This window comes from Flavobacteriales bacterium (assembly GCA_016713875.1).
In the GTDB taxonomy this organism is placed as follows: Bacteria; Bacteroidota; Bacteroidia; order Flavobacteriales_F; family PHOS-HE28; genus PHOS-HE28.
On the sequence record JADJOI010000003.1, the window covers coordinates 516,786 to 574,456 of the forward strand.

General features: G+C 66.4%; 49 protein-coding genes (1 of these 49 only partly in view). 22 read left to right on the forward strand and 27 right to left on the reverse strand.

The window, feature by feature from the left end; all coding sequences use genetic code 11:
• On the reverse strand, positions 1–924 hold the 5' portion of the coding sequence (locus IPJ87_03590) for a hypothetical protein (protein MBK7940949.1). 606 nt of this gene lie to the left of the window's left edge; the window shows 924 of its 1,530 coding nt (coding positions 1–924); the start codon lies at positions 922–924; its stop codon lies beyond the left edge, outside the window.
• A gap of 305 nt (positions 925–1,229) precedes the next feature.
• On the opposite strand from IPJ87_03590, the gene IPJ87_03595 reads away from it, so the two are divergent.
• The 4 genes from IPJ87_03595 (at position 1,230) to IPJ87_03610 (ending at position 4,280) form a co-directional block, all read left to right on the forward strand.
• On the forward strand, positions 1,230–1,448 hold the full coding sequence (locus tag IPJ87_03595; protein MBK7940950.1) for a hypothetical protein: 219 nt from the start codon (positions 1,230–1,232) through the stop codon (positions 1,446–1,448).
• Positions 1,441–1,764 (forward strand): hypothetical protein, encoded by a 324-nt coding sequence (locus IPJ87_03600; protein MBK7940951.1) that lies wholly within the window; start codon positions 1,441–1,443, stop codon positions 1,762–1,764. Before IPJ87_03595 ends, IPJ87_03600 begins: the two co-directional genes overlap by 8 nt.
• A 25-nt stretch (positions 1,765–1,789) precedes the next feature.
• On the forward strand, positions 1,790–2,515 hold the full coding sequence (locus IPJ87_03605) for a hypothetical protein (GenBank protein ID MBK7940952.1): 726 nt from the start codon (positions 1,790–1,792) through the stop codon (positions 2,513–2,515).
• A gap of 220 nt (positions 2,516–2,735) precedes the next feature.
• Positions 2,736–4,280, forward strand: coding sequence for a delta-60 repeat domain-containing protein (locus tag IPJ87_03610; GenBank protein MBK7940953.1), 1,545 nt, complete (start codon positions 2,736–2,738; stop codon positions 4,278–4,280).
• A 170-nt stretch (positions 4,281–4,450) separates the two neighbouring features.
• Here IPJ87_03610 and IPJ87_03615 read toward each other — a convergent pair whose 3' ends face one another.
• From IPJ87_03615 to IPJ87_03660, 10 genes are all read right to left on the reverse strand, one after another.
• Positions 4,451–5,254, reverse strand: a complete 804-nt coding sequence (locus IPJ87_03615; GenBank protein MBK7940954.1) for a T9SS type A sorting domain-containing protein — start codon at positions 5,252–5,254, stop codon at positions 4,451–4,453.
• A gap of 50 nt (positions 5,255–5,304) precedes the next feature.
• Positions 5,305–6,078 carry a hypothetical protein gene (locus tag IPJ87_03620; protein MBK7940955.1) on the reverse strand — a complete coding sequence of 258 codons (774 nt, stop codon included), beginning with the start codon at positions 6,076–6,078 and terminating at the stop codon, positions 5,305–5,307.
• 52 nt (positions 6,079–6,130) lie between these two features.
• On the reverse strand, positions 6,131–7,414 hold the full coding sequence (locus IPJ87_03625) for a hypothetical protein (protein ID MBK7940956.1): 1,284 nt from the start codon (positions 7,412–7,414) through the stop codon (positions 6,131–6,133).
• Positions 7,415–7,462: 48 nt separating this feature from the next.
• Complete coding sequence (locus tag IPJ87_03630) at positions 7,463–9,310, reverse strand: hypothetical protein (protein ID MBK7940957.1); 1,848 nt, start codon at positions 9,308–9,310, stop codon at positions 7,463–7,465.
• 36 nt (positions 9,311–9,346) lie between these two features.
• On the reverse strand, positions 9,347–10,747 hold the full coding sequence (locus IPJ87_03635) for a right-handed parallel beta-helix repeat-containing protein (protein ID MBK7940958.1): 1,401 nt from the start codon (positions 10,745–10,747) through the stop codon (positions 9,347–9,349).
• A 53-nt stretch (positions 10,748–10,800) separates the two neighbouring features.
• Entirely contained in the window at positions 10,801–12,081 is a 1,281-nt protein-coding gene (locus IPJ87_03640; GenBank protein MBK7940959.1) for an MgtC/SapB family protein, read from the reverse strand.
• An 89-nt stretch (positions 12,082–12,170) separates the two neighbouring features.
• A complete protein-coding gene (locus IPJ87_03645; protein MBK7940960.1) occupies positions 12,171–12,671 on the reverse strand; it encodes a GNAT family N-acetyltransferase in 501 nt (166 codons plus the stop codon).
• 141 nt (positions 12,672–12,812) lie between these two features.
• Positions 12,813–14,957: a S9 family peptidase gene (locus IPJ87_03650; GenBank protein ID MBK7940961.1), complete on the reverse strand. Its 2,145-nt coding sequence runs from the start codon at positions 14,955–14,957 to the stop codon at positions 12,813–12,815.
• 75 nt (positions 14,958–15,032) lie between these two features.
• Complete coding sequence (locus IPJ87_03655) at positions 15,033–16,340, reverse strand: sensor histidine kinase (GenBank protein ID MBK7940962.1); 1,308 nt, start codon at positions 16,338–16,340, stop codon at positions 15,033–15,035.
• A gap of 54 nt (positions 16,341–16,394) precedes the next feature.
• The gene (locus IPJ87_03660) at positions 16,395–16,937 is read right to left on the reverse strand and encodes a hypothetical protein (protein ID MBK7940963.1); all 543 of its coding nucleotides are present in this window, start codon (positions 16,935–16,937) and stop codon (positions 16,395–16,397) included.
• Between the two features lie 75 nt (positions 16,938–17,012).
• On the opposite strand from IPJ87_03660, the gene IPJ87_03665 reads away from it, so the two are divergent.
• On the forward strand, positions 17,013–17,930 hold the full coding sequence (locus IPJ87_03665) for an NYN domain-containing protein (protein MBK7940964.1): 918 nt from the start codon (positions 17,013–17,015) through the stop codon (positions 17,928–17,930).
• On the opposite strand, the gene IPJ87_03670 is transcribed toward IPJ87_03665, so the two are convergent.
• From IPJ87_03670 to IPJ87_03695, 6 genes are all read right to left on the reverse strand, one after another.
• Positions 17,914–18,633: a HAMP domain-containing histidine kinase gene (locus IPJ87_03670; GenBank protein MBK7940965.1), complete on the reverse strand. Its 720-nt coding sequence runs from the start codon at positions 18,631–18,633 to the stop codon at positions 17,914–17,916. The two genes, IPJ87_03665 and IPJ87_03670, sit on opposite strands and share 17 nt — an antisense overlap.
• On the reverse strand, positions 18,620–18,994 hold the full coding sequence (locus tag IPJ87_03675) for a response regulator (protein ID MBK7940966.1): 375 nt from the start codon (positions 18,992–18,994) through the stop codon (positions 18,620–18,622). The genes IPJ87_03670 and IPJ87_03675 overlap by 14 nt, the downstream gene beginning before the upstream one ends.
• Positions 18,991–19,422 (reverse strand): response regulator, encoded by a 432-nt coding sequence (locus IPJ87_03680; GenBank protein MBK7940967.1) that lies wholly within the window; start codon positions 19,420–19,422, stop codon positions 18,991–18,993. The genes IPJ87_03675 and IPJ87_03680 overlap by 4 nt, the downstream gene beginning before the upstream one ends.
• Positions 19,423–19,463: 41 nt before the next feature.
• Complete coding sequence (locus IPJ87_03685) at positions 19,464–21,458, reverse strand: cation:proton antiporter (GenBank protein ID MBK7940968.1); 1,995 nt, start codon at positions 21,456–21,458, stop codon at positions 19,464–19,466.
• Between the two features lie 3 nt (positions 21,459–21,461).
• Positions 21,462–21,833: a DMT family protein gene (locus tag IPJ87_03690; GenBank protein ID MBK7940969.1), complete on the reverse strand. Its 372-nt coding sequence runs from the start codon at positions 21,831–21,833 to the stop codon at positions 21,462–21,464.
• Between the two features lie 131 nt (positions 21,834–21,964).
• Complete coding sequence (locus tag IPJ87_03695; GenBank protein ID MBK7940970.1) at positions 21,965–22,597, reverse strand: transferase hexapeptide repeat family protein; 633 nt, start codon at positions 22,595–22,597, stop codon at positions 21,965–21,967.
• Between the two features lie 150 nt (positions 22,598–22,747).
• On the opposite strand from IPJ87_03695, the gene IPJ87_03700 reads away from it, so the two are divergent.
• The 4 genes from IPJ87_03700 (at position 22,748) to lon (ending at position 28,624) form a co-directional block, all read left to right on the forward strand.
• Complete coding sequence (locus IPJ87_03700) at positions 22,748–23,395, forward strand: DUF47 domain-containing protein (protein ID MBK7940971.1); 648 nt, start codon at positions 22,748–22,750, stop codon at positions 23,393–23,395.
• 4 nt (positions 23,396–23,399) lie between these two features.
• Positions 23,400–24,800: an inorganic phosphate transporter gene (locus tag IPJ87_03705; GenBank protein MBK7940972.1), complete on the forward strand. Its 1,401-nt coding sequence runs from the start codon at positions 23,400–23,402 to the stop codon at positions 24,798–24,800.
• A gap of 46 nt (positions 24,801–24,846) precedes the next feature.
• Positions 24,847–26,040, forward strand: a complete 1,194-nt coding sequence (locus tag IPJ87_03710; GenBank protein MBK7940973.1) for a GlmU family protein — start codon at positions 24,847–24,849, stop codon at positions 26,038–26,040.
• A gap of 133 nt (positions 26,041–26,173) precedes the next feature.
• Complete coding sequence (gene lon, locus IPJ87_03715) at positions 26,174–28,624, forward strand: endopeptidase La (GenBank protein MBK7940974.1); 2,451 nt, start codon at positions 26,174–26,176, stop codon at positions 28,622–28,624.
• Positions 28,625–28,647: 23 nt separating this feature from the next.
• Here the strand turns inward: lon and IPJ87_03720 are convergent, their stop codons facing one another.
• Together IPJ87_03720 and IPJ87_03725 are read right to left on the reverse strand one after the other, a co-directional pair.
• Positions 28,648–30,018 carry a hypothetical protein gene (locus tag IPJ87_03720; GenBank protein ID MBK7940975.1) on the reverse strand — a complete coding sequence of 457 codons (1,371 nt, stop codon included), beginning with the start codon at positions 30,016–30,018 and terminating at the stop codon, positions 28,648–28,650.
• 137 nt (positions 30,019–30,155) lie between these two features.
• Complete coding sequence (locus IPJ87_03725) at positions 30,156–31,631, reverse strand: hypothetical protein (GenBank protein ID MBK7940976.1); 1,476 nt, start codon at positions 31,629–31,631, stop codon at positions 30,156–30,158.
• 1,438 nt (positions 31,632–33,069) lie between these two features.
• Between IPJ87_03725 and IPJ87_03730 the strand changes: the two genes are divergently transcribed.
• Both IPJ87_03730 and IPJ87_03735 read left to right on the forward strand, forming a co-directional pair.
• A complete protein-coding gene (locus IPJ87_03730) occupies positions 33,070–34,269 on the forward strand; it encodes a porin (protein MBK7940977.1) in 1,200 nt (399 codons plus the stop codon).
• Positions 34,270–34,294: 25 nt separating this feature from the next.
• Complete coding sequence (locus tag IPJ87_03735) at positions 34,295–35,527, forward strand: S-adenosylmethionine:tRNA ribosyltransferase-isomerase (GenBank protein ID MBK7940978.1); 1,233 nt, start codon at positions 34,295–34,297, stop codon at positions 35,525–35,527.
• A 64-nt stretch (positions 35,528–35,591) separates the two neighbouring features.
• Here IPJ87_03735 and IPJ87_03740 read toward each other — a convergent pair whose 3' ends face one another.
• The gene (locus IPJ87_03740) at positions 35,592–36,926 is read right to left on the reverse strand and encodes a hypothetical protein (protein MBK7940979.1); all 1,335 of its coding nucleotides are present in this window, start codon (positions 36,924–36,926) and stop codon (positions 35,592–35,594) included.
• A 156-nt stretch (positions 36,927–37,082) separates the two neighbouring features.
• Positions 37,083–39,893, reverse strand: coding sequence for a TonB-dependent receptor (locus IPJ87_03745; GenBank protein ID MBK7940980.1), 2,811 nt, complete (start codon positions 39,891–39,893; stop codon positions 37,083–37,085).
• Positions 39,894–40,068: 175 nt separating this feature from the next.
• Between IPJ87_03745 and porQ the strand changes: the two genes are divergently transcribed.
• Both porQ and IPJ87_03755 read left to right on the forward strand, forming a co-directional pair.
• On the forward strand, positions 40,069–41,184 hold the full coding sequence (porQ, locus tag IPJ87_03750; protein MBK7940981.1) for a type IX secretion system protein PorQ: 1,116 nt from the start codon (positions 40,069–40,071) through the stop codon (positions 41,182–41,184).
• Positions 41,185–41,208: 24 nt separating this feature from the next.
• The gene (locus tag IPJ87_03755) at positions 41,209–41,910 is read left to right on the forward strand and encodes a (d)CMP kinase (protein ID MBK7940982.1); all 702 of its coding nucleotides are present in this window, start codon (positions 41,209–41,211) and stop codon (positions 41,908–41,910) included.
• 6 nt (positions 41,911–41,916) lie between these two features.
• On the opposite strand, the gene IPJ87_03760 is transcribed toward IPJ87_03755, so the two are convergent.
• A complete protein-coding gene (locus tag IPJ87_03760) occupies positions 41,917–43,146 on the reverse strand; it encodes a 4-hydroxy-3-methylbut-2-enyl diphosphate reductase (protein MBK7940983.1) in 1,230 nt (409 codons plus the stop codon).
• A 324-nt stretch (positions 43,147–43,470) separates the two neighbouring features.
• Here IPJ87_03760 and rpsA point away from each other — a divergent pair, with 324 nt between their 5' ends.
• The 8 genes from rpsA (at position 43,471) to IPJ87_03800 (ending at position 50,758) form a co-directional block, all read left to right on the forward strand.
• Positions 43,471–45,336, forward strand: coding sequence for a 30S ribosomal protein S1 (gene rpsA, locus IPJ87_03765; protein ID MBK7940984.1), 1,866 nt, complete (start codon positions 43,471–43,473; stop codon positions 45,334–45,336).
• A gap of 92 nt (positions 45,337–45,428) precedes the next feature.
• Positions 45,429–46,016: a bifunctional pyr operon transcriptional regulator/uracil phosphoribosyltransferase PyrR gene (gene pyrR, locus IPJ87_03770; GenBank protein MBK7940985.1), complete on the forward strand. Its 588-nt coding sequence runs from the start codon at positions 45,429–45,431 to the stop codon at positions 46,014–46,016.
• Complete coding sequence (locus tag IPJ87_03775) at positions 46,013–46,960, forward strand: aspartate carbamoyltransferase catalytic subunit (GenBank protein MBK7940986.1); 948 nt, start codon at positions 46,013–46,015, stop codon at positions 46,958–46,960. Before pyrR ends, IPJ87_03775 begins: the two co-directional genes overlap by 4 nt.
• Before the next feature lie 42 nt (positions 46,961–47,002).
• Positions 47,003–47,377 carry an STAS domain-containing protein gene (locus IPJ87_03780; GenBank protein ID MBK7940987.1) on the forward strand — a complete coding sequence of 125 codons (375 nt, stop codon included), beginning with the start codon at positions 47,003–47,005 and terminating at the stop codon, positions 47,375–47,377.
• A gap of 11 nt (positions 47,378–47,388) precedes the next feature.
• Positions 47,389–48,144, forward strand: coding sequence for a T9SS type A sorting domain-containing protein (locus IPJ87_03785; protein ID MBK7940988.1), 756 nt, complete (start codon positions 47,389–47,391; stop codon positions 48,142–48,144).
• 66 nt (positions 48,145–48,210) lie between these two features.
• Complete coding sequence (locus tag IPJ87_03790; GenBank protein MBK7940989.1) at positions 48,211–49,149, forward strand: ribonuclease Z; 939 nt, start codon at positions 48,211–48,213, stop codon at positions 49,147–49,149.
• Positions 49,150–49,206: 57 nt separating this feature from the next.
• The gene (locus IPJ87_03795) at positions 49,207–49,890 is read left to right on the forward strand and encodes a response regulator transcription factor (protein MBK7940990.1); all 684 of its coding nucleotides are present in this window, start codon (positions 49,207–49,209) and stop codon (positions 49,888–49,890) included.
• Positions 49,891–50,050: 160 nt separating this feature from the next.
• Positions 50,051–50,758: a hypothetical protein gene (locus IPJ87_03800; protein MBK7940991.1), complete on the forward strand. Its 708-nt coding sequence runs from the start codon at positions 50,051–50,053 to the stop codon at positions 50,756–50,758.
• Here IPJ87_03800 and IPJ87_03805 read toward each other — a convergent pair.
• Positions 50,727–53,093, reverse strand: coding sequence for a patatin-like phospholipase family protein (locus tag IPJ87_03805; protein ID MBK7940992.1), 2,367 nt, complete (start codon positions 53,091–53,093; stop codon positions 50,727–50,729). The genes IPJ87_03800 and IPJ87_03805 overlap by 32 nt on opposite strands.
• 43 nt (positions 53,094–53,136) lie before the next feature.
• Positions 53,137–54,831, reverse strand: a complete 1,695-nt coding sequence (gene ftcD, locus IPJ87_03810; GenBank protein ID MBK7940993.1) for a glutamate formimidoyltransferase — start codon at positions 54,829–54,831, stop codon at positions 53,137–53,139.
• A 49-nt stretch (positions 54,832–54,880) separates the two neighbouring features.
• Between ftcD and IPJ87_03815 the strand changes: the two genes are divergently transcribed.
• Positions 54,881–55,609 carry a hypothetical protein gene (locus IPJ87_03815; protein MBK7940994.1) on the forward strand — a complete coding sequence of 243 codons (729 nt, stop codon included), beginning with the start codon at positions 54,881–54,883 and terminating at the stop codon, positions 55,607–55,609.
• Here the strand turns inward: IPJ87_03815 and IPJ87_03820 are convergent, their stop codons facing one another.
• The 3 genes from IPJ87_03820 to IPJ87_03830 are packed head-to-tail and all read right to left on the reverse strand — an operon-like array spanning position 55,610 to position 57,632.
• The gene (locus IPJ87_03820; protein ID MBK7940995.1) at positions 55,610–55,786 is read right to left on the reverse strand and encodes a CPBP family intramembrane metalloprotease; all 177 of its coding nucleotides are present in this window, start codon (positions 55,784–55,786) and stop codon (positions 55,610–55,612) included.
• Positions 55,787–55,831: 45 nt separating this feature from the next.
• The gene (locus IPJ87_03825; GenBank protein MBK7940996.1) at positions 55,832–56,401 is read right to left on the reverse strand and encodes a hypothetical protein; all 570 of its coding nucleotides are present in this window, start codon (positions 56,399–56,401) and stop codon (positions 55,832–55,834) included.
• A complete protein-coding gene (locus IPJ87_03830; GenBank protein MBK7940997.1) occupies positions 56,364–57,632 on the reverse strand; it encodes an imidazolonepropionase in 1,269 nt (422 codons plus the stop codon). The genes IPJ87_03825 and IPJ87_03830 overlap by 38 nt, the downstream gene beginning before the upstream one ends.
• Positions 57,633–57,671 lie beyond the last annotated feature (39 nt).

Consider the following 57,671-nt stretch of genomic DNA (forward strand, 5'->3'; position numbering starts at 1 on the left):
CGCCAACTGGGCCGCAGGATCCTGGACCTTGCCGATCAGCAGGGCGGTCGAGTCCTGCATGGGGAGCATCCGGCCTGCGGCGAAGTTGGAGCCGCTGCCGGAAGCTGTGACCTTCTTCGACCATAGCGGGAGCCCTGTGGGACCCAACCGTGTGATGATCAACGAGCCATCGTATGGGTTGACATCGTGCTCCTGAGCGCACACCAGGATGTCTCCATTGGGCAGCTCCATGCATCCGACGGGCAGGTAACGGTCCGCGTTTCGTGAGAGTTGGTGTGCCCAGAGCACTTGGGCGTTCGGATCCGTGCGCGCGATCACCACGTCCCTGATGCCGTCGGGCAGGATGTTGGTGAACCCATGGAACAGATAGCCTCCACTGGCCGCAGGCACCGCGCCACTGAAGTAGGTGTTCTCTCCGGCCACTTCGGTCCACCACGCGTCCAGCACGGTTCCATCCGCTGTGGCGACCGCGTGCCAGCCGTGATAGGAGCCACTGCCGGCGAGCAGGATGGTGCTGTCGCTCATCGGTTGCACGGCGTTGAGCTGTTGTGCGCCGACCTGGAACATGACCGCATCGATGGGCACCCCGTTACTGTCCAGATGCAGGTAGAGCCCGGCGTTGGAGTACATGGAGCCCGCCAGCGCCAGTGAACCGTCAGCAAGCCAACACATATGCTCGGTGCCCCAGGAACCGATGGGCGCTTCGATGCGGCGGCGCCAGAGGAGGGTGCCATCCGCCGCAATGCGATGCACCTGCCGGCGAGAAGGCAAGGTGGTGAGACCGATCTGGGACAGGAGGTAATCGTCGCCGTTGCCTGCAGGAACGAGAGGGCAATAGGAAACGGCATTCGCCGAGTCGGCCGGCACGTCATAGCTCCACGCGAAAGGAGGGGACTGGCCGAAAAGAGGGAACGACGAGCTCAACGCGCATCCGAAGATGAGGGACCGTGTCAAGCCAGTTGGCCGGACCGCGCTGCGGGAAGGATCCAACACCATGGTGGTCTTAGGACGCAAAGAAAGCCCGATGGTTGCCATGACATGGTCGTATGGATCGGGCCGGCGATCTATTGGCCGGCGTTCGTTCCGTGTTTGTACTGGTGAAGTTCGGCACGGGAGGCTTGATCGCAACGACGCGGCGACGCAACGGGAACGCAACGTTGCGCCGTGGCGGTTCAATTGTATTGCTCCAATGGCACAGACCCTAACTTCGCTGCACCTTCACTCACACCATGGAACAGATCGTCCTCCAACTCAAGAACACGCGCAAGCGCCGCCTGCTACTGGAGCTCCTGGGCGAACTCGATTTCGTGAAGGTCACCAGCATCATCCGCGATGGCCGCAAGGTGGCCTTCGCGAACGACCTGCTGGATGCGCTGATGGAGGCCAAGGCCGATGCCCGCGGCGAGAAGAAGCTCACCCGCGCCCGCGACTTCCTCAAGCATGGCTGAGGTTATCCTCACCGCGTTCTTCAAGCGTCGGTTCAAGGCACTGAAGAAGCGGCATCGCTCACTTGATGAGGATCTCCTTGCCTTGGTCACTTCGCTTGAAGAGCGCCCGGTCCAAGGCACGCCGATCGGGAAGGACTATTACAAGATCCGGCTTTCTATTGCATCGAAGGACAGCGGCAGATCGGGTGGCGGCCGCGTGAACACCTATGTGCGGCTTCTACAAGGCAATGTGTACCTGCTCACCATCTACGACAAAACCGACCGCGATACGCTGACCACCAAGGAACTTCTCGGACTCTTGAAAGGGGTCGAATGAGCCTCGACAGATCGACCTTCATCTCATGTCCCTCTTCAAGACCCTCCGCAACAACCTGCGCCCCGAACACCGCCTCACCAAACTGCTCGTGAGCGGCGTGGGCGAGATCTTCATGGTGATGGTCGGTATCCTGCTCGCCTTGGAGGTGAACAACTGGAACGATGACCGCAAGGACGGTGTGAAGGAGCTGAAGATCCTGCGCGAGATGCGGGCGAACCTGGACCGCGACCTGGCGGATTGTCGCTTCAACATCCAACGGAACGGGCAACTGCTGCGCGGTAACCAAGCCGTGCTGAAGCAACTCGATGAGCGCACACCGTTCCATGATTCCCTGCGCATCCACTACGGCAACATTTTCGGCAATACACAGCTCACGGCGAACACCTCCGCCTACGACAACCTGAAGAGCATCGGCTTCAACCTGATCCGCAATGACAGCCTGCGGCAGATGATCACCACGCTGTATTCCGAACGATACACCTACTTACGCAACTTGGAGTTCGAGGCGGATGGAAAGCTGCAATTCGACCACATCCTACCACAACTGATGGCCAAGGTGGTGGTGGACACCTTGTGGGAGAGTGGTCAGCCCATCGATCCGGAAGCGTTGATGGATGATGCGTCGTTCAAGGGTTTTCTCCGCATGAACATGTTCATTCGCGGTTATATGATCGAACAGTACCAAGGGGTGGAGCAGCGCGTGCTCGCCTTGCAAGGGATGATCGACAAGGAAGTGGTGGCGCGGGAGTGATCACGGCGCAAGGCTATCCGCAGGACCTGTCCAACTCGGCGGGATGTCGCGGATAATGCAGATGAATGCATGCGTCGCGAGGGCTATCTGTGACATCTGCATCATCTGTGGATGAATTGAACTCAGGTGTTTTTGGGGGGCCGGCGATCGATGTGCGAGCGCTGCGCAGGGTCATTTTGCCGGGATCGACAGGGGCTTAGCTTGCCGGAAATCCGACCACATGAGCAAGCAATGCGCTTTTCTGATGTTCACGGTCGCACTCACAGGAACGGCCCACGCGCAGATCCAGATGAACTACCAGCTGGATCCCTCCAGCTCCACGCGCTTCATGCGCCCCATCGACCTGGGCGGTGGTACCACGCAATACGTCTGCGAGCGCAAGTTCGGTTGGGATTCCACCCACGTTTCCTTGCTCACCACCACCGCCCCCGACCACACCCTGATCGACGCATCGGCTTTCCGCGGCCATAGCCCGTTGACCTTCCTCTTTGATGCGGAACCCCTGGGCTCAGGGCGCGTGCTGTGCGGCAGCAAGACCAGCGGGGGCCTCACCTATGGGTTCGTTACGCACCTCACCAGCACAGGAGTTCCGGATTGGAGCAAGTCGATCGACAACATCGGCGGTGTCGGCTACTTCCAGGACCAGGTAGCGTGCATGATCCCCACAGGCACATACTTCATGGCGTACACGAAGCGGAGCGGGATCCTGGCGGGTGGGTCGTTCAGGATCTTCGGCGATGAGACGGGCACCGCATGGGGCGGACAACAGATGACCGCGCCGAGCGACGCGCTGTACAACGTCTATGGCGGCATTGGCTCGCCGATCGACGAGCACACGCTCTACGGCTCGGGCGCGTTCTCCTCCAGCGACCACGACCGCAACCTGATGGTGATGCGCACCGCCTTGAGCGGTGCCACTTGGATGAAGTTCTACGACATGCTGCCGAGCGCTTCGGCGCAGAGCGAAGACACCTTTACCTTGATCAACACCGCTGATGGCAACCTCCTCCTGGCCGGCTATTTCACCACGGGTGCGACCACGTACGAAGGCTGCCTGCTGAAGCTGGCTCCCGACGGCAGCCTGTTGTGGTGCAGGCGGTATGCCGATGCGAGCGGCGGGCTCACCGTGCATGCCGTGGTGGAGATGCCGGGTGGCGAACTGCTCGCGGCCGGAACCGATGCGTACTACCAGATCATGGTGCTCGACCTGGGATCCGATGGTTCGCTGGTGGGTGCACGGCGTTACCAGGCACCCACCGTCGCCGCCGACTTCATCCAGGGCTTCTTCACCAACGGGGCGGGTGAACTGAAATTGATCGCCGCCGACAAGGTGATCAACTTCAGCAGCGGTGGGGCTTCGTGCGACTTCATTCCCGTCACGTCGGTCACTTCAACCTTGCACGCTCCGACCGTGACCGACCATGCGATGAGCAACGCACCCTTCACCCCATCGACCACGGCGCTGAACACACACGCCCGCGCGAACGATCTCTCATGGACCCCGACATGCGTCTTGAACGCGGTCGGTGAATTCGGTGTTGATGGAACATTCGTCGTCCATCCGATCCCCACGGACGGGATCGCGCACATCGGCGGCTCAACCGTGCTTGACGCACGCGAGCGGGTGATCCTGCGCGACCTGTCGGGAGCCGTTCACTACGATGGTCGCTACGGCGATGGGCTCGATCTGCAGCAGTTCGCGCCCGGCTTGTATCTGTGCGAAGTGCCGCGGTTCGATTGGCGGGCGAAGGTGCTGAAGGAATAGCGCACACACCGAAGCGTGCCGGCGCCATCCCTTCGCTTCGCAAAGCCTCAGCTCGGGAGCGCGCCGTCGCGCGAGGAGTTCACCCCGGGCTTGACCCGGGGCAGTGATCCTCGCTGCGGACTGCTTGCCTCTACCGCTCACGCGGAATGCGACCCTCGGCCGCACAGCGCTTACTGCTTCACGAAGCGCTGCACCGTGGTGCCGTTCGCCCCGATGGCGCGGAGCATCAGCACGCCGGCCGGCAGCGCGCCCACCTGGATCGGCAGGCTGCGCTGGCCCACCAAAGGGAACGTGCGGAGGATCCGGCCTTGGGCATCGCACACGTCGACGGTGCCGGTGAACGCGTCGAGGAAGGTGACGAGTGCCTGGTCCACGGCCGGGTTCGGGGCCAAGGATAGGACCGGAGCCACCGGGGCAGCGGCCACGTTGGTCGGCAGGTTGTTGTCGAACACGCTCACGTTGTCGAAGTAGGCCGTGCAGTTGGTGGACCCGTCCAGCATGGTGAGCACCACGCCGAAGACATGGTTCGGCGACGGTTGGGCCCAGCAGAAGTTGGAGACGCCGCCGGATTGCCACGGATCGCAACAGGTGCCACCGCCCATGCAGAACTGGTAGTCCGGGGCGAGCGGGTCGATCCACCCCAGGTAGGCGCGGGCCTGGCTCTGGTTGTTGGTGGGATCGTCCACACGCACCGCGCTGAACAGCTCGTAGGTGGCGTTGGGGTCGAAGGTGATCGGGTGGAAGAGGTAGGCGAGGAAGGGGCTGGCGAGCGGCGGGGCGTTCAGGTCCTGGCTGCTGATGCCGATGCCGTAGGGGCTCAAGTAACCGCTGCCGATGATGAAGGGCCCCTGGCTGGTGGAGACCCACAGCGGGTCGGGCACACCGCTGTCGAAGTTGTCACTGAACACCAGGGTCTGCGCCATTGTGGCGGGCGCGAGCACACAGGCAAGGAGGGTGGCGAGGCTGACGTTCATTGGCGCAAGTGGTTCCATGGGGACGGGCTTTCGGTCGGTGGGCTGCCTGTTCACCGCGCCAAGCGCACCACCGCGGGCACACCACTGCGCCAGAGCCGCACCAGGTGGAGTGCGCCGGCCAGGCCATCGAGCGGAAGCAGGGCCTCGGTGCCGCCCACCTCCTGTTGCCGCAGCACGCGGCCGCTGAGGTCGATCACCTCCAGGCGGTCGACGGGGCGCAGGGAGCGGAAGGTGACCGCCTCCTGCGTGCGCAGCACCAGCAGGTCGTTCGCTTCGGTCGCCGGCGCGAAGGTGGAGGTGTTGCCGATGCGCACGCTGTCGGCGTTGAGGCCCGCCTGGAACGGATAGGTGATCGACACCCACTGCACGTTGTTGGGGTCGAGCGGGGGGAAGGGGTTGAGGGTGGAAGGGATCACCTCGTCGGGCGGCGGGATCAGGTCCGCCACGCCGTAGCGGTAGAGGTAGCATGCACCGCCCACGCCATCGCGCCGCGCCCATACCGGTGGTGGCCACATCATGGCACCTCCGATGATCGCACAGTTGAAGGTCACGTTCACGAACGGGTCGCTGGAGAGGTCGAGCCAGGGCGCCCAGAAGGTGGTCTCCTCGTACCCCATGCATGTGCCGCAGTCCATGATCAGGCCGCCCGTTCCGCCGTAGCCCACGGTGGGCGCCCAGGTCCAATCCACCGTGTTGTAGGCTTCAATGCCCCACGTGAGGGGCATGCCGCTGTTGAGGTCGGTGGACACCGGGGGCGGTATCGGAGCCTGTGCCCGCGACCCGATGGCGACGAGCACGAGGGCGGCGGGAAACAGATGCTTCATGCGGCGGTGGGCGGGTGTGGGCTGTGTGTAGTGAAGCGGAGGTCCGCTGGGGTCAAGGCACCTGTTCCACACGCACCGCCGTGGGCACGAGCCCGCCGATGGTCTGCAGGATCAGGTCGCGGTCGTTGCCCGTTCCGGCGTACTTCACGATGCCATCGAGGTTCACATCCTCGACCCTGTACTGTCCGCTCAGGGTGTTGGTGGGCACGCTGCCCCCGATGGCGACGAGCACCGGGTCGCGGTCGTTCGAAACGCCTGTGTAGCGCACGCGGTCGTCGGGGGCTGCGTTGCCGGCCCACATCGTGCTCCACGGCCCCACGGTCCTTCGCGGCAGGTCGGTATGGGGCGCCGGCCGCACATGCACCGCCGTTCCGGGCAGGCGCAGGTCGAGGGTGGTGGGCGTGGCGACGAGGGCAAGCGACGCCGCGCTCATGATGGGCAGGTGGTTCCGATGCCGCACCACCACATGGTAGTTGCCCGGCGGGGCGTTGAACCCCAGGGCCGAACTGCCGTCCGCCGCCACGATGTCGCCGTCGCGCTGCAGCAGGCCCGCAGCGGAGGCCACCGCTCCGCCGTTCTCCGGATGGATGCGCAGGTCGACCCGCACCCAGTCCACCACCGCATTGTTGCCGGTGACGGTCAGTGCGGAGGGCGCCACGGCCGTTCCAAGGCCGTACGGGTCCACGCCGGGCAGGAGGCCTGCGTTGCGCAGGTCATCGCGCATGAGGCTCTGGGCGGGCACGAACGCGCCGTCCAACCACGCCTTGGCGTTCAGCCGCACGGGGGCCGGCGGCGTGAAGCCGTAGGCCTGCACCGCGATGTCATCGTAGTAGCCCGTGGCATCCAGGCCGCTCACGGACAGGAGGACGCCGAACCGCAGGTTCGGGGTCGGGGTGTTGACGGCCGGGACGAAGAGGGGGCTCTGCATCCACTCCCACGCGGTGTTCTGGGAGAACAGGAAGCTGCTCTCCAGGAAGCCTCCGGGTCCCCACCAACCGACCGCGCAGCCGACACTGACGAACTGCAGCGACGGGTTCTCCACACGCATATGCAAGGAGACCTGGTAACTGGCGCCCGGGGCGTAGGGCAGGTCGTGGAACAGGACCGAGCCCAGTTCACCCGGCGGAGGGGGCGTGTCGTTCAAGCTCACTTTGCCCGCACATTGGCCGGCGCCGGAAGCGTCCGGAGCGCTCAGCACCGGCGCGGCGGCCTGCCACACCCAGCCGGGCGACAGGACACCGGTGTCGAAGGTCTCCTGGAAGACCAGGGACTGAGCGCACAACGGTCCGGCGAGGCCGGCAGCGAGCGCGGGCAGGAGGAGTCGCGCGGTGGGCATGGCTGGGGATCGGTCGGGGTGTCGGGTCCGGTCCGGTGATCGGTGCGGCTAGGGCAGCTGTTCGTTCCGCACGGAGGTGGGCAGGGCGCCGCCGATGGTCTGCAGGATGATGTCGCGGTCGTTGCTCGCCCCGGCGTATTTCACGGTGCCGTCCAGGTTCACATCCTCGCGGCGATACTGCCCCGCGAGGGTGGCCGTGGGGTTGATGCCGCCGATGGCGGTGAGGATGGGGTCGCGGTCGTTGTTGCCCCCGGTGTAGCGCACCTGATGGTCGAAGGTGACGTCGCCCGGCCACAGGAACATGGTGTTGCCCACCTGCTTGCGGGCTTCGGTGCCGTACGTGAGGAAGCTGCTGAAGGTGAACGGTATGCTGGTGACCTGCGTGGAGGAGAGGGCGATGGGGCTCGCGCTCATGGCACCGAGGTGGTTGCGGTGGCGGATGGCGACGAAGTAGCTGCCGGGAGGAGCGGGCAGGGCCAGCCCTTGTTGCCCGTTCAGGTCGACCAGCTGGCCGCTGCGGCGCAGCAAAGCGCGGCGGCTGCAGACCACCTGGGCGCTGTTGAGGCTGTTGCGCAGCTCCACCACCACCCAGTCCACGATGGCCGAGGCGCCGGTGGTGTTCATCACCAGGGAGGGGACCACGCCCTCGCCACCACCGGCGGTGAAGGTGTAGCCCAATGCGGTATAGGGTTCGGTGTAGGGCAGGGTGCCCGCGCTGCGCAGGTTGTCCCGCATCAGACCGGTGCCCGTGTCGAAGGCCCCGTACAGCTGCACGGAGCCCGAGATGACCACGCTGGGCACCGGGGGGCCGAGCACGGCGAAACTGGTCACCGGGTAGTTGTACACCGCGTTGAACGAACCGCCCGCCACCACCGCGGTGGACGATGCCGCCACCGCGTACACTTCGTCCTGCACCCCGGACCAGGCGAGCACGGCGCCGGTGGTGGCATCCACCATGTTGAGGCTGCCGTTGTTCCCGATCTGGCCGGAGAGGGCGACACTGCCGCCGAGCGGGCACATGCCGTATACCGCCCATGAGATGCCGGGGTCCCAGGCGGTGACGCTTCCGCCGCCGTTGATCGCCGCCGCGTTGGTGCGGGCGATGCCATCGACGGTCCCGAACTGACCACCGAGGTAGAGCGTGGACCCGACACGGGCCATGGCGAAGACGCCGACGCCCCCGCTGACGCTGTGCGCCCAGCCGAAGCCCTGGCCGAACTGGGCATCCACAGCAGCCACGCGTTCGCTCGGCGTACCGTTCATCGTGTTGAAGGCACCGCCGAGGTACACGGTGTTGCCGTGGACGACGATCGCGCGGATGAGGTCGTCCGGCACCGGGGCCCAGTCCGTGAGGACCTGCGTGGCGAGGGTGAAGGCGGCGGCGCCGGAGCGCGATTGGCCCCCGGCCGCGGAAAAGGTGCCGGAGAAGTACAGCGTGCCGTTGCCGATGGCGAAGGCCCGGACGTAGGCGCCCTGCACCTGCGGGTTCCACGCCGTGGCCAGGCCGGTGGTGCGGCCGATGACGCTGAGGTTCGGTCGCGAAGCGCCACCGCATTGCACCTGCTGCCCGCCGACGAAGACGTCATCGCCGTGCACCGCCAGGGCCAGCACCTGGCCGTCCGCACCGGGGTTCCAGGCGGTGGGGTCGCCGGTGCTGAGGTCGATGGCCGCCAGTCGCTGGCGGGCCACGGTATTGAACGGCGGCACCGGATCGGCGAGCTGCGTGAAATCACCCCCCAGGTAGGCGATGTTGTGCATGCTGTCGATCGCCACGGCGAACACAGGGCCGTTGGGCCGCCAGGTCGTGGTGCGCACCGGCATCCACTGCGCGCAGGCCGGTGCGATGGTCAAGGTGAGGAACGCGAGCGCGGACCGGACCGGGAGGGGGATGTGCATGTCACCAAGACGGGACGATCGGGCGAGGTTGCCCGGTCAGCGCACCACGATCAGCGGAAGCGAATAGCGCTCCTCGGCCCCCTGAACATGCAGGACATGGCGACCGGGGCTTACGGTGCCGAGGTCCAGCGTCGCGCGCGGCCCTGGCACCCGTGTGCGCAGCAGCAGGCGTCCGGTGCCATCGAACAGCTCCACGATGAAGGGCCCGCCTGTTGCGGACAGGAGCAACTCCGCCTGGTCGTCCGCCGGCTGGGGGAAGAGCAGCGGCCCTTGGCCCGGGCGATCGAGGATGCCCGTGGTGCAGTGCTCGAAGGCGCCGGCGTCCAGGGTGGCATGCTGGCAGCGCAGGGTGCTTCCCACGGGGTGCACGTATTCCTCCAGGGCCACCAGCGGGTATCCACTGCCCATGCCGGCGGGATAGCCGATCCCCAGCACCGGGGAGGATGCATCGAGGTGGAGGTCGTAGGTGAGCGGATCGGTGAAGTGGAAGGCGGCGATGGGGCCGGTGCGGTTGGCCAGTGTATCGGGCGCGAACGGCCAGATGTTCATGAAGGTGCCGCCACCGGCGAGGATGTTGTTGTAGCCCTTGAAGAGCACACTGGTGGGCATGGCGAAGAAGCTGCCCACCGGCTTCTCGTTCATCAGCGTGTTGTTGATGGCGTAGAGGATGTGCGGTCCGGGGTTGGTGAAGCCCTCGAGCGCATAACCGACGAGGTTGCTGTTCTGCCCCAGCGGGCCCTGCTGGACGATGTTGCCGATGAGGAAGACGCGTCCGCCATCGGGCAGGTCGATCTCCCGGCTCGCGTCGCCATCGGCCTCGTTGCTGAACCGGTTGTACTCGATGAGGTTCACGCGGGCGCGGCTCTTCAGTTCGTGCCCCACATGGGCGTGGTGGCAGTAGTTGTAGCGGAAGATGAGGGTGTCCACGTTGTTGATGTAGAGGTTGTGGCTCTGCCCGTCGCCGTGGCCGTTGTGGCCGAACTCGCTGTGCTCGATCCGGATGGTGCTGGGGTTCACCGTGCCGGCGAGGATGCCGTTCTCGTTGTGGTGGAACCGGCAATGGCGCACGGTGAGGTCGCGCCCTTCCTGGCGGATGCCCGCGCCGTTCTGGTCGGGCACGGCACATTCGCTGAACTCGATCCATTCGACGGTACAGCGGTCGCCCTGGATCACCCAGATGGCCTTGTCGCCCCAGCTCATTCCGTTGCTCTCCAGATGGGCGAAGCCGCCCACACCGCGCAGCAGCAGGTCGTGGGCCTGCCAGCGCGCCACATCACCGGGGTACACGCCGGCCTCGATCTCCACCGTATCGCCATCGGAGACCAACGTGCTCACCTGGCTCGGTAGGTTGTACATCTGCCCGGGCCCCACGGTCCATAGTGTGGCCGTCGTCACGGACGGGGCGAGCACGAACGCGAGGAAGGGGGTGGCTCTCATGCATCCGAAGATAGGCCGACCGGTCGGGGGCGGGCGGATGCGGTGGTGGATCGTTACCCGAGGAGGAGGGCGATCACGGTCGCCACAAGGATGGCACCGAAGCCGATGCCGACCCGGGTGCGGAGGCCGCGCTCGCCGAAGACCACCACCAGTGCGAACTTCATCAGGGTGTTGGACACGGTGGCGAGCAGGATGGCCGTGGCGCGCCGGACTTCATTCAGCTCGCTCTGCCGGGCGATGGACAGCGTGATGGCATCCATGTCGGTGGCACCGAAGAGCAGCCCGGCCGCATACAGGCCCTGCGCAGGGTAGTGGACGGTGGCGAGCAGCATGAGCCATTGCACGAGCATGTACACCGCACCGAACTGCAGGGCCACGCCGAAGTTGAGCGGGTTGGTCACCTGCAGGGGCTCCGGTGCGCCGGACCGCTGGAGGTGGTCCTCGCGGCGCCAGAGGAGGGTGGCGGCCAGCACCGCCGTGGCGGTGACGGCGAGGATGGCGGGCAGCAGGCGCAGGGCCAGACCGCGGTCCACCACCCAGGTCTCGAGCAGGATGCGGGGATACATCACGGACGTGGCGGCCACGATGCCCACCGCGGCGAGGCGTTGGTTGATCGAAGGGCCCGAACGGGAGCGGCGCGAGAGGCTGAGCGTCACGGCGGTGCTGCTCACCAGGCCGCCGATGAGGCCTTCGAACAAGGTGCCTTTGCGGCCACCGAAGAGCTTCACCAGGAGATAGCCCGCCAGGCTGATGCCGGTCACCAGGATCACCATCGTCCAGACCTCCTGCAGGTCCCAGACCCCGCTCGGGCCGATGCCGCCGTGGGGCAGGAAGGGCAGCACCAGCGCCGAGATGATGGTGAACTGGATGAAGGCGCGGATGTCGGCGGGGGAGAGGGTGGCGATGAACGTGTGCAGGCGCACCTTCAGAGTGAGCAGGCTCACGACCAGCACGGTGATGGTGGTGGCCAGCAGGATGCGGTCGGCGAAGACGAGCACACCGAGCAGGAAGGCGATGATGCCGGCCAGTTCGGTGGTGATGCCGAAGCTCGCGGCCCGGGCCATCATCACGTAGGAGGCCACCACCATGGCGAAGAGGCCTGCGAAGCCGACCACCAGGAAGGTGGGTCCGACCTGTTCACCCAGCAGGGCGCAGAGGAAGCCGAGCAGCGCGATCAGCGGGTAGGTGCGCACGCCGGCGAACGGCTCCTCCTTGTCCACCACGCGCTTGGCGTACTCGCGCTCGAGCCCGATGAGCAGGCCGATGCCGAGCGTGATCAGCAGCCGCACCAAGAGCGAGTGCGGACCTGTGCCGGGTTCAAGGAAGGGGTCCATGCCGGGAGGAAGAAAGATCGGCACTCCGGACCTTCCGGCCAAGGACGTCCATCAGGGTCGCCGGGGGAGAAGGGCGCCGGAGCTGTACCTCAACCGCGCCGCACGGCGTAGATCCACTCGTCCTCCACGCGGTCGTTCTTCACCAGCGTGCCGATGAGGGTGGCCTCCAGCGCGAAGCCGGCCTTCTCCAGGGCTTTCTGGGAGGCGGTGTTGCTGCCGAAGGGGGTGGCGTAGATGCGCGTGATCTCCGGGAACGTCGCAAAACCGAGCTGCACCATCTGCCGGATCGCGTCCGTCATGATGCCCTTCCCGCGGTGCTCCTTCGCCAGCCAGTAGCCCAGCTCCAGGTTGCGCCGCCACAGATCGGACTTCGGATGCAGACCGATGGCACCGATGCATTCACCGCCGATGTCGATGCAGCGCCGGAGAGGAGGGCTCTTCAGGGCCTGTTCGATGAACGCGCGGCCATGCGCTTCGGTGTAGGGATGGGGGAAGGCATCGGTGAGGTGGGCCGCCACGGTCGGGTCGTTGGCGTGCTTCACCAGGGCGGTCAGATCATCCGTGTGAAAGGGGCGCAGGGTGAAGTGCATGAGCATACAGGATCAAGAGTGGCGAGTGGCGAGTTCGGCCTATGGCCTTTGAGTGGCGAGTAAATGCACGTGTCCTATGAGGCAGTGCATTTACTCGCCACTCGTCACTCGCCACTCGCCACTTGAGCTTCGCTCCGCTCCCTAGAATTTCGGCGTCACCCCCACGTTGTGGAAGAAGAAGGCCCACTTGTCCGCCTGTTCCTCGATGATCTTGCTGGTGGGCTTGCCTGCGCCGTGGCCGGCCTGGGTCTCCACGCGGATCATCACGGGCGCGTCACCCTGCTGGGCGGGCTGCAGCGCGCTGATGAACTTGAAGCTGTGCGCGGGCACCACGCGGTCGTCGTGATCGGCGGTCATCACCAGCGTGGCCGGGTACTTGGCGGGCTTCACGTTGTGCAGCGGGCTGTAGGCCTTCAGAAAATCGAACTCGGCCTTGCTGGTCTCTGCGTTGCCGTACTCCGGCGTCCACCCGAAACCGGCGGTGAACTTCTGGAAGCGCAGCATGTCCAGCACGCCCACTTCGGGGAAGCACACGCCGAAGAGGTCGGGGCGCTGCGTCATCACCGCGCCCACCAGCAGGCCGCCGTTGCTGCCGCCGTTGATGCCCAGGTGTGGCGTGTCGGTCCACTTCTCGGCGATCAGGTATTCCGCCGCGGCGATGAAGTCGTCGAACACGTTCTGCTTCTTCTCCTTCATGCCGGCGCGATGCCAGTCCTCGCCGTATTCGCCGCCACCACGCAGGTTCGCCAGGGCGAAGACGCCGCCTTGTTCGAGCAGCAGCATGCGGCTGGTGCTGAAGCTGGGCGTGAGGCTCACGTTGAAGCCGCCGTAGGCGTAGAGCAGCGTGGGGTTGCTGCCGTTCTTCTCCACGCCCTTCCTGTGCACGATGAACATCGGCACCTTCGTACCGTCCTTGCTGGGATAGAACACCTGTTCGGTGACGAACTGTGCGGGGTCGAACTTCAGTTCCGGCCGGAACCAGACCTCACTCGTGCCGGTGGCGTAGTCGTATTTGTAGATGCTGCCGGGGTCGGTGAAGCTGGTGAAGCTGAAGAAGCTGAAGGTGTCGTTGCGCTTGCCACCGAAGCCTCCGGCGCTGCCGATATCAGGTAGTGTGATCTCCTGCTTGTCGGTGCCGTCCAGCTTCATGCGGTGGAAGCGGCTGGTGGCGTCCTTCAGGTATTCCGCGAAGAGCAGGCCGCCGCCCGTGCTCACGCCCTGCAAGAGCTCGTTGCCTTCGGGGATGATGTCCTTCCAGTTCTCCTTGGCGGGGCTCTTCGGGTCCACTTCCACCAGGCGGTAGTTCGGTGCGTCCACCTCCGTCATCACCAGGAATTTGCCGGTGGCGGGCACGAGGTCGACGATGCTGGTCTTGTGGTCGAAGCCGGTCTGCAGCGGCACCCACGCGGTGGCCGGTGTGGGGATGCCGCCGGTGCGCAGGTCGTGGAAGTACTGCTCGAAGCCGTCGGTGCCGGTGCTCACGTACAGCGTGGCGAACTCCTCACCCTCCGTGACGCCGGCGCCCACGTAGAGGTCGCCGTTCTCCTTGTTCTCCCACACCAGCACGTCCTTCTCCTGGGGATCGCCCAGCTTGTGGTAGTACACCTTCTGGAACTTGCTTGCGGCGCTCAGTTCGGTGCCCTTGGCGGGGGTGGGGTAGCGGCTGTAGAAGAAGCCGTCCTTGTACCACGCGGCCCCACTGAACTTGCTCCACTTGAGCAGATCGGTCGTGGGCTTCAGCGTGGTGAGGTCGTACACCATGATCTCCTGCCAGTCGCTACCGGCCTTCTGCACGCCTACGGCCATGTAGCGGTCGTCGTGGCTGCTGCCGATGGGGCTGTACGTGGTGGTGCCGGCGGGGTCGAGCTGGTTGGGGTCGATGAAGACCTGGTCCTCGCCGTCGAGGCCCTTGCGCACATGGATCACGCTCTGGTTCTGCAGGCCGCTGTTCTTCCAGATGAAGTACAGGTCGCCCACGCGCATGGGGCCGTTCACCTTCGGGAAGTTGTAGAGTTGCTCGTAGCGCTTGGCCAGGCTGTCGCGGAAGGGGATCTTGGCGAGGAGCGCATTGGTGACGGCGTTCTGGTCCTTCACCCAGTCGGCGGTCTCGGCGCTGGTGTCGTTCTCCAGCCAGCGATACGGGTCGGACACCCAGTTGCCGTGCAGGCTGTCGCCGGCGGTGCTGTCCTGGCGGGTGGCGGGGTAGGTGATCTTCTCCACGGAATTGGCATCGGGCGTGCCGCAGGCGGCCAGCAGAACGGCTGCGGACAGGGTGGCGTGTTTCATGACCGGGTTTGGGACCGCGAAAATAGCCGGGTCCGCGTCGCCTGTGCGGCGGCGTGCCGTGACCGGCGGTTGGCCTCAGGCCACCTTGCGTCGACCGAGCTTGTGGCCGCGCAGCTCGTAGTGCGTGCCGGGCACGGGCTGCAGGTCGATGTCGGCGTCCAACTGACCGGCGAGGGTGTGGATCAGCTCCATGCCGAGGCTGTTGGGGCGGTCCCATTTGTCGCGGCTGGGCATGCCCGGTCCGTCATCACCGATGCGGAGCAGCAGGCCGCCTTCCTCGCTGCCGCTGAGATGCACGGTGAGCGTGCCCTCCATCCGGCCCTTGAAGGCGTACTTGAAGCTGTTGCTGATGACCTCGTTGATCAGCAGCCCCAGCGGGACCAAGGTGTCCACACCGAGCGTCTTCACCTGGATGTCGATGTCCTGCTTGAGGCGGATGCCCACGGCATAGGCATGGATCAGGTCGCGGACCAGGCTCTCGAGGTACGACCGCACATCGATGTTCGCCAGGTCCTTGCTGAGGTAGGTCTGCTCATGCACCAGGGCCATGGCGCTCACCCGGGTGATGCACTCATTGAAGAGCTCGGTGACGCGCGGATCGTCCACCTGGTCCATCTGGAAGCGGATGAGGCTGCGGACGATCTGCAGGTTGTTCTTCACGCGATGGTGGATCTCCTTCAGCATCACCTCCTTCTCCTCCTTGCTGAGCATCGTTTCACGGAGCTCGCGGTTGGTCTGTTCGAGCCGTTGCTTGGCGTCGGCGAGCTGATCGCCACGCTGGCGGCTGTCCACCAGGAGACGGCGGTTCATACCCACGAGCAAGGCGAAGACAACGGCCATGAGGCAGGACAGGAACATGAGCACCTGGGCCTCGTCCCAGCGGCGGCTGAGCAGTGCGGAGTGGATGCTGAGGCCCTGCTCGTGGACGGTCCGGGCCGTGCGTTCGATGGACTTGGAGGCGCGTTGGGCCACCAGCTGCAGGATGGCCTGGGCGGTGCGTTCCTCCCGAAGATCGGCGGCCTGCACCTCGGCGAGGTGGTGGAGGGAGTCGGCTTGGTCGAGGGCCAGCATGAGTTTTGTGGGCAGCTCGGCCATGCCGGGTTCATGGGCGAACCGTGCCGCTGTGCGATCGAGCTCGGCGCGGAGCTCCGTCATGCGCGCTTCCCAGTGGCCGCGGCCGGTGTGCATGTCCACGCGGTGCATGGTGGGCAGCTCGCCCACGGCCCGGCTCATCCGGCCCAGGGCGTCCAGGAGCTCGACCTCGGCGCCCATGCGTTGCTGAACGTTCCGCGCCCGGGAGACCAGATGCAGGTCGAACGAGATGAACAGGACCGCCAGCACGGTGGCGACGATCGGCCAGAAACGATGGGAGCGGTGGTCCAAGCGGGGGCGTTAGCGTCCGGTTCAACGGAGGCCGCGGCCCGGAGGTTCCCCCGGTCAGGGTTCGTCGCGGAGCAGGGCGCCGAAATTGCGCAGCAACCCTTCGGACCGCTGGCGGGCGAGGTAGCGGATCTCGGCCAGCAGCCCGGTGACCGTCCGGCCGGACAGGCCGGTGGGGCGCTTGAGCGCGGGCCCTCCGGCGGTGATCACGCCCAGGTCGGTGCCACCGCGCATGGCGCTGCGGTTGCCCGCGTGGCGGAAGGGGCCGATGCTCACGTCGCAGCCGCCATTGGTGGCGCTGATCCGCACCCGGTAGCTCACCCGGCCCATCGTTTCCTCGCGGCCCGTGATGTCCCTCGACCGGAAGTTGAAGTGCGCGCTGCCCTCCAGCTGATCGGAGCGATCGCCTGCGGGCGCCAGCGCGGCCCCCGGCTCCCGGCCAAAGGTCTGGGTCCAGGCCCGCTGCGCCCGTTCGATCACCTGCGCCTGGCTCAGCGGAAGACTGTAGGCGGCCGAGATCACCAGGGCCTGGGTGCTGTCGGCCTGTGCCCGAAGACCGAACGCCACCAGCCAGGAGCACAACAGCAGCAGGCCGCGCATGGTGCGGCGAAGGTACGGGGGTGGTGCGGGATGAGGACTACTTTTGCCGCCCTCTTCACCATCAACTTCACATCCATGGCAGGTGCAACGGCCCTCAAAGTGGGCGTCTTCTATGACGGCAGCTACTTCACCCACGTCAGCAACTACTACAACTATGTGCATCCGCACCGCCGGCGCATCCACATCGGTGGCCTGCACGACTACATCCGCCACATGGTGGGCGAACGCGAAGGCACGCACCCCAATCTCTGCCACATCATCGACGCGCATTTCTTCCGCGGGCGCTTCACGGCGCGGGAGGCCAACGAGAAGCCGAACCAGCTTTACTACGACCGCGTGTTCGACGATGTGCTGATGTACAACGCGGTGCAGACGCACTACCTGCCGGTGAAGGACCTCATGGGCCGCAAACGGGAGAAGGGGATCGACGTGCTGATGGCGTTGGAGACCTACGAGCTGTGCATGCTGAAGCGCTACGACATCGTGGTGCTGATCGCCAGCGATGGCGACCATGTGCCACTGGTGCGCAAGCTGCATGCGCTGGGCTGCAAGACCATGCTGCTCGGCTGGGATTTCGAGTTCACCGATCAGGAGAGCGGAGAGGTGCAGGTGACCAAGACGAGCACGGACCTGTGGAACGAGGTGAGCTATCCGATGCCGATGCACGACCTGATCGACGAGGGCCTGCGCGACAATGACGCGGTGGTGCGGGAACTGTTCGTGCTGCGCGACACCACGGTGCGCGAGGGCGAGGAGGGGGCGCCCATGTCCGCTGCGCTGCCGGTGGACGATGAGCGGCACCGGAGCACGGTGATGAGCCTTCACAACGGTTACGGCTTCATCCGCTTCCCCGACAACAACCTGTTCTTCCTGCGCGACGACCTGATCGACATTCCCTTCGCCGAACTGGTGGTGGGGGATGAGCTGGAGTTCAACGTGGCGATGAACGCCAAGGGCCAGCGGGTGGCCAAGCGGATCACGCGCCCGAGCTGAGGGGCACGGCCAGCATGAAGGTGCATCCGGTGCCCGGGCCGGCGCTATGCGCCACCAGGCGGCCTCCGTGCGCTTGCGCCCACTGCCGGGCCCGTGCCAGCGTGCTTCTGGATTGGCCTTCACCGGCGGTGGGCTGCGATCCGAGCCAGGCGTAGCGGTCGAACACCTGTGCGAGGTCCTCCGCGCTCAGTCCCACACCCCGGTCGATCACGCGCACCACGGCATCCTGGTCGTGGGGTATGGCTTGCATCCGGATGGTGGAACCTTCGGGGGCGAACTTCGACGCGTTGGTCAGCAGCGCGTGCACCAGGTCGACGAGCACGTCCTGTTCCCCACGGATCGGCAGCGGCCCGGCGATGTCGAGATCCAGGGTCTGCTGTTTGCGGGCGAAGCGTGCTGCACTGCGCTCCGCCGCGAGCCGCGCGATGGACGCAAGGTCGGTGGGGCGCAGGTCCAGTGCACCCGGACCACGTTCCACGCCGAGGTCATCGAGCGCGCGTTCCAGGGTGTGCATGGCCAGGAAGAGGTTGCGCTCGGCGAAGCGGTGCAGCTCATCGGCATCGAGGCCGGGCACCGGCTCCCGCAGGCCGCGGAGGGCCTCCAGCGTGGCGCCGATGCGGTTCTTGAGGTCGTGCGAGAGCCGGTGCAGCCGCTCGTTCAGGGCGCGGGGGTCACCGGTGCCGGTGGGCTCAGTGGGCGACATTGGCGCGGAGCAGTTGCTCCAGCATGTCCGTGAGGCCGTCGGAGCTGATGGGTTTCGCCAGGTAGCGCGCCCCTTTCAGTGCCCGGATGGCGTCCACCACCTCGGGCTTGGTGCTGGCCGTCAGGAACAGGATGGGGATGGGGTCCGTGGCGTGGATCTGCCGGGCGAGGTCCAGGCCGGTGCGCGGGCCCTTGAGGTACACGTCCATGATGATCACATCGGGGCGTTCCTGGTCGAGCAGGTCCTCGGCCTCCTCGCTGCTGCGGGCCACCCCGATCACCTCGAAGCCCATGCGCTCGATCTGTAGGCGGTAGCCGAAGGAGATGATGGCCTCATCCTCGATGATCAGGACCTTTTTCATGGGGTGGGGGTGTTTTCGGAGGCCTTGCGTGCCTGATGGCCGGCCACGACACGTTCGAAGGATTCCACAGTGAGCGCCTTTTCGACATAGCCGATCACGGACCGGTAGCGCCGGGCCTGGTCCATGTCACAGGGTCGGTTGCTTGAGCTGAACATCACCACCGAGGTGTGGTCGTTCGGCAGGATGCCGTCGTCCTCGCATGCGCCGACCAGGTCGAAGCCGGTCATGCCCGGCATGTTGATGTCGACGAACATCAGGTCGGGTCGGTCCCGCTCCGAACGGAGGTGCTCCAAGGCCGTGGTGGCGTTGGTGAAGCAGGTGATGCGCCCGGTGAAGCCGCTGCGCTTCAGCACCATGCGGGTGACGAAGTTGCAGTCCTCTTCATCGTCGATCAAGAGGATGTGCTCGATGTGGTCAGCGGCGGGCATGGGCCCCCTGCTACGTGAAGGGAAGGGCGAGGGTTCGGCGATCAGTCGCGCAACATGCGGTCGAGCATGTTCACGCCATCGGGCGGGCCCAGCACGTACAGCACGTCGTCCGGCTGCACACGGCTTGTGCCGTCCACGCCGGTGAGGACACGACCGCCGCGTTTGATAGCGAGCACGCTGACCCCGAACCGGCCCTTGAGGTCCACATCCATCAGTCGTTGGCCCACCACACGGCCCTTGCCGAACCGCACGGGAAGGGCGGCGAGCTCCTGCTCGGACGGGTTCACGGCCAGCGTTTCGGGCGGCCCACCGCGGTCCATGGAGCGCAAGGCCCGGTAGTGCGAACCGCGGACGCGCGTCACGAGCTCCTCCACTTCGTTCTCCGGCACCAGGTAACGGCGCAGGGTGCGGGCGAAGATCTCGATCGAGGTCTCGAACTCCTCGGGCACGACCTCGTTGGCGCCCAACCTGCGCAGCTCCTCGATGTCGTTGAGGTAGCGGGTGCGGACGATGAGGTGCGGAGCGTCGCTCATGCGTCGAACGCGGCTCACCACACGGCGGGTGGCTGCCGGGTCGCTGATGGCCACCACCACCACGCGGGCCCTGGCCACATGCACCTCCTCCAGCACGTGCTCGTTGCTGGCGTCGCCGATGATGACGTCCGCGCCCAGGCTCCGCGCCTGTTCGGCGAGGTCGGGGTCCATCTCCACCACCACATGGGCGATGCCGGCCAACCGGGCGGTCTGGGCCACGTTGCGGCCGTTGAGCCCGTAGCCGACGATGACCAGGTGGTCGCTCAGCCGGTGGGTGGTGCGCGCCTCGGTGCGGGCCTGCACCAGGGCGTCCAGGCGGTGCCGCAGCCGCACGGGCACGAATAGGCGCAGCAGCACCGCGGTCCACCGGCCCGAACCGCCGATGATCACCGGCGCCAGGCCCATGGTGGCGATGGACACCGAGAGGAAGAGCTGGTAATGGTCGCGGGTGAGCAGCTTCTGTTCCAGGCCCGTGGCACTGAGGATGAAGGCGAACTCGCCCACCTGGCAGAGCGCAAGGCCCGTGAGGAGCGCGGTCCGCAGCGGATACCGCAGCACCATGGCCGCCGCTGTTGCGATGAGCGTCTTGCCCACCAGGGTCAGCACCGTGAAGGCGATCACCAGACCGAGGTGCTTCACCAGGTATCCGGCGTCGAGCAGCATGCCGATGCTGACGAAGAAGAAGCTGATGAAGACCTCGTGGAAGGGGAGGATGTTCCCGGTGGCCTGGAACCGGTGCTCGCTCTCGCTGATCACGAGCCCGGCGAAGAACGCGCCGAGGGCCAGGCTGAGGCCGATGGCACTGGTGAGCCACGCCGTGGCGAAGCACAGCACCACGATGGTGGTGATGAAGAGCTCGCGGCTGTGGGTGCGCACCACGGCGTCCAGCAGACGGGGCACGGCATATCGGGCCAGCACATAGATGATGGCGAGCAGCACCAGCATCTTGCCGAGCATGCCGAAGAGGTCGCCGAAGGGATCGGAGCTGCGCCCCGCCAGCATGGGCGTCAGCAGGATCATGGGCACCACGACGATGTCCTGGTAGATGAGCATGGCCGAGGCCACGCGGCCGTGCGGCGCGCCCACGGCCCCTTGCTCCTGCAGCAGCTTCAGCACGATGGCCGTGCTGCTGAGGGCGAACAGGAAGCCCAGGAAGATGCTCGGCGGCCAGGCCAGGCCCAGCGCGTGGGCCGCGGCGGCGGTGAGGGCCACGGTGCCCGCCACCTGCAGCGTGCCGCCCACCAGGACCGTGCGCGCCACCGAGACCAGGCTCGAGAGGCTGAACTCGATGCCGATGACGAACAACAGGAAGATGACGCCGACCTCGGCGAGAAGCTCCACCTCGTGCGTGGCGCCCACCAGACCGAAGCCGTGCGGACCGCAGAGCGCGCCGGTGGCCAGGAAGCCCAACAGCACGGGCAGCTTGAAGCGCTTGAAGAGCAGGATCATGCCCACGGACAGGCCGAGGATGATGACGATCTCCTGGAGCAGCGGGATCTGCATCGGTCAGCGGTCCTTGAAGACGAGCCAGACGGCCGCCACCAGCAGCACCGCGGCCAGGGCGTGGTTCCAGCGGAGCGGTTCGGACCGGAAGGCGACGAGGGTGAAGACCGCGAACACCACCAGGGTGATCACCTCCTGCACCACCTTCAGCTGAACCAGGGTGAACGGGCCGCCATGGCCGGCGTGTCCGAGGCGGTTCGCCGGTACCTGCAGCACGTACTCGAAGAAAGCGATGCCCCAGCTGATGAGGATGATGCTGAACAGCCCCAGCCGCTTGGCCCAATGCCATTCCTGGAACTTCAGGTGCCCGTACCACGCCAGGGTCATGAATGTGTTGCTGGCGATCAGCAGAAGGATGGTCCAGAGGCCGCGCATGCCGCTTCGGTTCGCCGGCGAAGGTGGTGTGTCCACCAGTTGCCGTGACGGACCGGCGCCGGCAGTTGCCCAAGGTGGGGTGTTGATGGTCGCGCTGGGCGTGCGGGTCGGGCACGTCGACAGGGGGGCGGTCAGGACCGGTCGTCGCCCAGGCTGCTCCCCGGTCGGTCCGAACGGCGCGTTGCGTTCCAGGTCCTGTACTGCGCCGTGATCGGTGGCTTGCTACGGTCCACCTCGCGCAGCGGCTCGCAGGGCTTGAGCGTGGCATGCAGCTGGGCGGGCAGTTGCTGGTAGAGGCGGGTGCCCTCCGTCTTCCACGCGAGCATCTCATCGCTCACCTCCTTCACCGCCCGCGCGGGGTTGCCCACGATCACCTGGCGGGCGTCCCACACGCTGTCGGCCGGAAGGAAGCTGAGCGCGCCCACGATGCAGCCTTCACCCAGCACCACGTTGTCCATCAGCACCGCGTTCATGCCCACCAGGCAGTTGGCGCCGATGGTGGCCCCATGGATGATGGCACCGTGGCCGATGTGCGCGCCTGGGTGAAGCACCACCTTCACGCCGGGGAACATGTGGATGGTGCAGTTCTCCTGCACGTTGCAACCGTCCTTCACCACGATCTCCCCCCAGTCGCCGCGCAGGGCCGCGCCCGGGCCGATGTACACGTCGGCCCCGATCACCACGTTGCCGGTGACCACGGCCTGCGGATGCACGAAGGCGGAGTGATGGACCACGGGCCGATATCCGTTGAACTCGTAGGTCATGACCGAGACGCCGGCCCGTATGGTGGGCCCACAGGGCGCAACTTAGGTCAGGTCCCGTCATCGGCCCATGTTAAGCCAGTGTTAAGCCTTTCGGTACGGCCTTCCCGGGCGGATGCCCCGGTTACTTTTGCCGCGCCCAACCCGCACCCTATGGCCCTCGGCTCGCTGTTCCAGATCTTCCGTCCGAAGGACCGGATCTTCTTCTTCCACTTCGAGGCCTCGGCGGCGAACGTGCTGCGGATGAGCGAGGACCTGCTGGCGATCATGACCACCGAGCCGGGCGCGCAGCGCACCGCCATCCTCGAGCGTCTGGAGATCACCGAGCGCGCCAACGACGACCTCACGCACACCATCTTCACGGAGCTGGCGCGCAACTTCATCACCCCGCTGGACCGGGAGGACATCCACTACCTGGCGAGCAGCCTGGACGACGTGGCGGACTTCATCCTGGCGGCGGCGAAGAACCTGGAGCTGTTCGGCATCGGCAAGCCCGACGACACGGCAAACGAGCTGGCGCGGCTGGTGAACGAAGGCTGCAAGATCATCCAGCTGGCCGTGCAGGGCCTGCGGCAGATGCACAAGGACAACCAGCACGCCGAACTGGTCGTGCGCATCAACGCCGTGGAGAACGAGGCCGATGAGGTGCACGACCGCGGCCTTCAGCGCCTCTTCGCCCAGGAGAAGGACCCCATCACCCTCATCAAGCAGCGCGACCTGTACGGCACGCTCGAACTGGCCACCGACAAGTGCGAGGACGTGGCCAACGTGCTGGAATCCATCATGCTGAAGTACGCCTGAGGACATGACGCTCCTGGTCGTCATCATTGTCCTGGCCCTGGTGTTCGACTACATCAACGGCTTCCACGACGCGGCGAACTCCATCGCCACCGTGGTGAGCACCAAGGTGCTGACCCCGCTGCAGGCAGTGGTGTGGGCGGCCTTCTTCAACTTCGCCGCCTTCTGGATCTTCCAGGACCATGCGGTGGCGAACACCATCAGCAAAACGGTCCATCAGGAGTTCATCACCCTGCCGGTGATCCTGGCCGGCCTCATCGCCGCCATCATCTGGAACCTGCTCACCTGGTGGTACGGCATCCCGTCCAGCAGTTCGCATACGCTCATCGGTGGCTTCGCCGGGGCGGCCCTGGCCCATGCCCTGGCCACCACCGAGGGGTTCGCCCTCACTGAGGTCATCGAAAGCGACAAGGTGACCAAGACCGTGATGTTCATCTTCCTGGCGCCGCTCGTGGGCATGGTGATCTCCATGTTCATCACGCTGGTGACCATCGTGCGCAACCTGTGGACACGCATCGCCTTCATCCTCGTGGCCGCAATGGCCACCTGGTTCCTGTTCATGCACCTGCAGCAGGGCAAGCTGGAGGAGAACCTGGCCAAGTACTACAAGGTCGACGTGCTGAAGAAAGCCGCGGCGGAGGACCCGGCCCGGACCGTGGACCTGGAGGCCGCGCGCGCACGCTACGAGGCCGCGCTCCCACACCTCACGGGCTTCGGCTCACGCGGGGGGGAGGGCATCGCGGAGGCCATCCGGAGCACCGCGGACCCGGAGGTGGACGTGGCCAAGCTGGCCAAGGGCCTCAACAAGTCGGACAACTCGATCATCCGGGTGGGCCTGATGTTCACCGTGCTGCTCTTCATCGCCGTGTACATCTACACCGAGAAGGTGCGCACACCCACCGCGCAGACGCTGGCCAACATGTTCAAGCGGCTTCAGCTGTTCAGTTCGGCGGCCTTCAGCATCGGCCACGGCGGCAACGACGCCCAAAAGGTGATGGGCATCATCACCGCGGCGCTCATCGCGCACGGCACCATCACGGACATCAAGGAGATGCCGACCTGGGTGCCGCTGGCCTGCTACACGGCCATCGGCCTGGGCACCCTGAGCGGTGGCTGGAAGATCGTCAAGACCATGGGCACCCGCATCACCAAGGTGACGCCATTGGAGGGCGTCTGCGCCGAGACCTCCGGCGCCATGACGCTCTACCTCACCGAGCAGATGGGCATCCCGGTGAGCACCACGCATACCATCACCGGGTCCATCATCGGCGTGGGGGCCACCAAACGTTTGAGCGCGGTCCGCTGGGGCGTCACCATCCAGCTGCTCTGGGCCTGGATCCTCACCATTCCCGTGAGCGCGCTGCTGGCCGGTCTGGCCTATTGGGTCTGCACCCTGTTCGGGCTCTGAGTCCCGCCTGTCCATAGGATCCCTGCCTCCGGGCTACCTTCGGCGCATGGCCATCCTGCTGCACGACGCCGGCGCCCATCGCCACCTGCTGCCGCTCACCTTCACGCGCCCCGTCGGCGCGCTCCGGCCCGGCATCCTCACCATCGCCGAGGCGTGGTGGCGCATGACCGAGCTCCCGGTGGGCCACCGCACCGAGGCCTACTTGCATGAACGCTGGCCGGAGGTCGGCGGTGAAGTGGTGCGGGATGTCCGCGGCGGATCGCTGCCCCTGCCGGAGCTGGTGAGCGCGGTGCTGGACCTGGAGCCCGGCCGCATGCTGGTGAAGGACGGCCGCGTGCTGGCCATCTGCCGCACGGGCGCACAACCCCCGGCGGAGGCGGACTGGAACGCACCACCCACCTACCTGGTGCCGGTGCCGTTCGCCGGTGAGGTGGTGGAGATCACCCGGCCCTGGCACCTCTTCCAGCACTGCGGCCGCGCGATCATCAACGATTTCGCCCTGCTCACCGAGGGCCGGCGTTCGCAACCATTGAGCGGCCTCAATACCGTGGTGGGCGACCCCTCCCTCGTGTTCCTGGAGGAAGGCGCCGTGGTGGAGGCCGCCATCCTCAACACACGGGGCGGGCCCATCCACATCGGCAAGGGCGCCGAGGTGATGGAGGGGACAATGATCCGTGGCCCCTTCGCCCTGGGCGCGCATGCCCAGCTGAAGATGGGCGCCAAGATCTACGGGCCGAGCAGCTTCGGGCCGGAATGCCGGGTGGGCGGCGAGGTCAACAACAGCGTCATCCTCGGCTACAGCAACAAGGGCCACGACGGGTTCCTGGGCAACAGTGTGCTCGGCGAGTGGTGCAACCTGGGCGCCGACACCAACACGAGCAACCTGAAGAACACCTACGGGCCGGTGAAGGTGTGGAGCTACGCCGACCGGGCCATGGCGGATACGGGGCTGCAGTTCTGCGGGCTGATCATGGGCGACCACGGCAAAAGCGGCATCAACACCATGTTCAACACCGGCACGGTGGTGGGTGTGGCGTCGAACGTCTTCGGCGGGGGCTTTCCCCCGAAACACATTCCCTGCTTTTCGTGGGGCGGCGCCGATGGGCTTGTCGAGCACGCCTTGGACAAGGCGCTGCACACGGCCCAGCGTGTGATGGAGCGGCGCTCCATGCCCTTGGACGCTGCCGACCGGGCGGTGCTCGCCCATGTGCATGCCGTCACAGCCGGCGATCGCGCATGACCTGACGGAAGGGCAGGCGATGGATCCGGGCATGGGCCTTGAAGGGTTGGCCCCGCCTTCTGTGAAAAAACCACGTCCGGCGCTGACCGGTCATGGGGATACCTTTGAACCTGTCATCCTGGCACCCACGTTGATGAACGACCTCTTGCACAGCGACCCTGCCCTCTTCAGTTCCGAGGCCCTCGAGAACGAGACCGAGCTCATCCCCTTGATCACGGCCGAGGACGAGGAGCAGATGAACGCGGAGACCACCCCGCCGGAGCTGCCCATCCTGCCGCTGCGCAACACGGTGCTCTTCCCCGGCGTGGTGATCCCCATCACGGTGGGGCGCGATCGCAGCATCCGCCTGATCCAGGACGTGTACCGCGGCAACCGCACCCTGGGCGTGGTGAGCCAGAAGGACAGCCAGATCGAGGAGCCCAATGCCGACGACCTGAACCGGGTGGGCACGCTGGCGCAGATCATCCGCATGCTGCGGATGCCGGACGGCAGCACCACGGCCATCATCCAGGGCAAGAAGCGCTTCGAGGTGCTCGAGATGGTGCGCATGGACCCCTACTTCACGGCGCGCATCAAGGAGTTCGCGGAGGTGCGCCCGGCGAAGGACGACAAGGAGTTCCATGCCCTGGTGAGCAGCTTGAAGGACCTGGCGCTGGAGATCATCAAGCAGAGCCCGCACATCCCCACGGAGGCCCAGTTCGCCCTGCGCAACATCGACTCGCCCTCGTTCCTGGTGAACTTCATCAGCAGCAACATGAACGCCGAGGTGGCCGAGAAGCAGCGCATGCTGGAGGTGGCCGACCTGCGCGAGCGGGCCAAGCTGCTGCTGGCGCACCTCACCAAGGAGCTGCAGATGCTGCAGATGAAGAACGAGATCCAGAGCAAGGTGCGCACCGAGGTGGACCGCCAGCAGCGCGAGTACTTCCTGCATCAGCAGATGAAGACCATCCAGGACGAGCTGGGCGGCAACCCCATCGAGCAGGAGCTGGAGGAGATGCGGGCGAAGGCGGCGAAGAAGAAGTGGAGCGCCAAAGTGGGGGAGACCTTCGAGAAGGAGTTGATGAAACTGCAGCGCATGAACCCCGCCGGCGCCGAGTTCAGCGTGCAGTACAACTACGTGCAGCTGCTCCTTGAGCTGCCCTGGGGCGAGTACAGCGAGGACAAGTTCGACCTGCGGAACGCGCAGAAGATCCTGGACCGCGACCACTTCGGTCTGGAGAAGGTGAAGGAGCGCATCATCGAGCACCTGGCGGTGCTGAAGCTGAAGGGCGACATGAAGGCCCCGATCATCTGCCTGTACGGTCCGCCGGGCGTGGGCAAGACCAGCCTGGGCAAGAGCATGGCCGAAGCCCTGGGCCGCAAGTACGTGCGCATGAGCCTGGGGGGGCTGCATGACGAGGCCGAGATCCGCGGCCACCGCAAGACCTACATCGGCGCCATGCCCGGCCGCTTGATCCAGAGCATGAAGAAGGCCGGCACCAGCAACCCGCTCTTCGTGCTCGATGAGATCGACAAGGTGGGCCGCAGCAACCAGGGCGACCCCGCCAGCGCCCTGTTGGAAGTGCTGGACCCCGAGCAGAACAGCGCGTTCCATGACAATTTCGTGGAGATCGAGTACGACCTCAGCCGCGTGATGTTCATCGCCACGGCCAACAGCCTCAGCACCATCCATCCGGCGCTGCGCGACCGCATGGAGATCATCGAGGTGAATGGATACACCGAGGAGGAGAAGGTGGAGATCGCCCTGCGCCACCTGCTGCCCAAACAGTTCACCGAGAACGGCATCAAGCCCAAACAGCTCAAGCTGGCCCCGGGCCTCATCGAGGCCATCATCGAGCAGTACACGGACGAGAGCGGCGTGCGCACCCTGGAGAAGCGCATCGCCAAGCTGGTGCGCCACCGCGCCAAGCAGATCGCGCTCAAGCAGAAGCACAGCGTCACCATCACGGTGGACGACCTGGTGAGGATCTACGGCCCGAGCCACGCGCGCGACAAGTACCAGGGCAACGATGTGGCCGGCGTGGTCACCGGCCTGGCGTGGACGCCCACCGGTGGGGACATCCTCTTCATCGAGACCAGCATCACCAAGGGCGAGGGCAAGCTCACCCTCACCGGCAACCTGGGCGACGTGATGAAGGAGAGCGCCATCATCGCGCTGGAGTACCTCAAGGCCCACAGCGACATCATCGGGATCGACGCCGACGTGTTCAAGCGCTGGAATGTGCACGTGCACGTGCCCGAGGGGGCTACGCCCAAGGACGGTCCCAGCGCCGGCATCGCCATGCTGACCAGCATCGCCAGCGCCTTCACCCAGCAGAAGGTGCGCAAGTTCACGGCCATGACCGGCGAGATCACCCTGCGCGGACGGGTGCTGCCCGTCGGCGGCATCAAGGAGAAGATCCTCGCCGCCAAACGCGCGGGCATCAAGGAGATCCTGCTCAGCGCGGACAACCGCAAGGACATCGAGGACATCGACGCGCGCTACACCAAGGGCATGCGCTTCACCTACGTCACCGAGATGATCGAGGTGGTGAAGCACGCCCTGCTGAAGGAGAAGGTGGAGAACGCGCTGAAGGTGGCGTAGGCTTGTCGCTGCTCGGCTGCAGGTCAACGTGCAACGACGAAACGGTAATTCCTCTTTGCGTGGGGCTGGGCGGTTGAAACGATCAGGCCATAGGTCCCTGGAGCCAACCCTCTAACGTCAATGCTATTGGTGCCGGAGCGTAGCGATCCTTTCATGGCCGTGTCGTGCCCGTTCACCCCGATGATGGAATACTGAGCTTGATGCTCCCCTGTGATAGCGTCGGATCCGTCAAGGTCCACATGAAGCACATCGGCTGACGGGTTCGGCCACATCCGGTGCACCGGACCCAGTGGAACATCGATTTCGACCACTCCAACGCTGCCACATCCCGGAACCAAGCACCCGTCCGCGTCAAGCTTCAGGACCCAGATGACCGTTCCGAACGTGAAGCTAAGTCGGGTCGTCCCGCACAGCGCGATGGATCCGTCAGCTAACTCGGTGATGTCGTTGAGCATGTTGACCGCGCCGCCCGTGAGGAACCGGAACCTGCGTTTCCACAGTAGTGGGCCGCTCGAAGCCACGCGGTATAGGACCCCGTGGAATCCGTTCGTGTCCGCAGGAGTACTATAGCCGCATGTCAGCAGATCGCCGTTCGATGCTAGCTCCACATCATCCAGCATGGCGAATTCACTGATCGCAGTGTCGAACCTGCTCAGCCAGACCTTGTTTCCGTTGATGGTGTTCAAGCGTGTCAAGAACTGCTCCGTTTCGGGTGCGCCGATCCCGCTTTCGTCCCAGCAACCCCCGGCCAGTACAGGGTCACCGTTATCGAGGCATGCGATCTTCCTCGCGACCGCACTGTGGTTGTAGGTTCCAGGCCAGTTGGACATGAAGGGTTGATTCCAGATCTGATCCCCTGATGTGTCGCATTTCAGGATGCGGGAGCGATAGGGGAACGCTGCACTTGCCTCCCACCCGGTCAAGAATATCTCCTCGTTCTGGTTCACAGCCATCCCAAGTGAGGATGCCCAGATCGTAGGATAGTCGCGTTCCCAGACGACCGCACCTGTGGAGTCCGATCGGATAAGGAATGCCCGGTAGGGTCCATCTGCACTATCCAGCCTTGAGTAAGCTGTATACACATTCGGTCCAGAGCGTACCACGTCACGTGTGACCAGGTCATACGCGCTGGTCAGGAAGCTGCGGGACATCAAGTTGCCCTGCTGATCGAACCGGACAAGGAACAGACTATCCGGTTGATTGATCCCAGTTGTGGTCAAGCCGCCGAAAAAGGTGCCGAATGTGTCAGGTTCCGAGATCGGGTCCCAATATCCAAGTGTTGCTGCCCTCGCTGTAGGATGTTGCTTCTCCCAGAGCAACGCGCCGTCCGGACCGTATGCTTCCGTGAAGACGTTCACCTCACTTCCATCGTAGGCTTGCTTGTGCGTGAACACCAACAAACTATCCCCATACTCGCGAACGGCACACGCGTACCCGGGCTCATCCAAAGGATGCAAATTGGTCACGCTGAACGGAACTTGGCCGAGTACGCTGGTCGACCAAGCGGTCAGTAACAAGGCCATTGTGGTTTTCATGGGACTTTGACCACCGAGGTGGAGAACCGTGATACGCTGTCACCTTCAAGCACAAGCACATACCAACCCGCCGGGAGGTCCGACAGGTCTATCGTGGCCTCCCCGTGATCGACCTGCAGAAGACGTTGTAGCTGAACACGACCCAGCCGATCCGACACGGAGGCGCGCGCCGAAAAACTCGGAGAGGACTTTGGGAGCTGCAGGAACAGATCCGTGCGACATGGCATCGGAAATGCTGCCATGGACCCGCTCGGATGCTCAGGGGTGAAGACATCCGCTGCATTCAGCCGGACCAGGTGCCGTAGCGGATGTAGGCCGACGTCATCGGCGAACCCACTGAACGTGCCATGCAGGAACCGACCTTCATTTTCCGATGTGTACAGTCCAACGGCAGTGGTCAAACCCGCCGCACCACACCCTCCTTCCTCGAACGGATCGGGTAACAGTTCGCCGTTCTGGTCGAACATGGCGACGCCTCCCCGTTCTTCATTATTGATATGGTCGAAAAGGCCTGTGAACAGGATCCGACCGTCCGTCAGGACCTCTAGATCATAGCCACTGCTGTACGCAGAGGACGTTGAATGCACCACCTCGTTCCAATTGTTGAAACTGCTATCGAGCGAACCGTCGTTGTTCCAACGCACTAGTTCCAGCGTATCGATGTCAAGGAGGTTCTTGTAGTAGAAGAGCCTGCCAGCTACAAGGTATTTTCCTCCGGATTGCTGTATGATGTTGTATGGTCCCTTACCCAAGTAAATATGCCCCACGGTGAACGTTGCGTCCACGTTGCCGACCGGAGAGATCCTGAAGGTCGGCTTAACCTGTGAAAAGTCGTAGACGGATTGCGCGCCACTGATCAGGTGCCATTGATCGGGCATGATATGGATGTCATGCATGAACCCGTTGGCCCTGCGCGGTGTGAACGTCGTATCCAGGGAACCGCTCGTAGTAACGCGAATGAGGTCGTACTCACCTATCCAGCCGTGCGCCGTATCGCTCAGTTCGATCCAACCTGTTAGTAGCAAGCGGCCGTCATCCAATACCTCAATGTCGCCAATGGCCATTACCTCCCACGTTTGCCAAGGGTTGGGGTCGAAGTTGAAGGTGGTGTCCAAGGAACCATCCGCTGTACTCCTTCTTCGAATGATCCCTCCGGAACCTCCGCTTTGAGTGTAGAACCTGCCCTCATCATACGGCAGAATGGCGTATTCACCCATGATGGGGTCGAATGAGCTGTCAACGCTTCCATCAGGAAGCAGCCTGAGGATCCTGGATTGGAATGGGACAAGGCCGGATGTCGTTGAATGGGATATCAGCAGGTGGCCATCGGGTAGTTCGTAGCACGATCGAACGTCAACGGCGTTGGGGTCCAGCGTTGGCACGAACCCGGGATCCGCGCCAAAGGGGGACTGCCCCCATGCACCGCTCGTTAATAGCGCGAGATCGAACATGGCGATGCGCACACCTAACATGGTCAGAGGGGTTGTGGATGGTGAATATAGATCAAGTGCTCCCAGCCCGTGTTCGTGTGAAAGGACATCGAGGACATCGACGCGCGCTACACCAAGGGCATGCGCTTCACCTACGTCACCGAGATGATCGAGGTGGTGAAGCACGCCCTGCTGAAGGAGAAGGTGGAGAACGCGCTGAAGGTGGCGTAGGAACGGTGCGGTCCACGGCCCGGCCCCGCTTCCGGAGGAGGGCGAGGTGCGGCCTGTGTTACTGAGACGGTGACAAAGAAGGGGGGGGTCGGGGGGGGGCGGGGGGGGGGGGGGGGGGGGGGGGGGGGGGGGGGGGGGGGGGGGGGGGGGGGGGGGGGGGGGGGGGGGGGGGGGGGGGGGGGGGGGGGGGGGGGGGGGGGGGGGGGGGGGGGGGGGGGGGGGGGGGGGGGGGGGGGGGGGGGGGGGGGGGGGGGGGGGGGGGGGGGGGGGGGGGGGGGGGGGGGGGGGGGGGGGGGGGGGGGGGGGGGGGGGGGGGGGGGGGGGGGGGGGGGGGGGGGGGGGGGGGGGGGGGGGGGGGGGGGGGGGGGGGGGGGGGGGGGGGGGGGGGGGGGGGGGGGGGGGGGGGGGGGGGGGGGGGGGGGGGGGGGGGGGGGGGGGGGGGGGGGGGGGGGGGGGGGGGGGGGGGGGGGGGGGGGGGGGGGGGGGGGGGGGGGGGGCCGGGGGGGGGGGGGGGGGGGGGGGGGGGGGGGGGGGGGGGGGGGGGGGGGGGGGGGGGGGGGGGGGGGGGGGGGGGGGGGGGGGGGGGGGGGGGGGGGGGGGGGGGGGGGGGGGGGGGGGGGGGGGGGGGGGGGGGGGGGGGGGGGGGGGGGGGGGGGGGGGGGGGGGGGGGGGGGGGGGGGGGGGGGGGGGGGGGGGGGGGGGGGGGGGGGGGGGGGGGGGGGGGGGGGGGGGGGGGGGGGGGGGGGCGGGGGGGGGGGGGGGGGGGGGGGGGGGGGGGGGGGGGGGGGGGGGGGGGGGGGGGGGGGGGGGGGGGGGGGGGGGGGGGGGGGGGGGGGGGGGGGGGGGGGGGGGGGGGGGGGGGGGGGGGGGGGGCGGGGGGGGGGGGGGGGGGGGGGGGGGGGGGGGGGGGGGGGGGGGGGGGGGGGGGGGGGGGCGGGGGGGGGGGGGGGCGGCGGGGGGGGGGGGGGGGGGGGGGGGGGAGGGGGGGCGGGGGGGGGGGGGGGGGGGGGGGGGGGGGGGGGGGGGGGGGGGGGGGGGGGGGGGGGGGGGGGGGGGGGGGGGGGGGGGGGCGGGGGGGGGGGGGGGGGGGGGGGGGGGGGGGGGGGGGGGGGGGGGGGGGGGGGGGGGGGGGGGGGGGGGGCGGGGGGGCAGGGGGGGGGGGGGGGGGGGGGGGGTAAGCCAGTGTTAACCCGGGTAACATCGGATTAACATTGGCTTAATTTTTTCGCAGTCTTCCGATAACCTCTCCATGCGCCTTCCCTTCCTCCTCGTCGTTCTGCTGGCCCTGTCCGGAACCACATCAGCCCAGCGCAGCGGCGAGGGCCTCACGGGGCGTTTCGACCGCAACAAGGGGCTGGTCCTTCAGCGGGACAGCCTGTTCAGGATGACCGTGCGCTTCCGGATGCAGAACCGGTTCGCCCTGCTGAGCACATCGGGGGACGACCTCACCATCGGCAGCAGCGACATCCGGATCCGCCGCATGCGCCTCCGCTTCGACGGCTTCCTGCTCAGCCCGAAGATCCAGTACAAGGTGCAGCTGGGGTTCAGCAAGGCGGACATGGACCTGGTGGACGGCACCGTGGCCCAGCCCATCCGCGACGCCATCGCGCTCTACGCGCCCGATGCCCACTGGACCTTCGCCATCGGGCAGACCAAGCTGCCGGGCAACCGGCAGCGGGTGGTGTCCTCCGGCGCCCTGCAGCTGCCGGACCGGTCCATCGTCAATGCGGCGTTCACCCTCGACCGCGATTTCGGTGTGTTCGGCGCCTGGCAGGGCCGCATCAAGGCGCATGAGCTCGCCGTGAAGGTGGCGCTGACCAGCGGCGAGGGCCGCAATGCCTCCCCCGGTGATGATGGCCTCTGCTACACCGGCCGCCTGGAGTGGCTTCCCTTCGGCGCGTTCGCCGAGGACGGCGACTACTTCGAAGGGGACCTGGCCCGCGAGCCATCGGTGAAGGTGTCCGTCGGCGCGGGATACTCCGCGAACATCCATGCGCGAAGGACCGGCGGGCAGCTGGGCGAGACCCTCCCGGACGGACAGGAACGCACGCTGAACACCTTCATCGCCGATGCGCTCCTGAAGTACCGGGGCCTTGCGGTGACCACGGAGTTCTGTCATCGGGACGTGGTGGGCTGGCCCATGGTGATGGCGGCCGATGGCGGTTCCATGCTGGTCCTGGAAGGCTGGGGATGGAACACCCAGCTAAGCAAGCTGCTGGGTGAGAGGAACGAAGTGGTGGGGCGCTATTCGCTGGTCGTGCCTTCGGCCCGGCTCATGGGCAGCACGTTCCAGCGTGAAGAGGGCTGGCTGGGCTACACGCGCTACATCAACCATCATCGGGTGAAGATGCAGAGCGCGGTGAGCTACGCCTGGGCGAAAGGACGGGCGGCCTTGGACGCACCGGGCGCGCGCTGGGGCGTGTGGCTCCAGGTGGAGCTGGGCATCTGAGCGGACTCCTCCGACCTTCGCGGCCATGCCGCACCCCCGCGACCTCACCGTCTCCGCCGTGCAGTACGAGCTGCCGGCCGATCGCATCGCCCAGCACCCACCGGCCGACCGCGGATCATCACGGCTGCTGGTGTACCGCGAAGGCATGATCGAGGACCGGACCTTCGCCGACCTGCCCGGTCTGCTGCCCGCCACCTCCCTGCTGGTGATGAACGACACCCGGGTGGTGAACGCCCGCTTGCACTTCCACAAGGACACGGGGGCACGGATCGAGGTGTTCTGCCTGGAGCCCGCCCACGGCGGTGCGGTGGAGGAAGCGTTCCAGCAGGTGGGCGAGGCGGAGTGGCGATGCGCCCTGGGCAACGCGAAGCGTTGGAAGCAGGGTCCGCTCGGTCAGTTGTTCCGGTCGCCGCATGGCGATGTGAAGCTCTTCGCCGAGCGGTCGCCGGACGACGGGTACGGGCCGCGGGTGCGGTTCAACTGGCTGCCCGAAGGGCTGACGTTCGCCGAAGTGCTCGCGCGCGCCGGCCAAGTGCCCCTGCCGCCTTACATGCATCGCGATGCCGTGGTGGAGGACCAGGAGCGGTACCAGACGGTCTTCGCCCGGTCCGAGGGGTCCGTGGCCGCCCCCACCGCCGGGCTCCATTTCACCTCGGCCCTGCTCGATGCCCTGCGGGAGCACGGGATCCAGGAGGCCCGGGTCACCCTGCATGTGGGGGCGGGCACCTTCCTGCCTGTTCACGCCGATACCATGGCCGGTCATTCCATGCACCGCGAGCGCATCCTGGTGGGGCGCGAGGCGGTGCAGCTCCTGCACGACAGCGCGGGTGCACGCCCCATCGTGGTCACCGGCACCACCTCATTGCGGACGATCGAGAGCCTGTATTGGCATGGTGCCCGCATCCTGCGCGGGTCCGATCCGGAAGAGCTGCAGGTGGACCAGTGGGAGCCGTATGAGGGCATGGCCGACGACGGGCCGGGCGTGCGCGAGGCCGTGGGCGCCGTGCTTCGCTGGATGGATGACCGGGGAATGGACCAGGTCACCGGGAGCACGGCCCTGCTGATCGCCCCCGGCTATCGCATGCGGCTGGCCGACGCGCTGATCACGAACTTCCACCAGCCCGGCAGTACGCTCCTCTTGCTGGTGGCGGCCTGTGTGGGCCCGGACTGGCGGAGGATCTACGACCACGCCCTGTCCGGAGGATATCGGTTCCTGAGCTACGGCGATGCCTCCCTGCTCTGGGTGCGACGGCCCTGAACGGGGAAAGCCCCGCCGAACGGCGGGGCTTTCCTGGGATCGGTGATGGTGGTGTTCCGCGCGCTCAGAGCGGAAGGGTCCAACCGGAGGTCCATTCATCGCCGGCGGGCACGGCTCCTTTGTAGGTGGCCGGGCTGAACCAGCTGTCCAGCGTCGTGGGGTCCACGGCGTTGGCGTTCTCGGTGCCCACGTACCCGGAGAGCACGCCGGGGTCGGTGGCCGAATTGGTGGCGTCGCTGGCGAAGGGGTCGCAGTCCTTCCAGTTGGTGGCGAAGCCGTAGGCGGTGGTGTTGCGGCGCATCAGCAGGCCCTGGTCCATCCAGGTGCTGCAGCTATCGCTGACGCGGATGCCGCTGCCGACACCGGCGCCGGCCACCAGGCCGTTGTACAGGCGTCCGCGGGTGCCATGGCGCAGGCGCACGGCCTCGCTGGCGGTGCCGTCATCGGCGGCCACGATGGTGAAGTTGCTCACGATCGGGTTCGAGAAGGGCTGCACCATGAAGTCGGTCTCCCAGTTGTCGCACTCGAAGCCGCGGTCGCAGCTGGCGGGGTCCTGATGCACGGCCCAGAACTGGCCCTTGCCGCGCCAGCCGTGGCTCCAGTCGAAGCTGTCGTCGCTGTTGCCGGTGCTCAGGGCCCACTTCAGGGTGGCGGTGCCGCCGAAGAACTCGAAGCCGTCGTCGCTGCCCTTGTAGGCCTGCAGGTGCTCCAGCACCGTGCCGCTGCCCACGCCATTGAAGGAGAAGCCGTTGAGCTCGTTGTCGGTGCCGAGGATCTTGCCGGCGTATTCCACGCGCACGTACTTCATCACGCCGCTGTTGTCGGAGTCGTCGCTGCCGCCATACGTGCCGGATCCGCCTTCACCTTCCGCCGTGCAGCCGCCGCCACCGCAGATGTTGATCTGGGCGTAGCCGTTGAGCACGATGCCGCCCCATGCGCCGGGGGCCGCGCCACCGGTGATGGTCTTGATCGTCGTGAACACGATGGGCGCCGAGGGGCTGCCCACCGCATTGATGCGGCCGCCGCGCTGCACGCTCAGGAAAGGTGTGGTGCCGTCATCGGCCGCGTAGATCATCGTTCCGGCATCGATGGTGAGCACCGCGCCGTTGGCCACGAACACGCCACCACTGAGAAGCCAGCGCTTGTCGGACCCGAGGGTGCGGCTGCTGCCGATGGTCCCGCTCAGGACATGGTAGGTCTGGCCGTTGATCACCGTGGTGGGATCGGTGGAGGCGTAGATGCAGGTGCCGTCATCGTTGTCCGCGTCCGGGTCGTAGTTCACGGCGCTGGGGTCCGTGCACCCTTCCTTCTTCTTGCAGGAGGTGAGCGGTGCCGCTGCGATGCCGACCACGACAAGCGTGGTGAGGAGGCGGCTGGTGAGGGATGCGTTGAAGTTCATGGTCTGTATTGATGCCGCAAAGCTCCGGCCGTGGCATGAGGCCGATGTGTGCCGAGCGTTATCGTTTCCTTAATCATGCACGGCCTCCGCGGCGCATGGTCTTAACATGGTGGAGCGCCGGATCGCAGGGATCCGGCGCTCCGCTCGTGCACCGTGTCAGAGGATGCGGAAGCCGATGCCGGCGGAGATGCCGACGCCCGTGCGGTACTCGTTCACGAGCGAGGTGCCGTTGGGCGTTTCCTGCTGCACGCGCACCGGGGCGTCGAGCAGGTTGCGCAGGTTGAGGTTCACCTGCCAGCGGCGGCCGATGTCGCCGCGCAGGATCAGGTTGAGCGTATGCACGGGCAGCTCGTACTGATCGCCCAGTCCGTTGGCCCCGGCGGCGAAGATGCGCGCGCCGAACACGTTGTACGCGGCGGTGGCCGTCAGCGTCAGCGTGCGGCCCAGGGCGCGGGTCCAGCTCAGGTCGGCGTTCAGCAGGTAGGGGCTTGCGCCCTGGAGCGGACGCGATGCGTTCGTGAGCACCACCGTTCCGGTCTCCGTGCCTGCGTTCTGTTCGCCGACCTCGAGGCGGCTGTAGAGGTAGGTGGCGTTCATCCCGATGCTGAAGGCGTTCCACACGCTGCTGTCACGCCCCATCAGGTGGCCGATGTTGCGCACCAGCTCCACCTCCACGCCCGCCACGGTGGCCTGGCCGGTGTTGCGGAAGCTCATCAGCTGACCGCTCGCGGTGGCCAGGGCCACCTTTTCGATGGGGTCGTTGAGCACCTTGCCGAAGGCGCCCACGGCGAGCAGTTCGCCATGGCCGGGGTAGAGCTCGTAGCGCAGGTCGGCGTTGTAGTTGGTTCCGTTGCGCAGGTCGGGGTTGCCGATGTTCTTGGTGCCCGCGAAGAACTCGGTGTACTCGAAGGGCGCCATCTCGCGGAAGCCCGGGCGGCTGATCGTCTTGCTGCCGCTGAGGCGCACCACGTGCCGCTCGCGGACATCAAGCCGCAGGCTCAGGAAGGGCAGAAGATCGTCGCTCTCGATCCGCGCCACCCGTTGCGGCTGGTAAAAGCTGTCGCTCTGCTTGCGGTACACGATGCGCTGGTCGCCCTGCTCGAAGCGCGCGCCGGTGAGGAGCTTGAGCTTGCCGGGCACCAGGTCGGCCTCCGCGGCGAGGTGGGCGGCATTGATGTTCCGTTCGATGCGGTGGTCCGCCTCCGGGCCGGTGCTGTTGTTCAGCGTGAACTGCCCGGCGGCGTAGGTGGTGGCGTTCAGGTACTGGTCGGGTGCATCCACGTCCACCCCGCCCGGGTTGGCGGCGTTCACGCCGGCGAGGTCGTAGGTGAGGATGTCATATCCGAACGTCCGCTCCATGCGGCGCACCTGATAGCCGGTGCGCAGGGTGAGCACGTTGAGCAGCTCCATGTCGCGTTCGCGCTGCAGCACGCGGTAGGCGGCCCCGGCCTGGGCGCTCAGCTCCTGCTCCTGCAGACCGCTGTACCAGCGGTGGTTCTCCAGGCGGTCGATCGCGTTGAAGCGGTAGCTGGTGGCGCCTCCGTCGGAGTTGTACAGGTACACCAGCTGACGGCGGTCGGGTTCGGCCGCATCGGCGGTGCCCATCGAACCGCTCCAGTCCAGGGTGAGCCGGTCGGCCCGGCCGAACGCGTGGTGACCGGCGAGCTGGTTCACCCACAGGCTGTTCTGGCGGAAGGTGAAGCGCCGTGCGTGGACGCGGTCGGCGTAGTCGAAGTGGAAGCCGTCGTTGACGCGGTGCTCATCGCTGCTGAGGTTCACCCACAGGCTGGTGACCGACACCTGATGACGCTTGCCCAGTTCGAGGTTCAGGCCGCAGAGCGCCGAGCTCTGCGTGTTGAACTGCCAGCTCTGGACGTCGTAGTCGATCAGGGCGGCATTGCTGGCGTTGACGATGCGCACGGCGCCTTCGCGGTAGCGGTGCTCGTTGCGGTAGCTGGCGCTGCCGATCACGCCCAGCGCGATGTGCTCGCCCAAACGGATGCGTGTGCCGCCGGAGAGCCCGAAATTGAGGTCGGGTGCCGCACTGCCCGTCGTGCCGTTGAGGTTCACCGGCACGAGGAGGCGCTCCCCGCCGATGTTGGTGCCGGGCCGTGTGGCGCCGGCAGGCAGTTCGCGGGCGCCATCGTCGCGTCCCCAGAAGTCGCTGCCGCCACCGGTGTAGGAGCGGAAGGTGCCGAAGGTGGTGCGCGTGTTCACGCCGCCGCCCACCTGGATGCGCAGGGTGGGCTCGCCAGTGGCGCGGCGCGTGCGGATGTCCACGGATCCTCCGCTGAAGTCGCCGTACAGCTCAGGGGAGAAGGCCTTGGTGACGGATACGCTGCCGACCACGTCGGTGGGGATGATGTCCAGCGGGGCGACCTTCATGTCGGGGTCGGGAGAGGGCAAGGGCAGGCCATTGAGGTAGGCCGCATTGTAGCGGTCGCCGAGCCCGCGCACGAAGACGTACCGTCCGCCCATCACGCTCATGCCGACCATCTTGGTCACCCCCTCGGCCACGTCCGTAGCACCCTTCTTGCGCAGTTCCTGGGCACCGATGGTCTGCACCAGCTTGTCGGTCTCCTTGCGTTCCATCATCAGCACCGATCCATGCTCACGGTCCACCGTATGCACCACGTCCACCTGCTGCAGCTGGTTCGAGGGTGCCGCCAGGAAGACGTCCGCCGTCACGGTGCCGCCCGCCACCATGGTGATGGCCCGCTCCACCGGCTCGAAGCCCACGAAGCTCACCAGGAGCGTATGTTCACCCGCCGGGCAGGGAAAGCTGTAGCGGCCGTCGAGGTCGGTGCTGGCGCCGAAGGTGGTGCCCTTGATGATCACGTTCACGAAGGGCATGGGCTGCACGGAGCCGCCCTCATTGGCCGTGATCACGCCCGCCACGGTGCCGTTCTGGGCGAGGAGCGCCCGGGTCGCCAGCAGGAGCAGGGAGAGGAGAAGGGTGCGGTGCATCGAGGGTGGCGAACGGACCTGTTCGTTCGCGCCGCAAAGGTCCCGGCAGGGTGTTACGCCGACCTGTTCCGATCGTTAAGGCTTTGTTACCTGGCGTCAACGGCAAGTTCCGCCGGTGGGATAATAGGCCGTTCTATCTTGCGTTCCCTAACCGCGCTGCCCGGCGTGTACCTGCATGAAGCGATCCCAAGCCGCCTCCATCGCCCTGCTTCTTCTTGTGATGCCGGTCCGGGCCCAGCTAGGAGGCCAGGCCGTGTTCCGCGTGTTGGATATCCCCTCTTCGGCCCGCATCAGCGCGCTGGGGGGCAACCACATCGCCGTGATGGACGATGACCTCAACATGGGCATCTTCAACCCCTCGGTACTGAACCCCACCATGGGTCGGCAGGTGGCCTTCAGCTACATGCCCTATTTCGAGGGCATCAAGATGGGCTTCGGGTCCTACGCCCACCATTTCGACAGCCTCCGCACCACCTTCAGCGGCACCGTGCAGTTCGTGGACTACGGCACCTTCCAGCGCACCGAGGCCGACGGATCGGAGACGGGCACCTTCCATGGAGGAGAGTACGTGGTGCAGCTGGGTGCCGCTCGCGCGCTCGACAGCCTCTTCACCGTCGGGGCCAACGTGAAGTTCATCACCTCGCAACTGGAGGCGTACACCGCCACAGGGTGGGCGGCCGACCTGGGGGCCACCTTCCACAAGCGTAGCATGGGGCTCACGGTGTCGGCGCTGCTCCGCAACATCGGGTTCGTGAGCTCGCGCTACACGGACCAGAAGGAAAAGCTGCCGTTCGACGTGCAGCTGGGGGTGAGCTACCGGTTCCGTCACGCGCCGTTCCGCCTGGGCGTCACCTTCGTGAACCTGCAGCAGTGGGACCTCACCTATGACGACCCTGTGCAGCAGCAGCAGATCGACCCCACCACCGGTGAGCCGATCGTGGAGGAGGTGTCCTTCTTCGAGAACGCCGTGCTGCACGTGGTGCCCAACGTGGAGGTGTTGCTGGGGCGCTACTTCAACCTGCGTGCGGGTTACGACTTCCAGCGCCGGCGCGAGCTGAAGGTGGACGGAAAACCGGGGATCAGCGGGCTGAGCTTCGGCCTCGGTGTGCGCGTGAGCAAGGTGCACCTGAGCTACGGCTTCGCGCAGTACCATCTGGCGGGGATCTCCAACACGATCACGTTGGCCGCACGGTTCAACGACTTCAAGAAGCGTCCCCCCGGGCAGGAGCCGGAGCGCAGGCGGAAGCGCAAGGAGAAGGACCTTGCTCCGGCGGCCGTGCCAGAGGGCTGAACCCTGCCGCGCTACCTTGCGGCCGTGCGGCGCATCACCATCGCCATCGACGGATTCTCGTCCTGCGGCAAGAGCACCCTGGCCCGGCAGTTGGCCCAGCACCTCGGCTACACCTACATCGACAGTGGTGCCATGTACCGCGCGATGGCGCTGTTCGCCATGGAGAGCGGGCTGGTGACGAACGGGGTGCTGAACAAGGAGGGGCTGCTGGCGCTGCTGGACGGGGTGGACATCCGCTTCCAGCACGACCCCATGACGGACCGCAGCGCCACCACGCTCAACGGGCGGAACGTGGAGCACCGCATCCGCACGCTGGAGGTGAGCGACCAGGTGACCTTGGTGAGCCCGGTGCCCGAGGTGCGCGCGAAGCTGGTTCGGCTGCAGCAGCGGATGGGCCGGGAGAAAGGCGTGGTGATGGACGGTCGTGACATCGGCACCGTGGTCTTCCCCGACGCGGAGGTGAAGCTGTACATGACGGCCCGTCCGGAGGTGCGGGCGCTGCGGCGCTACCACGAGCTGAAGGTCAAAGGCGCGGAGGTGACCCTGGCCGAGGTGGAGGCCAACATCCGCCGGCGCGACCTGGACGACACCACCCGTGCGGCCGACCCGCTCACCAAGGCGCAGGGCGCCATCGAGATCGACAACAGCGACATCACCGCGCAGGAGCAGTTCGAGGTGGCGCTGGGCCATGTGCTCGACGTGCTGGCCCGGGTGGGGCAGGAGTGACGCCGCCTAGGAGGCGGATACCATCCCGTCGACCACCGAGTCCGGGTCCATCGAGCCCTCCACCATCGATAGCACCTTCAGCATCACCCGGTCCAGCAACGTGTCCGGGCAGCTGGCGCCGCTGGTGAGGATCACAGTGAGCGGGCGCTTCGCCGGGAGCCAGTCGTGGGTGGTGTCCAGCCGATGCGCCGGGTAATTGAAGTGCTGGATCGTCCCCGCGCTGAGGAGCTCGCCCTCGTCCTTGATGAAATACGTGGGGTACCGGCGCTCAAGCAGTTCCACCAGATGGCTGGTGTTGCTGCTGTTGTAGCCGCCCACCACCAGGGCCAGGTCGGCCTCGGCCTTCAGCAGTTCGTTGGTGGCGTCCTGGTTGTCGTTGGTGGCGTAGCAGAGCGTATCGCGCGTATCAGCGAAGTGCTGTTTCAGGTCGGCCTCGCCGTGCTTCGCGATCATCACCTGCTTCAGATGGTCGGCGATGGCCTGCGTTTCGGTGGCCAGCATCGTCGTCTGGTTCACCACACCGATGCGTTGGAGGTCGTGCACGGGGTCGAATCCCTCGCTGGCACGGCCGCGGAACACGCCCTCGAAGGTCTCGGCAGGTACCTCGCCGAGGATGATGCGGCCCAGCAGTTCGGCCTCCGCCATGTCCCGGAGCACCAGGGCGGGCGCTTTCTGCACCGTGTGGCTGAAGGTGGCCCGCGTCTCCTCGTGCGTGGCCTTGCCGTGGATGACCACCGTGTACAGCTGGTCGCCCAGTTGATCGCTGCGCTTCCACACCTTTTCCACGAAGGGGCAGGTGGTGTTGTAGCGCAGGGGGTCGATGCCGATCGCCTTCAACCGGGCCTCGGTCTCCAAGGTGGTGCCGAAGGCCGGGATGATCACGATGTCCGCCGCCGTGAGCTCGCTCCATTCCATCAGCATGCGTCCGTGCGTGTCCTGGATGAAGCGCATGCCCCGCGCGGTGAGGTCATCGTTCACCGCCTGGTTGTGGATCATCTGGCTGAGCAGGAAGATCCGGTAGCCGGGGTTCTCCTCGAGGGCCTTGTAGCTGATCTCGATGGCATTCTCCACGCCGTAGCAGAAGCCGAAGTGACGGGCGAAGAGGAAGCGCACGGGGCCCAGGTCGAGCAGGGTGGGGGCCAGGTCCTTCTTGCGGGGGTCCTGCGCCTTCCGGAAGGCCTTCAGGCGGCCGATGAGCTCGCTGCGGTAGTGGTTCGGAATGGTGAAGCTGCGCAAGACGGAAGGGGAGATCTGGATCGTGGGGGATGCGGAAGCGGCTGAGGACCAGGGCCGGGGAGCCGTGCCACGGCCAAAGGTAGCCGTGCGGTGCGCAGACGTGCCGTCCGGGTCGGGGAGGGCGTTGGACGGCATCCTCCCTGCTCCGGGTTCAAGGTGTTGAGGATCAGCTTCCTTTTGTACTTTTGCGGTCCTTTTTCGGATCCGCCCTCCGCCTCCGCGGAACGGCAGGCCTTAGCAGGAAGCTCACGCAGGGACACCGTGAGCCAACCAAACCCTCCCGGTCGGTGGCCCCTTGGGTCGGGATACAAACGTCAGTACAGCATGTCGACGGAACAGAACAAGGTCACCTTCGCCGAGCCGCCCGCGGATTTCGATTGGGCCGGCCTGGAGGATGACAAGAAGGGCATCCCCGCCAACGAGCGGGAGGCCATGGAGAAAGCCTACGAGGACACCCTGAGCAGCATCTCCGAGAAGGAGGTCCTCATGGGCACCGTGGTGGGCATGAACAAGAAGGAGGTGGTCATCAACATCGGCTACAAGTCCGAGGGTGTGGTGCCCCTGAGCGAATTCCGCTACAAGCCGGACCTCAAGCTGGGCGACCAGGTGGAGGTCTACATCGAGAAGCAGGAGGACAAGGGCGGGCAGATGGTGGTGAGCCACAAGACCGCCCGCGTGCACAATGCCTGGGGCAAGGTGAACCACGCCATGACCACCGACGAGGTGATCACCGGCTATGTGAAGTGCCGCACGAAGGGCGGTCTCATCGTCGACGTGTTCGGCATCGAGGCCTTCCTGCCCGGTTCGCAGATCGACGTGAAGCCGATCCGCGACTACGACCAGTACGTGGGCAAGAACATGGAGTTCAAGGTGGTGAAGATCAACCAGGAGTTCAAGAACGTGGTGGTCTCCCACAAGGCGCTGATCGAGGCCGAACTGGAAGCCCAGAAGAAGCAGATCATCGGCGGCCTGGAGAAGGGCCAGGTGCTGGAAGGCACCGTGAAGAACATCACCAGCTACGGCGTGTTCGTGGACCTGGGCGGTGTCGATGGCCTCATCCACATCACCGACCTCAGCTGGGGCCGCGTGAGCCACCCCGAGGAGGTGGTGAAGCTCGACGACAAGATCAACGTGGTGATCCTGGACTTCGACGACGAGAAGAAGCGCATCGCCCTGGGTCTGAAGCAGCTCAGCGCGCACCCCTGGGATGCCCTGAGCGCCGACATGAACGCCGGCGACAAGGTGAAGGGCAAGGTGATGGTGATCACGGACTACGGCGCGTTCGTGGAGGTGGCGCCCGGTGTGGAGGGTCTCCTGCACGTGAGCGAGATGAGCTGGAGCCAGCACCTGCGCAGCCCGAAGGACTTCCTGAAGGAAGGCCAGGAGATCGACTGCGTGATCCTGAACATCGACCGCGAGGAGCGCAAGATGAGCTTGGGCATGAAGCAGCTCGCCGCGGACCCTTGGGCGGACATCGAGTTCAAGTACCCCGTGAACTCGCGCCACACGGCCAAAGTGCGCAACTTCACCCACTTCGGCATCTTCGCCGAGCTGGAGGAGGGCGTGGACGGCCTCATCCACATCAGCGACCTCAGCTGGACCAAGCGCATCAAGCACCCCAGCGAGTTCTGCAACGTCGGTGACGACATCGAGGTGCAGGTGCTGGAGGTGGACAAGGACAACCGTCGCCTCAGCCTGGGCCACAAGCAGGTGGAGCAGAACCCCTGGGAGGTGTTCGCAGGCACGTTCACCGAAGGCAGTGTCCACGAGGGCACCCTGGTGGGCCGCAACGGCAACAACTTCATCGTGTCCCTGCCCTATGGCGTGGAAGGCACGGTGAGCACCAAGCACCTCAAGAAGGCCGACGGAAGCAAGGCCGAACTGGAGGAGAAGCTGCCTTTCAAGGTGCTGGAGTTCAACGGGGAGGCGCGCCGCATCGTGCTGAGCCACACCCGCACCTTCGAGGAGGGTGACGACACCGAGGAACTGGGCACCGCACGCGGTGGCCGCACCCGGAAGGCCCCGGCCGGCGAAGGACAGAGCGCCAGCGTGAAGAGCGTGAACGAGAAGGTGGAGAAGAGCACCTTGGGCGACCTCAGCGTGCTGAGCGACCTCAAGAGCGCCATGGAGAACAAGGAGCGCTCCGGCAAGAAGGCCAGGAACGAAGAGGAGGAGGGTTCGGAGAACTGACCCTTCCGACCGCACCAACAGCGAAGCCCCGGCCATGCCGGGGCTTCGTCGTTCCGGTCCGGCGCGGTGCATCCCGTTATCTTCGGGGCCGCATGCACGCCGCCACCCTACTGGACAGCACGGCCTTCGGCCTCACCGTGCAGCGGCTGTGCTACCAGTTGGTGGAGGACCACGGCGACCTGTCCAGCACAGTGCTGCTCGGCCTGCAGCCCCGGGGGGTCTTCCTCAGCCGTCGCCTGGTGCGGGAACTGGGCCGCATCCTCGGCGGTGCACGGATCGACTCCGGCGAGCTCGACATCACCTTCCACCGCGACGACTTCAGGCGACGGCCGATGCCGCTCGCCCCGAACGCCATGCAGATGGACCTGTCCATCGAGGGCCGCCACGTGGTGCTCATCGATGACGTGCTGTACACGGGCCGCAGCATCCGGGCGGGGCTCGACGCCCTGCTCAGCTTCGGCCGGCCGGCCTCGGTGCAGCTGCTCGTGCTTGTCGACCGGCGCTTCGCCCGCGAACTGCCCATCGCGGCGGACTACGTGGGGCGCTGGGTGGATAGCATCGAGGGGCAGCGTGTCACCGTGGAATGGGCCGAGACCGAAGGTCAGGACCGTGTGCTCCTCCACGGCGGTGAGGGCGGCACGGCGCGTGGCATCCATCACCAAGCCTCCTCCGCGTCGTGAGCGACCAGTTGAGCACCGATCACCTGCTGGGCATCCAGGACCTGACCCCGGATGACATCGAGCTCATCTTCCGCACGGCGGACGGGTTCAAGGAAGTGCTCTCCCGGCCGATCAAGAAGGTGCCCTCCCTGCGGGACATCACCGTGGCCAACCTGTTCTTCGAGAACAGCACCCGCACGCGCATCAGCTTCGAGCTGGCCGAGAAACGGCTCAGCGCCGACATCATCAACTTCTCCAGTTCGTCCAGCAGCGTGAAGAAGGGCGAGACGCTCATCGACACGGTGAACAACATCCTGGCGATGAAGGTGGACATGGTGGTGATGCGCCACCCCGACCCGGGCGCGGCCGTGTTCCTCAGCAGGCACGTCCGTGCGCGGATCGTGAACGCCGGCGACGGCACGCACGAACATCCCACACAGGCCCTGCTCGACGCATACAGCATCCGCGAGAAGCTCGGACGTGTCCGCGGGGTGAAGGTGGCCATCGTCGGCGACATCCTGCACAGCCGCGTGGCCCTCAGCAACATCCACTGCCTGCGCAAGCTCGGCGCCGAGGTCACCCTCTGCGGCCCGCCCACCCTGATGCCCCGCCATGTCGCCAGCCTGGGTGTGCGGGTGGAGCACGACCTGGACAAGGCGCTGGCCTGGTGCGATGTGGCGAACATGCTGCGCATCCAGCTGGAGCGCCAGGGCGGCGACGGCGTGGCCAACTTTCCGGGTCTGCGCGAGTACGCCATGCTCTACGGGCTCGATCTGCCGCGCTACCGCCAGCTCGGCCGGGACATCGTCATCATGCACCCGGGGCCGATCAACCGCGGGGTGGAGGTCACCAGCGAAGTGGCCGACCACGCCAACAGCATCATCCTGGACCAGGTGGAGAACGGCGTGGCCGTCCGCATGGCGGTGCTTTATCTGCTCGCCGGACGGATCCCGAGGGAGAATTGAGGCGCTGATTATATTTGAGCCCAACGCCTTCAGGCGAGGACCATGAACTTCACCATCGAGGACAAGGGCAGGTACACGCTGGTGACCTCCAACGTGGACAAGCTGGACACCACCTGTGCGCCGGAGCTGAAGAGCGAGCTGGTGTACCTGAACAAGACCGGTGTCCGCAACATCATCATCGACCTGAAGGCCACCCGCTACTGCGATTCCAGCGGATTGAGCGCGCTGCTCGTGGCCAACCGCCTGTGCCGCAGCGTGAACGGCCTGCTCGTGGTCTGCGGCCTTCAGGAGCCCGTGCAGAAACTGGTACAGATCTCGCAGCTCGAAAGCGTCCTGTCCATCACCCCAAGCCTCAACGAGGCCGTCGACCTCCTCTTCATGGAGGAGATCGAGAAGGATGTGAAGAAGGACGAATGAACCGACAACGCATGAAGCACACCCTACTCTCCCTTTCCCTGGTCCTCACCGCCTCCGCCGCGTCGGCGCAGTGCATCCCCAACCCCCTTTACGCCGACAGCTCTTTCGGTGTGTGGCCGGACACCACCGAGAACTTCGCGGCGGGCGTGGTGAACGTGTTCTACTCGGACACGCTGAACATGATCGTGCCCCAGGATGCAGGTGAGATCGATCCCCAGTTCGCCGGCCTGGCGCTGGACAGCGTGCGTCTGAACAACATCGCAGGCCTTCCTCCCGGACTGGTGGTCAACTGCAACTCGCAGACGGGAGCGCAGTGCACCTACCTCACGGGTATTCTGGGCTGCGGGTCCATCGAGGGCACGCCCACCGCGGAAGGCGTATACCCGCTGACCATCAACGTGACGGCCTTTGCGAACCTGCTGGGGAATCCCGTCCCGGTGGACTATCCGTTCTCGGGCTACAGCATCGTGATCGGGCCGAACACAGTGGGCCTGGTGGAGAATACGATGACCCTGAGCGGCGTGCGCAACGTGCCCAATCCGTTCATGGAGCGCACCACGATCGAGTTCCAGCTCACCCAGCCGGGCAGCGTCACCATCCGCTTGTTCGACCTGTTGGGCGCCGAGGTGCGGTCCCTGCGTGTGGCGGGCAAGGCAGGGCTCAATCGGTATGTGCTCAACGCCCAAGGCCTGCAGGACGGGCTCTACCTCTACAAGCTGGAGACCGGCCGCACGAGCTTCACCGGCCGCATGGTGGTGAGCCGTTGACCGTGTCGATCATGCATTCCCGGAGCCCCGTCCTCACCGACGGGGCTCCGTGTTTCCATGAGGCGCATGCGCTTTGAGGTGATCCCTTTGGGCACGGGGGCCGCGTTGCCCGCACAGGGCCGGTCGCCCAGTGCCCAGGTGGTGCGGCGTGAGGAGTCGCTCTATCTGGTGGACTGCGGTGAAGGGACCCAGGAGCGCCTGCGCATGGCCGGCCTGAACTTCATGCGCATCGGCCATGTGTTCATCAGCCACCTCCACGGCGACCACTACTTCGGCCTGATGGGGTTGTTGAGCACGATGCACCTGCTGGGTCGCACACGAGAGCTCCATGTGCATGGTCCTCCCCTCCTCAAGCCCATCATCGACCTACAGCTACAGGCCTCGGCCACCTGGCTGCGCTACCCGCTCCGCTTCCATCCGATGGCCGACGATGCACCACATGAGGTGCTTGTGGACGCCCACCTGACGGTGACCTCACTGCCCCTTCGGCATCGCCTGCCCACCACGGGTTTCCTGTTCCGTGAACGGCCCGGTCCCCGCCGTCTCCGCCCCGAACGCATCACCGATATCCCGCACTACCTCCGCACCGCCGTGAAGAACGGCGCCGACCTTCAGCGCGAGGACGGAACGGTGATCCCGAACGCTGAGCTCACGTTCGATCCGCTTCCCCCGCGGGCCTATGCCTACTGTTCGGATACGGCGCACCACCCGCAGCTCGTGGACTGGGTGCGGGGCGTGGACCTGCTCTACCACGAGGCCACGTTCACCCGCCACCTGGCGGCACGGGCGCGCGAGACCATGCACAGCACGGCGGCGGAGGCCGCGACGATCGCCCGCGATGCCGGTGTCGGGGCGCTCCTCCTGGGCCACTTCTCCTCGCGCTACAAGGATCCGGCACCTTTGCTCCTGGAGGCCTCGGAGGTCTTCCCCCGCGTGGCGTTGAGCGAGGAGGGGCGTAGCTATCCGATCGGACGATCGATCGTGGACAACTCCTTCGGTCGCTGAAGCCGGTCGCCGGATACCTTTGGCGCTGTTTAGAACGAATCTAAACAGAGCGGACCGATGCGTGTAAAGACCCTCCTGGCGGATGATGAGGACCTGGCCCTGGCCGGGCTGCGTGCGATCCTCACCGACGTACCCCGTGTGGACCTCCTGGGCGAGGTGCGGGATGCCCGAACGCTGGTGGAGGCCGTTCGTCGCGATCGCCCGGACGTGGTGCTGATCGATCACACCGCCGCCGCGTTGGGTGCGGACGCGGTGCGGGAAGCACTGAAGGGCGCCAAGCGCACCCGCTTCGTGGCCATCACGTACGATCCGTCACCGGTGGTGCTGGCGCACGCCCTGCGCAGCGGGGTGTCCAGCTACATCCGCAAGGACTGCGACCGGGCGGAGATCATCAACGCCGTGCTCGACACGGCCGATGGCGCTCGCTTCTTCTGCGGCAAGGTGCTGGCGGCGTTGGAGCGTTCCGCGCTTACGGTGGAGCAGCTCTCCGGGCAGGAGCTCATCTGCGCGCCGGTGACCCTCACCCCCCGCGAGTGCGAGATCGTGCGCTTGATCGCGGATGGGCTCTCCTACACGCGCATCGCCGACCAGCTGGGCGTTTCGGCCCATACGGTCACCACGCACCGGCGGAACATCATGCAGAAGGTCGGGGTGAACAGCACTGCGGCGCTCGTGATGTACGCCGTGAAGCAAGGGTTCACGAGCCCGAACCGGTACCTCTTCAGCGCGGCGCAGGCCTGAGCGGCGTTTCTACCTTGCCGCCATGGGCTTGGTATTGATCGGGGATGTGGGCGGCAGCTCCTCCCGGTGGGCGGTGTCGGGTGCGGGGTCGCCGAGGCTGCTCCATGATGACGGCCCGTGGCCTGGGTACAATGCGGCCTCCGGGGATCCCACGGCCCTGATGCACCGGCTGCGGGCAGCAGCCACCGGCCTCGGTGCCGTGGAGAAGGTGATGGTGCATGCGGCGGGCTGCGGCACCGGTGAACGGGCCAAGCGCTTTGCGGACGAGCTGGCCGTGCTGTTCCCGGACTCGGTGATCCATGTGGAAGGCGACCTGTTGGGGGCGGCACGTGCGATGTGGGGCACCGGGCCCGGGCGCATCCTCATCGTGGGCACCGGCATGAACGCTGCGCACTACGACGGCGAACGTCTGGCCACGGGCATTCCGTCCCTGGGCTACATCCTTGGCGACGAGGGCAGCGGGGCCGACATCGGCAAAGCGCTGCTGCGCGATGCGTTCAGGGGACGGATGCCCTCACGGGTGCGGTCGGTGGTGTTCGGTGACCACCTCGCGCTGGCCGATGTGATCGAGGCGGTATACCGTCGGCCCGGCGCCGCAGCGACGATCGCCGCCCCCGTGAAGCGGCTGCTCGCCGTTCGTGACGAGCCCTACGTGCAGCAGCTGCTGGCGGATCGCTTCGGAGCGCTCGCGGCCGAGGTCGTGCGTGTGCTCGGTCCTTGGGAGCTGCGTGCCGTGGGCTCCGTGGCGGCGGGCTTTCAGCAGGAGCTGTCGGTGGCCTTGGCCGCGCAGGGCCTATCCCTCACGCGGACCTTGGCCGATCCCCTTCCGGGACTGATCACCTACGTCCAGGCGGCGGAACTTCGGTGAGCTCGATGGCGTGCGGGGGCACCTGCAGGGCTTCCCTGATCGCGGAGAATCCTCCGCGGTTCTCCGCACTGCGCAGCGCGCGGTGCACCTGGCCTTTCTCCACGGCGGTGAGGTGCCAGCTCAGGCTGATCTCGTCACGCTCGTCATGCCGCAGCTGCAGGTCCACCACCCGCACGGGCACCGCCGACCAGGTGCTCAGTTCCTGCATCAGTTGGTCGTAGTCCTGGTCCTGCACGCGGACGAAATTGCCATACACGTTGCGGGCCGGGTCGAGCAGTCGGCCCAGCAGCGAAGCGCTCACTTCCCGGACCTCCAGTTCCTTCTGCTTGTCGCGCATCTGGATGATCACCACCCCGCGGGTGTGGCGTGCGATCCATGCGCGATGCTCGCGCAGGAAGCTACCGACGGTGCGGAAGCCGTAGTTGTCGCGGATGCCGGCGTCCATCACCCTCAGGGGCGGCTCGCTGGGCAGTGTCACCACCGGGGTGATGTAGGGGAAGGTCGCGCTCATGCGGAGCGCGCTGGTCAGCTTGAGGTCCCCTGCGCTCTGCGTGGCGAAGAGGCGGCGGAATTCCACCGCCTCCGGCTCGGGCCTGTAGTGCATCGAGGCCGTTGGCGCGTTGGTGGTGAGGTGCGCCGCAGGCAGTGCACTGATGAGCAGGCGACGACCGTCATTGATGCAGGTGGGCGCCACCATGAACAACGGCATGCGGGCTTCGCGTTCGTCCTCCGCCAGTTGGTCGAGCCGCACGTCGAGCAGCCCCCCGGTGTTCTCGTTCAGGCGCTGCTCGAACACGAATCCCCTGTCGCGGGTATACAGCCGGGTTCCGTCGCTCACACGCTGGTAGCGGATGAACATGTCGTTCGTCACCAGGGTGAAAGCCACCGGGTTCAGGATGTCCGTGCACATGTTGGAGACATGGCCCGGGTCGTGCACGGAAGGTCCGCCCTCCTCGGCGTTCCGGGCCGCCTGGCGGTAGTAGGCCGCGCCGATGGCCCCACCGGAGGAGCCCGTGATCATGGCCGTGCGCGTCATCAGGGTGCCTTGGACCAGGCTGTCGATCTCGCGCATGCACAGATAGGTCCACAACATGCTGCGCAGGCCACCGCCGCTGGTGCTCACGATCACGAGCGGGGGCAGGCTGTCACCGGTCAACGCGAGGTTCTTCGCATACCATCGGTCAAGGATCCCCTCCATGGCGGCACGGTCGCGGTGCACGGCACTGGTGTCGTATGCCAGCCGGGCAAGCGCATCCCGGCCGTAGGGGGCGGGCGGTACGAGGTAGTCCAGTCCATGGGCCTGGCTGTCGTAGAGGAAGGCCTCCGTGCGCAGGCTGATGAGGTTGATGACGACCACCGCGGCCACCACCACCGTCAACGTCCATCCCTTGAACCAGCTATAGAGCGCGCTGAGCACCATGAGGAGCATGGTGAAGAGCAGGAAGGCGCTGGCCCCCGTGGGGATCTCGAAGAAGCGCACTCCGGCGAACGCGCCAAGGGCCACGAAGCTGATGATGACGATGACCTCGAAGATGGACCCGTTGATGTGGTTCTGCCAGAGCACGCTGCGCAGAAGGTCCTTGTCGTAGTGCCGGCTGCTGCGCGCCAGGGCGATGCGCAAGGGCGGCACGAGGTAGGTCTCCACATGCCACTTGCGGGTGCGCTGCTCGCGGCGCAGCCAGCGCGTGGCGCGGCGCTGCTCGGTGCGCATGGGGGGGATGGGCGGCATTGGACCGGGCGGGTCGGCGGGATGCTCCTCGGGCCGGTACTCCTCGGGGCGCAGGCCCGTCATCTTCACGATGTCGGTGTTGGTGCGCGTGAAGTAGGCCAGGGAGATGAGCTGGAAGAGGAAGAGGCCGATGAGGAAGGCCAGCAGGTTCAAGGCCACCTCGGCGGGTGGCACCAGCTCCTTGGTGAACTGGAGCCGGGCCGAACACCACAGGTAGGTGAGGGTGAAGGCCACCGGGATCACCGCGTTGTTGATGTTGAACTTCAGGAAGGGCCGGCTCAGCGTGGCGATGAACGGGAACCGGTACGCGTGCATGGTGTAGCTGTACAGGTTGAAGGCGGTGATGAAACCGCCCAGGGCGAACCCGTTGAGCAGGAAGCCCCAGGGGGTCACGGCCCCCATGTACTCGGGGTAGAGGAAGAGGTAGGGGATACCGTACTTCTGGCCGAGGTTGCCGGTGACGTAGGCCCACAGCACCAGCCAGAAGAAGAGCAGCAGGTGGTTCTTCTTCAAGTGGAGCACGAGCAGCTGCAGGGGGAAGAAATACACCGCCCTGCGCAGCCAATGCCGCGTGTTCCTGTGCGCCACCCGGTAAAGATGGACCATCTCACGGATTATACGTCCGTGAGCACCAGTGTGTTGTCCGCGTCTACACCTTGTCCAGCACCAGGGCCATCACAACGGCCTCCACCTCCTCCGCCCGGCGCTTCAGCGCATCCGCTTTCGTCAGGACCTCCTTCTTCCACGCCTCGTCGTCCAGCCCGGCGCAGTTGATGCGCACGTTGAGGTAACCACCGAGCGCACCGGTTCGTGCGCACATGGCGCCCACGCCCGCGTCGCTCACGCTCGCCTTGAGGCCTTTCTCGGCCATGGCCTTCATCACCTCCATGCTCTCCACGCACACCTCCAGGGTGCGGAGGGGCACGAGGATCGCCCCTTTGGTGGCCTCGCGGATCGCGTCCTTTCGCGCCGCGGCCTGTTCCGGCGGATCCTTCGGCAGGCCCATCGCGGCCAGGATGCGGTCGTACGCCTTGGTGTCCTCATCCACCAGCCGGATCAGCTCCTGGCGGTAGGCCTCGCCCTTCACGGCCCACGCGCTGAACTCGGCCCATCGGTCGTCCCAGCCCCGTTTGTGCGCGCTCAGGTTGGCCACCATGGTGCCGAGGGCCGCACCCAGGGCGCCGCAGTAGGCGGCCACACTGCCACCGCCGGGCGCCGGGCTTTCGCTCGCCGTCTCCTCGCTGAAGCGCTTCAGGTCCATGCGCACCAGCCGCTCGTCCTTCGCCTCCGCGAGCAGGTATTCGATCACGCGTTTCTCCGGGTCGAAGGGGGCCAGGTCATCGAGGCCGAGGCTCTTCACGGCCAGCTTGACCTTCTCGCGCTCGGGGATGCCGAGGCTGCGTTCCTGGCGCTGGAGGAAGAAGTCGGCCGCGTCGAGCAGGGCCTGCTTGGGCACCAGGCCCACGAGCTCACTGCCGGTGACCCGGATGCCCCGTTCCGCAGCGCTCTTGCACGCTTCATCGAAGGCGATGTGCATCGGCGTCACGTCGATGTCGGTGAGGTTCAGGGAGAGCTGGGCGATCCCGTACTCCTCGATGAACCAGCCGATGCCCTTCACGCACTTGAGCTTGCCGGGGATGCTCACCGGGGCACTGTTCGCATCGAGCACGGGCTTGCCGGTGAGCGGGTCGCCTTCGCGCTTCACACGGCCCGCTTCGCGGATGTCGAAGGCGATGGCGTTGGCGCGGCGCGTGCTCGTCGTGTTCAGGTTCACGTTGTAGGCCACCAGCAGCTTGCGGGCGCCCACGGCGATGGCACCACTTCGGGCCACGCTCTCGGTGAAGGCGGCCGGCCCGAAGTCGGGCTTCCACGAAGGGTCCACGAGCTTCTTGGGCAGGCCCTCGTGCTCGCCGGCCCGGTTGTTGGCCAGGTTGCGGCGTTTCTCCTCGCTTGCAGCGCGCTCGTACAGGTACACGGGGATGGCGAGCTCTGTGCCGATGCGCTCGCCGAGCTGCTGCGCGTAGGGCACCAGTTCATCCAGGGTGATGCCGCTGATGGGCACCAGCGGGCATACGTCCGTGGCGCCGAAGCGGGGATGCTCCCCACGGTGGCCGCGCATATCGATCAGTTCCTGCGCCTTTTTCACCAGGCGGAAGGCCGCCTCGCACACGGGGCCCGGCTCCCCCACGAAGGTGATCACCGTGCGGTTCGTGGCCCTGCCGGGGTCGACGTCGAGGACGCGCACGCCTTCCACGGCGGCTGCGGCGGCCACGATGGCGTCGATCTTGGCACGGTCACGCCCTTCGCTGATGTTCGGGACGCATTCGATGAGGGGTCGTTGCATGGGATCGGATGAGGGGCCGCAAAGCTAGCGGGCCGCTACCTTGTCCGCCATGAAGCGCGCAGCGTGGGCCGGGATGCTCGTGGCCACGGTCGCCTCGGCCCAGGAGCCGGCCCTGCCCGCAGAGCCGCGATGGTCCGCTTCCGTGGACCTGGTGGGGCCGGTCCGCAGCGTCATCGCCGCCGATGATGCGCTCCCTTTCCTGCAACTGGATGCGGCCCTCCAGCGGTGGGCGTGGGGCGATGTGGCGTGGCGGGTGGGCTACGGGCATGTGAACGACCGTTGGGAGGAGCCCCGCGATGTGCTGGTGGTGGTGGACAGCCTCACGTTCGAACAGGAGCACATCGTGGCCCGCGAGCAGGTGCATGCGATGCGCGTGGGGGCCGTGGTCCAGCATCGCGACAGGGTCTTCGCCCCCTCCGCCGGGTTCTCCCTCGTTCTCGGGGTGGAGCGCCAGCAGGCCCTGCGGACGGCCACGGGCCTGACGCCGGACACGGTGCCATGCACGGACTGCGTGCTGGTGGAGATCCCCGGCTACACGAGCCGGTTGAACGGCGATCGGCGGGACGTCTGGGGCAACCTCGGGTTGGAGGCGGCGCTGGCGATGAGCTGGAAGCTGGGGCACCGGATCGAGCTGGAGGCCCGCGTGCCGGTGCAGCTTCGGTGGCGCTTCCTGGTCGATAGTGCCATCACCGGTACGGCCCCGGAGGTGGAGGCCTGGGCCCAGCCGTGGCGGGTGGGGGTGGGCTTTCCGGCGCTGTTCGTGCACGTGCGCTGGTGATCACGCGATCGCCAGGCTCACCAGGTTGTTCAGCATGTGCAGGCCCACGGGCACCCAGATGGACCCGGTGCGTGAGCGTGCATAGCCGAGCACCACCCCGAGCATCAGCACGAGCAGCAGGATCGGTGCCGGGTACTGCATGTGCATCAGCGTGAAGGTGCCCGCGCTGAGCGCCACGGCAAGGTGTTCATCGGCGATCTGCCGGAGCGAACCGTACAGCAGTCAGCGCACAAGCGCCTCCTCGAACAGGGCCGGCAGTACACCGATGCCCAGCACGAGCATCACCGGATCGTGCGCAGTGCGCACCACCTGGGCCATGAAGTCGGTGGTGAACACCGGGAACAGATGGCTGAGCCCTTCCTGGGCGGCCGCCACCAGGATGAAGACGGCGCTCCAGGTGAGGGCGGCCCGCCAGGTGGGGACGCGGAGCCCGAGGAAGCGGCCCAGGTGCGGTCCCACCCACTGGCCCACCAACAGGAGCAGGAGCAGCAACGCGGCCAGGCCGCTCCAGAGGCTCGCTTTGGCGATGGCCGCACCGTTCGTGCTCTGCTGCTGCATGGCGTCCACCAGCGCCGGGTCCTGCAACAGGTCGGAGAGGGCCAGTTCCTGGAGCGCCGGGGTCACCGTGCGGCAGTGTGCGATGAACACACCGGTCTGGACCAGGAAGAACGTGGTGAAGACGATGAGGAAGATGCCCATGCCGCGCGCGAAGCGCAGTCCAGGGGGCATCGACAGCTCGGGGTCGAGGCGGTCCTCAGGCAAGGGTGTCTCCGGACCGGACGGGTGTTCCATCGATGATGACGGTGTCGAGGTGATCGGTGCCGAAGGCGTAGGGCAGGTAGGCCAAGGAGGGCACTTCACGGGTGATCAGCAGGCTGGCGCGCTTGCCCGGGGTGAGGCTGCCGAGCTCGTGCGACAGCCCCATGGCGGCGGCGGCATTGAGCGTGGCGGCGTTGACGGCCTCCTCGGGCAGCATGCGCAGCTGGATGCACCCGAGCGAGAGCACCAGGTTCATGTTGCCACTGGGCGTGCTGCCGGGGTTGTGGTCGCTCGCCAGGGCCACGGCGCAGCCCCGCTCGATGAGCGCACGTGCGGGCGCGTAGGGGATCCGCAGGAAGAAGGAGCACGAGGGCAGCAGGGTGGGGATGGTGCCGGCGCCCTCCAGCGCATCCAGGTCCGAGGGCTCCATCACTTCAAGATGGTCCACGCTGAGGGCGCCTCGGCGCACGGCAGCGGCGATGCCGCCCAGGCTGGTGAACTGGTTCACGTGCACCTTGCCCGGCAGTCCATACGCCGCACCGGCCTCCAGGATCCGTTCCATCTCCTCGACGGTGAAGTAGTTCGTCTCGCAGAACACGTCCACGAAATCGGCCAGCCTTTCCTTCGCCACCTGGGGGATCAGCTCGTCGACGATCATGCCCACGTAGCCCTGGCGGTCGTCGGCGAACTCCGGGGGCAGGGCATGGGCCGCGAGCAGCGTGGCCTTGATGTGCAGCGGAAGGGTCTCCTTCAACCGCTTCACCACGCGGAGCATCTTCCACTCGCTCTCCGCGCTCAATCCGTAACCGCTCTTGATCTCCACGGCCACGGTGCCCTGGCGCATCATGTCGTGCAGCCGGGAGGAGGCCTGTTCGAAGAGGGCCTCTTCGGACATCAGGCGCAGCGCGCGCGCACTGTTGAGGATGCCTCCTCCGCGAGCGGCGATGTCCTGGTAGCTGAGGCCACGGATCTTGTCCACGAACTCCTCCTCCCGCGGAGCGGCGAAGACCACATGGGTATGCGGATCGCACCAGCCGGGCAGCACCAGCCGGCCCGTGGCGTCGATCACGGTCAGATCATTCCAATCGGTGACCCCGGGCCAGTCGGCCATGCGCCCCACGGCGGAGATGCGCCCATCCTCGGCCAGGAGCCATCCGTCCTCGATGACCGGGAGGGAGGCCATCGACCGCCCGCCCACCCGGGTGGTGCCCACGGGATGGACGCCCACCAGGGCCTTCGCGTTCTTGATGAGAAGACGCCGCATGTGCGGCAAAGAAAGGGCAAGTGCGGCGGGCGCCGAAGG

Excerpts from the sequence above, each read along its gene's own strand:
- IPJ87_03830 (MBK7940997.1), bottom strand. The coding sequence starts at position 57,632 with ATGCGGCGTCTTCTCATCAAGAACGCGAAGGCCCTGGTGGGCGTCCAT.
- IPJ87_03680 (MBK7940967.1), bottom strand. The coding sequence starts at position 19,422 with ATGCCCGCCGCTGACCACATCGAGCACATCCTCTTGATCGACGATGAA.
- IPJ87_03625 (MBK7940956.1), bottom strand. The coding sequence starts at position 7,414 with ATGCCCACCGCGCGACTCCTCCTGCCCGCGCTCGCTGCCGGCCTCGCC.
- IPJ87_03815 (MBK7940994.1), top strand. The coding sequence starts at position 54,881 with ATGAAGCGCGCAGCGTGGGCCGGGATGCTCGTGGCCACGGTCGCCTCG.
- lon (MBK7940974.1), top strand. The coding sequence starts at position 26,174 with ATGAACGACCTCTTGCACAGCGACCCTGCCCTCTTCAGTTCCGAGGCC.
- IPJ87_03780 (MBK7940987.1), top strand. The coding sequence starts at position 47,003 with ATGAACTTCACCATCGAGGACAAGGGCAGGTACACGCTGGTGACCTCC.
- IPJ87_03795 (MBK7940990.1), top strand. The coding sequence starts at position 49,207 with ATGCGTGTAAAGACCCTCCTGGCGGATGATGAGGACCTGGCCCTGGCC.
- IPJ87_03640 (MBK7940959.1), bottom strand. The coding sequence starts at position 12,081 with ATGGACCCCTTCCTTGAACCCGGCACAGGTCCGCACTCGCTCTTGGTG.
- IPJ87_03710 (MBK7940973.1), top strand. The coding sequence starts at position 24,847 with ATGGCCATCCTGCTGCACGACGCCGGCGCCCATCGCCACCTGCTGCCG.
- IPJ87_03745 (MBK7940980.1), bottom strand. The coding sequence starts at position 39,893 with ATGCACCGCACCCTTCTCCTCTCCCTGCTCCTGCTGGCGACCCGGGCG.
- IPJ87_03605 (MBK7940952.1), top strand. The coding sequence starts at position 1,790 with ATGTCCCTCTTCAAGACCCTCCGCAACAACCTGCGCCCCGAACACCGC.
- IPJ87_03740 (MBK7940979.1), bottom strand. The coding sequence starts at position 36,926 with ATGAACTTCAACGCATCCCTCACCAGCCGCCTCCTCACCACGCTTGTC.
- ftcD (MBK7940993.1), bottom strand. The coding sequence starts at position 54,831 with ATGCAACGACCCCTCATCGAATGCGTCCCGAACATCAGCGAAGGGCGT.
- IPJ87_03800 (MBK7940991.1), top strand. The coding sequence starts at position 50,051 with ATGCACCGGCTGCGGGCAGCAGCCACCGGCCTCGGTGCCGTGGAGAAG.
- IPJ87_03670 (MBK7940965.1), bottom strand. The coding sequence starts at position 18,633 with ATGTCGCCCACTGAGCCCACCGGCACCGGTGACCCCCGCGCCCTGAAC.
- IPJ87_03635 (MBK7940958.1), bottom strand. The coding sequence starts at position 10,747 with ATGAGAGCCACCCCCTTCCTCGCGTTCGTGCTCGCCCCGTCCGTGACG.
- IPJ87_03620 (MBK7940955.1), bottom strand. The coding sequence starts at position 6,078 with ATGAAGCATCTGTTTCCCGCCGCCCTCGTGCTCGTCGCCATCGGGTCG.
- IPJ87_03665 (MBK7940964.1), top strand. The coding sequence starts at position 17,013 with ATGGCAGGTGCAACGGCCCTCAAAGTGGGCGTCTTCTATGACGGCAGC.
- IPJ87_03825 (MBK7940996.1), bottom strand. The coding sequence starts at position 56,401 with ATGGAACACCCGTCCGGTCCGGAGACACCCTTGCCTGAGGACCGCCTC.
- IPJ87_03805 (MBK7940992.1), bottom strand. The coding sequence starts at position 53,093 with ATGGTCCATCTTTACCGGGTGGCGCACAGGAACACGCGGCATTGGCTG.
- IPJ87_03660 (MBK7940963.1), bottom strand. The coding sequence starts at position 16,937 with ATGCGCGGCCTGCTGCTGTTGTGCTCCTGGCTGGTGGCGTTCGGTCTT.
- IPJ87_03725 (MBK7940976.1), bottom strand. The coding sequence starts at position 31,631 with ATGTTAGGTGTGCGCATCGCCATGTTCGATCTCGCGCTATTAACGAGC.
- IPJ87_03705 (MBK7940972.1), top strand. The coding sequence starts at position 23,400 with ATGACGCTCCTGGTCGTCATCATTGTCCTGGCCCTGGTGTTCGACTAC.
- IPJ87_03645 (MBK7940960.1), bottom strand. The coding sequence starts at position 12,671 with ATGCACTTCACCCTGCGCCCCTTTCACACGGATGATCTGACCGCCCTG.
- IPJ87_03595 (MBK7940950.1), top strand. The coding sequence starts at position 1,230 with ATGGAACAGATCGTCCTCCAACTCAAGAACACGCGCAAGCGCCGCCTG.
- IPJ87_03690 (MBK7940969.1), bottom strand. The coding sequence starts at position 21,833 with ATGCGCGGCCTCTGGACCATCCTTCTGCTGATCGCCAGCAACACATTC.
- IPJ87_03700 (MBK7940971.1), top strand. The coding sequence starts at position 22,748 with ATGGCCCTCGGCTCGCTGTTCCAGATCTTCCGTCCGAAGGACCGGATC.
- IPJ87_03685 (MBK7940968.1), bottom strand. The coding sequence starts at position 21,458 with ATGCAGATCCCGCTGCTCCAGGAGATCGTCATCATCCTCGGCCTGTCC.
- pyrR (MBK7940985.1), top strand. The coding sequence starts at position 45,429 with ATGCACGCCGCCACCCTACTGGACAGCACGGCCTTCGGCCTCACCGTG.
- rpsA (MBK7940984.1), top strand. The coding sequence starts at position 43,471 with ATGTCGACGGAACAGAACAAGGTCACCTTCGCCGAGCCGCCCGCGGAT.
- IPJ87_03735 (MBK7940978.1), top strand. The coding sequence starts at position 34,295 with ATGCCGCACCCCCGCGACCTCACCGTCTCCGCCGTGCAGTACGAGCTG.
- IPJ87_03600 (MBK7940951.1), top strand. The coding sequence starts at position 1,441 with ATGGCTGAGGTTATCCTCACCGCGTTCTTCAAGCGTCGGTTCAAGGCA.
- IPJ87_03695 (MBK7940970.1), bottom strand. The coding sequence starts at position 22,597 with ATGACCTACGAGTTCAACGGATATCGGCCCGTGGTCCATCACTCCGCC.
- IPJ87_03790 (MBK7940989.1), top strand. The coding sequence starts at position 48,211 with ATGCGCTTTGAGGTGATCCCTTTGGGCACGGGGGCCGCGTTGCCCGCA.
- IPJ87_03785 (MBK7940988.1), top strand. The coding sequence starts at position 47,389 with ATGAAGCACACCCTACTCTCCCTTTCCCTGGTCCTCACCGCCTCCGCC.
- IPJ87_03675 (MBK7940966.1), bottom strand. The coding sequence starts at position 18,994 with ATGAAAAAGGTCCTGATCATCGAGGATGAGGCCATCATCTCCTTCGGC.
- porQ (MBK7940981.1), top strand. The coding sequence starts at position 40,069 with ATGAAGCGATCCCAAGCCGCCTCCATCGCCCTGCTTCTTCTTGTGATG.
- IPJ87_03730 (MBK7940977.1), top strand. The coding sequence starts at position 33,070 with ATGCGCCTTCCCTTCCTCCTCGTCGTTCTGCTGGCCCTGTCCGGAACC.
- IPJ87_03630 (MBK7940957.1), bottom strand. The coding sequence starts at position 9,310 with ATGCACATCCCCCTCCCGGTCCGGTCCGCGCTCGCGTTCCTCACCTTG.
- IPJ87_03610 (MBK7940953.1), top strand. The coding sequence starts at position 2,736 with ATGAGCAAGCAATGCGCTTTTCTGATGTTCACGGTCGCACTCACAGGA.
- IPJ87_03615 (MBK7940954.1), bottom strand. The coding sequence starts at position 5,254 with ATGAACGTCAGCCTCGCCACCCTCCTTGCCTGTGTGCTCGCGCCCGCC.
- IPJ87_03650 (MBK7940961.1), bottom strand. The coding sequence starts at position 14,957 with ATGAAACACGCCACCCTGTCCGCAGCCGTTCTGCTGGCCGCCTGCGGC.